A 57,671-nucleotide genomic window follows, 5' to 3' on the forward strand; every position below is an offset into this window, starting at 1 on the left:
CTGAATGCCAAGGTGAATCGGATATTGTAAACCTATTTAAGGAAGGTGAAGAACATAATTACATCTTTGACTTACTAAACTCTATTGCATTTAAAGAGAAGATCTGCCGTATCCTGGTCAAAATTTACTGCGACCCTGCCCGACATGAAAACCTGCAAAATAACGCCTCTTTGCTATGGCTCCATATCAAGCACGAAGAAAACATAAGATCTTTCACTTACGGGCGCATGCCGCTTCCGCAAGAGCTGGGTCATGATCTAAACACGATCATCCCCTATTTCTGGAGTATTGTAAATATTGGATTTGAATATTATACGCATGATACTTTTTTGAGTTTCAGAAACGAATTCTCTCAAAAATTCAAGTTGTTTCTTGAAGTCTCAACCATAAACGAAGTCGTTAAGTACATTGATTCCGTCAATCCAAAAATTGTTCAGGCAGCAGCCTGGAGTCTCGTGTGGTTGATGAATACCCGAAATGAAAAGAACAAACCTCTTTGGCAACCCGACGAAGGCCAGTTAGAAATATTATACAGCTCATTTACCAAAAATAAGAGTCCCTACGGTATAAAATCCCTTGTTTCTATCCTTAACTCCACTTGTGAGAAAACGAACGGCTTCCAGGGAAATTTTTCATATGACTGTGCATTTGCCATGGACAATGACTCGGATTTACCAGAAGTCGAATGGGAGCCAATCAACGAAGAGTTAACTAAAGTTATATATCTTAAATATCTCTCCTCTTCCGATGAAATCAAGGATATACTTGCTAAATATCTCGCTAAATATGGGTTCAATGACCTTTCTGTCGCAAGCAGACTTTTAACTAAGTATTTAACCGAAAAAGATGATGACTTCATATTATCCATTTTAATGCCTTACGTCTCGGTAAACGCGGATAAAGGATTAATTAGTTATTCAATAAACTGGCTGCAAAGCAGTGATAAAAAAGTAGTCTTTTATGGGTTATTGCTCCGAAAAATATTGGGTAAAATCAACACGGAAATTATTGCCAAACTAGGACAAAGCAAACATATCAGTTCCGGCTTGTCAGAGCTAACTATTCCTGACTGTTCACAATTAGAGCTTTTTGAAAAAAAGAAGACCAGGGCGCTTTATAACGTTATCAAACTAATGGCTGGCCACGCGTATATTGTAAGAGGAAAAGACTCCACTAAACGAAAAGCCTGGTACTACATTCTAATAAATCCATGCATGGAGAGGCACTTTAGTGAAGTAAGTAAAATCGGCAACACCTATAATTTAGAAGATTATGGAAAAATTATTGTTTCTGAATATGGGAAGAAACCTCCTGCTGACATAGACGAAGTAATCCTCAACATATTCAATTAGTAGCTACATCCCCCTACTCATTCACCAAAAACCAAACTACCCGGCAAGCATTTCCTATGCTGTTTTCATTTTTATCTGAAGCAATGGAAACCTTCAAGGTGTGTTTGCCTGAGGATAGCTCGTCGCCGAGCATAAGATACCAGGGAAGGTGCAATTGATTGCTCCATCGAGTCATCAGATCCAGTGTTTGAGGCTTTTTACCGTCGATGGAATAGGAAATTTTGCCTGCATCCGCGCCGGAAACGATGGCGATACCTACTCCACGGCCTTTGAAATTGAATTCAAAAGATGAATTTGCTTCTTCTCCGACAAGAACCGGAACGTCCACAAAACCCGGCCGCGTAGGCAGTTTGTCTTTAGGTTTCCAATCAGGTTCTACATGAAACCCTTTTAACTTTGTCGCCTTGGTTACATTATGGTAGTTTCCTTTTTCATATGAAAACCGATCCATCGGGACTGGCATTTTCATATCGTTTAATGGAACAGGAAAATCCAGTTTCAGCAACTCCTTGATCGTTTGAAAATATACTTCCTGACCATACGGAGACGGATGCAGATCTTTAAAATCGTACTTCCATGTAAATTCTCCGGCTTCAATTCGGTCATATACTTCTCGCGACAAATTGATAAAAGGAACCCCGTAATATTTGGCAATTTTCTGATGAACAGCCACTTCTACCGGTTCCTTTCCACGTTTGTAGTCTTCATTTTTTAACGGTTCTGCAAAGGCCATCATAATCACATTCCCTTTGGGATTGGCGGCATACATATGCCGAATAATACCCTCCAAAGCTTTAATCTGAGCTTTTTCGCTAAAACCATTTCCTCTATCATTGACCGCTGCTTCTACAAATAACAGGTCCGGAATACCCTGTGCCAGAACGTCCCGTTCAAAGCGAAATGCGTGGGGTGTGCTTCCCAGCGATGGAATTCCGGCAGCAATAAATTTGAATTCAGTATCCGGAAAATGTTCGCGAAGATATTGGGCAGTCTTATTTCGCCATCCCGGATTATGGGTGATAGACCCGCCCAGAAAAGCTACCGTGCCTTTTTTGGTTTTTTTAAACTTGTCAAAAGCATTCCCAAGTCCGCCGTTAACTTCGATATATGGCATATGCGAAAGTGGCTTTTGAACTGGTACGCTATTGTCGTATATAAAGTCTGCCAACTTATCAGAATGTTCTATTGGAAAATGGTGTCCCTCCAGCTCCTGATCGCCGCGAGTCATGGGATATACACTGATGGGGCCGCCAAGTTTAAGAAAGTTTTGAATTAATATATCAGAGTTTTCCGCTGGCGGAACCAACTTGTCCTGCAAGCCCAATACATGAATAATCGGGACTTTATATGAAGCCAGACCCGCCAGATCATTGGTCGGAATATCGTCAAAATCTTTCGCCTGATCTTCTGTTATGCCAAATAGTGACAACCACAAGGCCCAGTCTTTTGCAGAACCCGGCCCTTTTCCTTTCCCACCCGGCCAGCTTTTAGGATCGCAAACAGGTGCTTCAGCATATATGCAACTGACCTTATCCGGATTTCTTTTTGCCCACCCATAAACATATAAGCCTCCCCGGCTTACGCCCTCGAGCGCAACCTTTGAAGCAAATTGCTTTTCCTTTACCAGATAGTCATAAAAATCGTCCCAAACCTGCATTGCTTTCGGGTGGGCGAACATATCATTGGTATTGACATATACGACATGAAAACCGCGCGAAAGCAATATGCTGTCCATTTCAGTATGCCAATCAGGGAAATGTGCACGCCATACCCAGGGGTTACCGGCCACAGCCTTTTTCGGTTTCACATACCACGCATCCCGATCTTCGAATTTAAACCGGACTTTTTCAAAGCCTTTCCAAGTTGTTACTACTTCGTCTTTAACCAGACTGGATTGGCCATATAACTGGCTAGCGGCCAGCCACAAAAAACAGAATATCCCTGATACATTTCTTTTCATACTTTTTAAAGAAAGGCATCGGGGATATTTACCGAAGGAAGCTTATTGAAAAGTGTACGTAATTTAAAGTCCCGCATCGTCAGAAGCGCCCATTGCCAATGCACCCCAGTCCAAATGGGCTCTGTCTTTTGACAATGCCGATAAAAAACGATTCCTGACGATATCTGCAATGGGCATCGGCACTTCGGACTTATTTGCAGTCTGGAGCGTCAGATTGATATCCTTCAAACCAAGGGGCAGTCGGAACGCGACGGGTTCATATTGATGCTGCGCGACAATTCTGCCATAGTTTTGAAAAATCGGGGCTGCAAAAAGCGTTTGCGTAAGCATATCATATATCTGCTGCCTTGGAATCCCATTTTTTTCGGCGAGTGTGAACGCTTCGGCCATCATCTCGATACTGGCGGCGATCATAAAATTGCCAGTCAGCTTGACCACATTCGCGGCGCCCGGATCATCCCCAAAGTCAAACACTCCTTTTACAAATGTCTGGACGATGGGCTTCACCAACTCTTTTGCAGCTGCATCGCCCGACAAACAAATATTACCCACTTTAGCCTTAACCGCCTCTGGTCTTGCGAAAATGGGTGCTGCGATATAAGTCGAACCAACCTTGGCATGTCTTTCGGCAAGCTTTCGGGAAGTATCCGGCGAAATAGTACTCATGGAAACATGAATTCCTTTGCCCAGTTTTTCCAAAAATTCACCTGAGACAACAGCATCCACAGCGTCGTCATCAGCTAATACCGTGAAAACGATACCGTCGCGAATGACTGCTTCCACAGGTACCCTTGCCAACTGCGCACCTTTCGATTTTAAAGGTTCCGCCTTAGAAAAAGTACGATTCCAAACATTTAACTGATATCCTGACTCCAAAAGACTTTCAGCAATAGGATATCCCAGGTTTCCAAGCCCCAAAAAAGCGATATTACTACTCATATAATTTTAGTTTCGAATTTCTGATTTTCAATATTAGAAATAGATCATGAGGCAACGAGCTCAACAGCTGATCGCCGAAGTTACACCTGAATTACACCGACATTAAATGCCTGCTCAATCGGTGCATGATTGGCAGCTTCAATTCCAACAGATATTATCTTTCTCGTTTCAGACGGATCTATAATCCCGTCTACCCAAAGCCGGGCGGCGGCGTAATAAGGCGAGAGCTCTTCACTATACTTATCTGTAATTTCTTTGAGCAGTGCTTCTTCGGCCTCGGGAGTTATTTCCTGCCCTTTTCTTCTAAGTATGGATTCCTGTACCTGAAGCAAGGTTTTTCCTGCAGCGGCTCCGCTCATGACTGCGATCTGCGCCGTAGGCCAGGCGAAAATCAGACGTGGATCATATGCTTTTCCGCACATGGCATAGTTTCCGGCTCCATATGAGTTGCCGACAATAAATGTAAATTTGGGCACGACACTATTCGCGACAGCGTTCACCATCTTCGCGCCATCCTTAATGATACCACCCTGCTCTGCCCTGCTTCCCACCATAAAGCCCGTCACATCCTGAAAAAAGACCAACGGTATACCTTTCTGATTACAGTTCATAATAAAACGAGCTGCTTTATCGGCCGCCTCACCATATATAACGCCCCCCATCTGCATTTCACCTTTCCCGGATTTTACAATTTTCCGCTGGTTAGCGACTATTCCGACAGCCCAGCCATCCACGCGGGCATAAGTACATATCAGTGTCTTCCCATAATCCGGTTTATATTCGTCGAGCTCTGACCGATCCACAATACACTCCAAAACGTGGCGCATATCATATTGCGTCTGGCGGTCAGCGGGAAGTATATCATATATCTCATTCGACAGTCTTTCCGGCTCGTCACTTTTATCCCTGTTAAACCCCGTCAACCTCGGATATGCCAGCCTGCCGATTGACCTTCGAACCGCTTCAAGACAGCTTTTATCGTCCGGGAATTTTTTATCTGTTACTCCGGAAATTTCACTGTGCATGGTAGCTCCGCCCAACGTCTCAGCATCTACATCTTCGCCAATAGACGATTTTACGAGAAAAGGGCCCGCCAAAAATACAGAGCCCGTTTCTTCAACGATATAGACCTCATCAGACATAATCGGTAAATAAGCTCCTCCAGCCACGCAGCTACCCATAATCGCGGCAATTTGGGTTATTCCCATTGATGACATTTTTGCATTGTTTCTGAAAATCCTTCCAAAATGCTCTTTGTCCGCAAAAACTTCTGATTGCATGGGCAAAAAAACACCGGCACTGTCGACAAGATATATCACAGGCAAGTGATTCTCCATAGCAATTTCCTGTGCTCTCAGATTCTTCTTGGCTGCTATCGGAAACCATGCTCCTGCCTTGACCGTCGCATCATTCGCAACGATCATACAAAGCCGACCAGAAATATATCCCAACCCAGTGACCACACCGCCTGATGGACAGCCGCCTTCTTCCTCATACATCCCGTCGGCGACAAAAGCTCCAATTTCGAGAAATGCGGTATCATCATCCAGCAGAAAATCTATACGCTCCCGGGCGGTTAGTTTACCCTTTTTATGTTGCGCTTCAATTTTACTTTTCCCTCCTCCCAGTTTCACTTCCTCATGCTTCTCACGAAGATTTGATAAAAGCTCGTGTATAGTTTGATGATCTGCCATGTGTATGTTCTTTGTGATACTGTAATGTATAAAATGCAGCATCTACTTCAAAAAAGAAGGGCCACCAAAATATAAATTGGCGGCCCTGCTATTGTTTGGAATATCTTTATTTTATCACTTTCGCAGTGTCAAGTGGGGACTCGACAGGTCCTCTGTCCTTTTTACCAAAAACGGAGATATTAACATAACGCTTTGGCTGCTCTCTGAAATTGGTCATGAGCTTGTTCATGCTGACGATCGTACGATTGAGATTGTCATACAAAACCTGGTCTTTCAAAAGTTTACCGGCAGTGCCATTGCCCGCTTCAACACCAGCCAGGAGTTTTCGAAGTTCTGCAATTGTCGCATTGGCTCCCTGCAAAGTTTCCCCGATTCTCAATGCGTTCAATGAATCAGCAAAAGTTCCGGTCTTCGCAAGAAGCGGTTTAAGTTCTTTTTCAGATTCTACCAATGAAACCGATAGCTTATTCAGGTTGGTGGTCATCGCTAAAAGATTGGCTCGGTTCTCATTCAGAAAGCCCTGAAGCTCGGTTCCTGTTGCGTTATAATTTCTTAATACCTGATTCAATATGTGACCCGTCTCCGCGAAGCCTTCAACTACCTCATTCAAAGTCAGCACCAATGAGTCCGCATGCGTCATCACAGGCAACGCTTTCTCCTGCAATAAGGCACTAATTCCAGCTTCCTTTTTTCCTGCCAAAGTATCGGCATCTTCCAGAAGTCCTGGTCCCGCTCCGATCGCCAAACGAATGCTTTTTCCTCCAAGCAGTCCGCCGTCGGCCAGAATGGCTACCGTTCCTTTAGGTATTTTGATCCCCTTCTGGATATCGATTGTAACCAGCAGCTGATTCCCTTTATCCTGCAGGAGCTTAATCGCCTGAACCCTCCCTACGTTCAATCCATTGAGTAAAACAGGATTAGAAACGGTCAATCCATCTATATTATCGTATAGGATATGGTATTTGTATGTTCTCGAAAAGATATCCGAACCTTTTAGTATGTGGAACCCCAGGTATAACATCACAATGGCAAAAATTCCCATTATACCTACCTTGGTCTCTTTTGTTAATTTCATGGACTAAATTATTAAAATTGCCTCATGGCAGTGTTCAAGATTATGCACGGTTTATCTATCCATACTTTTCTTATATGAAGTGAAAGCCTGAAGGATATTATCCGCTATTTCTGACTGTCCGTCTTCCGAGCTAAGATAATCTTCTTCCGATGGTGTCGACAAAAAACCGGTTTCAATCAAAACGCATGGCATAGCAGTGCGCCAAAGAACCAGAAATCCAGCCTGTTTCACGCCCCGGCTATTTCTGCCAGCATCTCCTTTAAAGTTTTGTTCAACAAGATCGGCAAAACGAAGACTACTAGAAATAAATGCACTTTGATAGTTCGACAGCATGATATACGCCAGCGGAGAGTTGGGATCAAAGTCTTTATATTTCTTCTTATAGTTCGTTTCCTGTAAAATTACTGAGTTTTCCCGTTTTGCAACCTCAAGGTTACCTTCTGTTTTGTGCAAACCCATAACATAGGTTTCAGTACCCGTCACAGAATGAGATCTTGGGGTGGAATTGCAGTGAATAGAAATAAACAAATCGGCGTTATTCCGGTTGGCAAATGCCGATCTTTCATCCAATTCAATGAATTCATCGGTAGACCTGGTATACAGGACTTTTACTTCTGGAAATTCGCGTTTGATCTTTCTACCGAGTTCGAGTGCTACAGCAAGGGCGACATCCTTTTCTTTTGTGCCTCCTCCACGAGTCCCAATATCCTTACCTCCATGCCCCGCATCCAGGACAACGGTATTGACTTTACTCGGCCTAATACGCTTATTTTCAATACTGTTACCAGACGGATTTTCCTTGAAAACAAAGGCAAGGCTGGCTACTAAAAAACAAGATGAAATGATGGGCTTAAGAACTTTTAACATTATTTTTCAGTTACGGCGGTACTCGTTCAAGCTTTCTCTGCTAATTTTGACTTTCTATTGCAAAAATACGCTATTTGTTAGAACTGAAAAGAAAGGCGATTATTATATCGCTGATATTGCTGCCATTTCTGTTGATCGGCACTGCCGCTTGTGTTAACCAAAAGACTACTCAAAAGGGAAAACCAGATTCAAAAACCGGAATCGTTGGTATTACCAAAAAAGCGGTAGACAGCATAGCTGTGTCCAATCCGAAAACCACAGAAGCCCTCAAAGACACGGTCAAAAAAATTGCTGCGCTTGCTGACAGTATGCTTGTGAACGGTAAAATGGTTGCTGTTGCGGACTCAGCGGCCAGAGATTCACTGTCAAATCCTGACGACCTCGCTAACACTGTGAAGTATACCGCGCAGGATTCTACCATTATGATGGCCGAAGCGAAAGAGGTGCATATGTACAAAAATGCCGAAGTTACTTATGGGGATATCAATCTTAAAGCTGATTATATCAAGCTAAACTGGATCACAAATGAGGTATATGCCCGGGGAACTTATGATTCGACTACTAAAAAAATGGTAGGAGAACCTATTTTCCAGGATGGTGGAACAGCCTACAATACCAAAGAAATCCGGTATAACTTTAAATCAAAAAAGGCTGTTATTCAAGGAATTGTCACCCAAGAAGGAGACGGGAATATTAGGGGAAATAAAGTCAAAAAGGATACGGAGGGTAATTTTTATCTACACAAGGCGATGTATACCACCTGTAACCTGACGCACCCCCACTTCTATATAAATGCACCAAAAATTAAACTGGTACATGATAAACAGGTGATTTCCGGACCATTCAATCTTGTCATAAGCGACGTTCCTCTACCTATCGGCCTGCCTTTCGGATTTTTTCCCTTTCCTAAGAAGAAAGAAATCGGGACTTCGGGTATTATCATCCCAACCTACGGCGAAGAACCAAATGGACGCGGATTCTACCTTCGTAACGGCGGATATTACTTCGCAATAAGTGAATTTATCAACGCGCAGGTAACCGGACAGATCTATACCTCAGGCAGCTGGGGAGTCGGGGTAGCTTCGACCTATATTTCACGGTATAAATACAATGGAAGTTTTTCATTGAATTACAACATGAACAGGCCAACTGATGAGGTTGCCCGTGAATTGGGCACCGGGGTAACCAACGATTTCAGTATTCAGTGGTCTCACGTTCCCAAGGCTCGGGGAACTTCCACTTTCTCGGCAAACGTGAATGTATCCAGCAATACTTATAATCAACAGCAGTCATTTGATACTCAAAAATATATCTCCAACGTAGCAAGTTCCTCTGTTCAGTATAATAAAACAATGGGGCAGTATCTTCGCGCAGCTGCCAGCGTTCGGGTAAACCAGAATTTTGGACAGATTAATCCCTCTACACAAAGAAGGGAAGGCGGAAAGACAAACGTGGGAGCAGATTTCAGTTTTGGCGTAAACCAGATTGCTCCTTTTGCGCTGAGGAATGCGCGTGGGGCATGGTATGAGAGCTTCCGTCTGGGAATGGATTTCCGTGGAAACTACACGCTGACAAACGTTTTGCCTGCGATAGACACTTCGTACACCTCGCTTGGATTTAAATTGGATAATAAACTCGACACCAATCGTGTGGGCCAAAGTGAAACTGTGAAATTCAATACAGGGAATTTTGGGATGATGGCCAATGCCACACAATTAAATGGAAGTTATAGTATTCCTATTTCACTGCCCAACTTTAAAGTCTTCAGGTTTGTCAATCTTACCCCAAGCGTGTCCCTCAGCGGCCAGGTTTACACGAGGCAATACAATTATAGTTACGTAGGTAAAAACACCATCCATATCGACACATTAAACCGAGTGGGTACTCAATATGCATATGCTTTCGGTGCAGGAATGAATACTCGTTTTTATGGTACCTTTTTCGTAAAAGGCCGTCGCCTGGAAGCGATCAGACATACGGTGATTCCATCATTGACCTTCTCTTACACTCCAGACTTTTCCGGAAACGATTACTTTTATCAGAATGTACAAATTAATGAGTCTGGGGAAACGCGTAGACTATCCCGTTTTCAGGGCGTAGGTAGTAGCGTTGGGAATGGCAAAGCTGCCAGTACTGTGTCCTTTAGCCTGAATAACTCTTTCGAAATGAAGCTAAGATCAAAAAGTGATACGGCGGCGACTCAGTTCGAAAAGATATCGCTTTTGGACAATTTAGGTTTCAACACAAATTACAATCTCCTGGCAGATTCACTTAATCTGTCGAACATTGCGATTAACGCAAATGCGCGAATTGGGAAGAATTTGAATTTGAACTTCAATGCCAACCTGGATCCATATGCATATGTTCCGTCAGATGGGTACGCGAATGGTCGAAAAATCAACAAATTTGCGGTGACGCAAGGTCAGGGAATTGCTAATCTGCAAAGTGTTGGATTTACGTTAGGAACCAATTTCTCCCCTAAAAAATCCGATAAACCAAAGCCTCAACCAGGAGCTAACAGCAATGCAACCCAGGAGCAACGGGATTTTGTTGAACAGCATCCGGAATTGTACGTAGACTTTAATGTACCCTGGAATCTGGTAGTTAACTATAACTTTGCCTTGTCAAAACCAGGTTTATCCAAGTCAACTATCGTTCAAGCTGTAAACCTGACGGGCGATTTAAGTCTTTCGAAAAACCTCAAAGCTACTTTCAGTACAGGTTTTGACTTTGCAGCATTCTCACCAACAATTACCCAGATAGGTATAACCCGCGATCTTCACTGCTGGGATATGAGTTTTAACTGGACACCTTATGCGGGCAGCAGGTCAAGGTCTTCCAATTATAACTTTACGTTGAAGGTAAAATCGAGCATATTGCAGGATATGAAAGTATCGCGCCGCCGCTCATTCTACGACCAGTCAGCGTATTAACAAAAAAGGCCAGCTCCACGAGCCAGCCCCAATTCGTCACAATTCGGTTAACTTATTTTGAAGAAGGCTTAGCGGCAGCAGCTTTAGGCACAACCTCTCCATTCAAATAAAGTGTAATAGAACCTCCTTCTGTGTTACTGAATATAGTAACAGGTTTGTTGAACGGACCAGCCGCAGCAGCATTAAATGTTGCTTTGATGGTACCAGTTTTTCCAGGAAGAACAGGGTCTTTAGACCACACAGGAGTAGTACATCCGCAAGATACGGTTACGTTCGACAGAACAATTGGATCTGTACCTGTGTTGGTGAACACGAACTCGTTTGTTACAGGAGTGCCTTGTGGTACTTTGCCGAACTTATGTGTTTCTTCTTTAAACTTTAGAACACCTTTCTGAGCAAAACTTGCTGTCGACAGGCCAACGAGTAATACCAGTGCTGAAAAAAATACTTTCATGAGTGCTGACTTACATTTAGTGGTGAAAAATATTTTAGAACGGCAAGATTAATGCATAAATATTAAAGTTAATAAACATTAACCAATATTAACATCGGATTTAACTGCAATGTAATTGTTATGAATATTATTTTTCTAAGCTAATTTTGCGAGGCATTACAAAAAAATGTAATTTAACTACGGAATGAGACCCGCAATATTTGCTTATGCTTTTAGATGATAATTTGACCGGCACCAGTGTACTGAATAAAGAAAACATTATCAACGACTACCGCCTTGTGTGTGAAAGTCGTCAGGTAAGTTTGCTGGGGAGAAAGGATACGATGGGAGGCCGTTCAAAATTTGGCATCTTTGGCGATGGTAAAGAAGTGGCTCAGGCGGCTATGGCGCGCGCCTTCCGTCCCGGAGATTTCAGGTCAGGATATTACCGTGACCAGACGATTGAAGCAGCCGTTGGCAATATTACCTGGCGCCAGTTTTTTGCACAAATGTATGCCCACGCGGATCTTGAGCATGAGCCTAGTACAGGAGGGAGATCCATGAACGGACACTTTTCCACACGCTGGCTGGATGAAAAAGGACGATGGCTTGACCAGACGAAAATCTACAATTCGGTTTGCGATATATCATCCACAGCCGGCCAAATTCCCCGTGCTGTAGGACTTGCATATGCTTCCAAACTATACCGCAATAATACTGACATTCAATACCTCACCAACTTCTCTCACAAAGGCGACGAAATAACATTCGCAACGATAGGCGATGCGTCAACTTCGCAGGGAATGTTTTTGGAAGCCATGAATGCCGCAGGCGTCTTGCAAATACCGCTGCTTACGTCGGTTTGGGATGATGGATATGGCATATCCGTTCCTGTTGAATATCAGACGACTAAGGGCAGTATATCGAAGGCACTGGCAGGACTTCAGAGAAATGAAGACGGCGATGGGCTGGAAATTTTCACTGTCAATGGTTGGGATTATCCTGCGCTGATTGAAACCTATCAAAAGGCGTCGGAGCTATGCAGAAAAGAACATATTCCTGTGCTTGTGCATGTTACAGAAATGACTCAGCCTCAGGGGCATTCCACTTCGGGCTCGCACGAGCGATATAAATCAAAAACGAGACTTCAGTGGGAACGCGATCATGACTGTAACGTTCGTTTTCGAAAATGGATATTGGAAAACGGATATTCTACTGAAGAAGAACTGGACGCCATCGAAGCCGATGCAAAAGAAACCGCACTAAGCCAGCGGAATGAGGCATGGCAATCATATCGCAAAGACCTTGATAAAGAATATCTTGCTGTGATTCAACTGCTTCAGCACTTCATGAAGGAAAGTAGTTTCACAAGTGAAATCAGCGACGTTATACTTGATCTAACCAAAACATTTCTGCCTGTCAGAAAAGACCTTGCGATCAGTATCCGTAAGGTTTTAAGGATTACCAGAAGCGAGGACTCTCCGGTTCGCAATGAATTAAAGGATTATCTGACCACACTTATCGCCGAAAACTCGGAAAGATATAATACCCATCTGTACAGCGAGGTAGAAGATTCCCCACTACATGCGCCAGTGGTGCCGGCGACCTATACAGAAAATGCGCCTGTGGTCGATGGACGGGAAGTTATTCGGTCATTCTTCGACGGACTTTTCGAAAAAGATCCGCGCATCGTGGCATTGGGAGAAGATGTGGGTCAGATTGGTGACGTGAATCAGGGTTTTGCAGGCTTGCAGGAAAAATATGGCGCTATCAGAATTACCGACACCGGAATTCGAGAGACCACGATCGTGGGTCAGGGTATAGGAATGGCGATGCGAGGTTTAAGACCGATCATCGAAATTCAGTATTTTGACTACATATATTATGCGCTGGCAACCTTGACAGATGATCTCGCATCGCTCCGGTACCGGACTGCCGGCGGTCAGAAAGCGCCGCTTATTATCCGTACCAGAGGACATAGATTGGAAGGCATATGGCATTCGGGTTCTCCGATGGGTACCATATTGAGCAGCTTAAGAGGTTTGCACATCGCTGTTCCAAGAAATTTCACCCAGGCTGCCGGGCTTTACAATACCCTTCTTCATGGGGACGATCCTGCGTTGGTTGTTGAGCCGCTCAACTCCTATCGCCAAAAAGAAATACTTCCTGACAATTTAAAGGATCTAAAGGTGCCTTTGGGAGTTCCCGAAATTTTGAGAGAAGGAAGTGATATCACCATTGTTACCTATGGCTCAATGTGCAGAATTGTATCTGAGGCAGCGGTACAGTTAGAAAGCCTCGGAATAGAAGCTGAAATTATTGATGTACAGACTTTACTACCTTTCGATATTCACGGAATAATAGGTCAGTCCATTAAGAAAACAAATCGAGTGATTTTTGCGGATGAGGATCTACCGGGAAGTGCTTCGGGATATATGATGCAGCAAGTATTGGAAAATCAACACGCATATCGCTGGCTTGACTCAGCCCCTGTGACAATTTCCGCGAAGCCACACAGACCTCCATACGGTTCCGACGGCGATTATTTCACAAAACCTAATGCGGATGATATAGTTGAAAAGGCATATTCGATGCTGGCGGAGATGGATCCTGGTAAGTTTCCGTCGATTTCATAGAAGTGCTCAGCGGATTTTTTTAAACTTCATAGTTAAATGGAGATCGGATGTCATATCAGGATTAAATAAACCGCTATGTATAAAAAGTTTGGAAAGAGGAGTTTTGACTTAGTTCTGTCCTTAATCGGAGTCTTTTTATTACTGCCCATATTTTTGCTAATCTTCATATTAATCTGGGTTAAAACCGGAAATAATCCCCTTTTCCGACAACCCCGTCCGGGCCTGAACGAAAAAATATTCATTTTGTTCAAATTCAAAACCATGACGGATCGGAAAGACAAATCCGGAAATCTTCTGAGCGATGCGGAACGATTGACTGGATTCGGCAGCTTCCTCCGGAAAACTTCGCTTGACGAAATTCCTCAGCTTTGGAATGTATTGAAAGGAGATATGAGCCTGGTGGGCCCGCGTCCACTGTTGGTTGAATACCTGCCACGATACAATTCTAGTGAAAGACTCAGACATTCAGTCAAACCCGGTATAACCGGATACGCGCAAATCAATGGCAGGAACAGTATATCCTGGCATGAAAAATTCCAATTGGATCTTTGGTATATTGAGCACATCTCTTTCTCGACCGATTTAAAAATCATTTTTCGAACATTTTCAAAAATATTACGTAGAGATCAGGTAAATTCAAGCGAAGGCATTCCTATGGAAAAATTCATGGGATAACCTTCGCACAATGATATTATTAAATTCCAAGCACGTATGATTCTGTATGGAGCCAGTGGTCACGCAAAGGTAATTATCAGCTGTTTGCGAGATATGGGTGTATCGGTCACTGCCATTTTTGACGATGATCCTTCAAAAATGATCTTATCAGGAATTACGCTTTCAGGCCAATATCGCGATGACTTATTCCCAAACCAGAAATTGATTATCGCTATTGGCGACAATCGTCTTCGGGAGAATATAAGTAAGACCGTCTTCCATCCATTCGGAATAGTCACGCATCCATCCGCTTTGGTAGACGAAACGGTTTCCGTAGGCGAAGGAACGGTCATCATGCATCGTGCGGTAGTTCAAGCCGAGACCATATTAGGTAAGCATGTGATTATCAACACGATGGCATCTGTGGATCATGAATGTAAAATAGGAGACTTTGCCCATATTGCACCGGGAGTGATATTGTGTGGTAACGTGACAATTGGAGCAGGAACGCTCATCGGAGCGGGAAGTGTGATTGTTCCTAATATTACAATTGGAAGCAACTGCGTCATATCCGCCGGGAGTGTTATTAAACATAATATCCCTGATGGCATATTAGTGAAGGGAATGAGTTAAAATCATCAACAATCTTAACACAGCGGCATTTGGAAATTCCGGACAACAAACGCATATGGCTCTCTCCGCCTCATATGAGCGGGCGTGAACTACAATATGTTCACGAAGCTTTTGACACCAACTGGATCGCTCCGCTGGGACCAAATGTGGATAATTTCGAAAAAGAAATCAGTGAATATATAGGCGGAGGCGTTCATGTGGCCGCCCTGTCTTCCGGCACGGCCGCGCTGCATCTTGCTCTAATTCTCTCAGGTATAGGCAAAGACGACATCGTGTTGTGCCAGTCTTTGACATTCTCTGCCAGCGCGAATCCTATCATTTATCAAGGTGCAATTCCTGTATTTGTTGACAGTGAGACATCTACCTGGAATATCTGTCCGGACACCCTGGAAGTTGCAATCAAAGATTTGGGAAAAAAGGGTAAGAAGCCAAAGGCGTTGATATTGGTTCACCTATACGGCATGCCCGCTCGGATGGATGAGATATCGGGTATTTGTGAAAAATATGGCGTTACCGTAATCGAAGATGCAGCGGAATCCTTGGGTTCAAAATACAAAGCCAGATTAACGGGTTCCTTTGGGGCATTCAGCATATTGTCGTTTAACGGAAACAAAATCATAACCACATCCGGGGGCGGCGCGCTACTCTCTCCCTCAACAGAAAATATTGTAAAAGCTAAATTCCTGGCCACACAAGCCAGAGACGAAGCCCCGCATTATGAGCATTCACAAATCGGATACAACTATCGCATGAGCAATGTTTGCGCGGGGATCGGGCGTGGACAGTTGGAAGTAATAGAAGAGAGGGTAAAAAGCCGGCGAATGAATTTCCAATACTACCATGATTTACTTAAACACTTGCCCGGAATTACCTTTCAAAACGAGCCGGAAGGATCCTTCTCTAATCGCTGGCTGACGGCTGTGACTGTTGATCCAAAGATATCTAATGGAATATCATCCGACAAAATAAGAGTCAAACTCAATGAACACAACATTGAATCCAGGCCAATATGGAAACCGATGCATTTGCAACCAGTTTTTAAAGACGCACAATACTACGGGGGAAATTTAGCCGAGACATTGTTTCTGAACGGCCTTTGCCTGCCATCCGGCTCAAACCTGACTTCTGAGGATCTGCACCGAATTTCACACCTGGTATCAACCGTGAACAAATAAAAAGCTCCTGTCGATTTCCGCAACAGGAGCTTTCTCAATATATCAATTTAGTTTATTGAATTTCCAGTTCGAATTGTAATGGAGCATAGGGACCGATTTTATCTCCGGATCCTGTTGATTTGTATCCCAATTTTGAGGGGAATACGACGATCGCCTTTTCGCCTTTTCTCATTCTACGAACTGCGCGGTCAAACCCAGGGATCGCTGAGTTGGTTCCAGTCGTCATCGGATACACACCTTCATCAAACTTGGTATCATTTAGCAACTTGCCAATATACTTGACGCTGACAGATTTGCCCACTCCCAAGGTATCTCCGATAACAGTATTCGTTCTTATAATTACAAGATCATCAGAACTCCTCTCGGAAACAACAAACTGTTTTTTTGTTATAAAATCGTCAATTTGCTGGGGTTCTGTCCGGGTTTTCAACATTTGAACCTCAAATCGCATTGGAGCATATGCAGGAATGTTGTTATAATCTGAGCGATTTTCAAATGCCAGATAAAATGGAGACAGAATTGTATATTTCTCTCCCACCCGCATTTTTCTTACCGCAAGCTCCATCGCAGTCACTCCGATTGCCCGATACACACCGACTGGAAATGTAAAAGAAGAATCGTCCTTATAAGAAACCACCTTTGTGCCGTCTAGCAGGTAGCCAGTAAATTTAATAGTTGCTGCATCACCATCCTTTGCTTTTTGAGCACTTGGATTTGGCACTCTGTTGATGTAGTAAAATCCGCTCGAATCCCGCTGCGCTTCCGTTCCCTGAACATCCTTGCTGATAAATGCCTGAATATCGGTCTCATTCTTGGCAATCATTTCTTCATCACGATTCTCTTCCGTCTTCAAGCAAGATGACATGCCGGCTGCGATAGCCGTTACAAGACCAAATAATAAAAACTTACGCTTCATCTTTAAATAATAATTAATGGGTAACAATCTCTTTTATACCTGACTATTTCTTCTTCGAATTGGTTGTAATCGCTCCTGCAATTTCCTTCATTTTAATATTCTGGTAATACTTACAGAAAGATGTTAAAGGGCAAACACTACAACGTGGGGTTCGTGCCAAACAAATATAACGCCCATGTAAAATGAGCCAGTGATGCGCCTTGGGGACCAGGTCAGTAGGCACATGTTTCATAAGCTCTTTTTCAACGGCCAAAGGCGTGGTAGCCTTTTTTGATACAAGACCCAAACGATGGGAAACTCGAAAGACATGTGTATCAACAGCCATAGCTGGCTGGTTAAAAACCACAGAAGCAATAACATTGGCTGTCTTACGACCGACGCCCGGGAGTTTTTGCAGTTCTTCGATCGATGCAGGAATTTCGGAATTGAAATCTTCGACCAACATTCTCCCCAGGCCAACCAGATGTTTAGCTTTATTATTTGGATATGAAATGGATCGGATGTAAGTAAAAACTTCGTCGGAAGTTGAAAGAGCCAAAGCCTCCGGATCAGGATATCGTTCAAAAAGGGGGGGCGTTACGATGTTGACTCTCTTGTCCGTGCATTGCGCGGAAAGGACGACGGCCACAAGTAATTGATACGGATTTTCGTAGTGTAATTCTGTTTCCGGTTCTGGAAAATTAACGGTAAAATATTCCAGAAACCGAAAGTACCTCTCTTTTAATAGCATAGTTATAATAAGGTCTTCCTCACCTATGCATCAAAGATCACCAAATTGCAGATGGTCGGCAAATTTGGATAGAGAAAAAATTGGGGCAACATAAACCATAGTTTATATTGCCCCAATTTTTATTAATAAGAAAGTGCTTGTGCGACCTTATCGTATTCTTCAGAGTATTTCAAAATTCCAGAAACGGCTCTTTCCGAAGGTGTTTTTACAATTTTGCTCATTTGACTCTTTAAATTTACAGAATCAAGGTAGAAGCTCATCAAATCGTCATCGAGCGAAAGGGCTTCGATAATTAACAGATTCTCATTTTCTGTTGTCTCAGAATAAAGGTACCTAACAACGTCATCGTAAGTAAAAGTTCTTGTCATATTGCGGGGCATGTTGGTTGAATTGCTTACGCAGGTTAATTAACGCGTAACGCATTCTTCCCAATGCCGTATTGATACTCACGCCGGTGGCATCAGCAATTTCCTGAAAGCTCATGTCCTCATAATGGCGCATGATCAAGACCTGCTTTTGCACATCAGGCAGCCTCTGGATCATCTCCCTAAGCTGTTCATGTGTCTCCTGCCGAATTTGGATCGACTCTACGGAATCCTCCGCAAAATCCAACGTATTAAATACACTGCTTCCATCTTCGAACACTACATTGGGGTAGCGCTTATCACGTCTGAAATAATCAATGGCGAGGTTGTGTGCAATTCGTATAATCCAGGGCAAAAACTTGCCCTCGTCGTTATACCTGCCTGATTTTATTGTATCAACTGCTTTTATGAAAGAATCCTGCAACAGGTCCTCTGCAACATATTGATCCTTTACAATCAGGTAAATAGTGGTATAAATTCTTGACTTATGGCGCTGAACAAGCTTCTCAAATGCTTTCTCATTACCCTGAATATACAATGCAACTAGCTCACTGTCACTAACCAGGACTTTCTCCATTTTACTATTCGATTTAGTTAACGTAGAGCAGTGTATCGATATTGTTTCTCCTTTCTTTTTAAAGCGTAAAAGTTCAAAAATCCTTGTCAAAAAGAATTATACGAATCAAAGAAATAGGTTTGCATTTTCATTTGCAAATGTTCTGATCGCTTTTTTTTCTTTATTGTATCACATTAACAGATGTTAACAACAAAACATAATAATAGTTCATCTCGGGATGTCGACCAAATATTATATTCATATCGCTACAATTTATAGAACTAAATATATCCAGATACGTAATTTACGTCAAACTAGATTAAAAACGTCTAAAAATTGTTTAATCCGGGGTTTAATTCTCGGTTTTGAATACCTGATGATCATTTAGTAATATTACAAGAATGAAATACAAGCACATTTTTTTTGACCTTGACCACACACTTTGGGATTTCGAAAAAAACTCCACGGAGTCTCTTGACGAGATTTACTATGCTTGGTCACTGGAGAAGCACGGGATTGCCAGCGCAGTCCGTTTTATCGATACTTTCAAAAGAATCAACAATGGCCTTTGGGCTGCTTTCGATTTGGGCCATGTACCGCATGCCTACATAAGAGAAAACCGTTTCCGATTGGTATTTGAAGAGTTGGGAATTGAATGTCCGGACAACCACCTGCATCTTAACGAAGTATATCTTCAGATTTTGCCAACAAAAAAATACCTTCTGGATGGCGCCATGGATGTTTTGGAATATCTCTCCAACAAAGGGTATATCATGCATATTATCACAAACGGCTTCACGGAAGTGCAGTCACGAAAAATCGCTGCCTCGGGTATCGGACATTTTTTTGTGAATGTGGTAACCAATGAAATTGCCAACGCAAAAAAGCCGGATCCCAAGATTTTCGAATATGCGCTGCGGATTGCCAATGCCAGCAAAGAGTCATCCATCATGGTAGGCGACAACTGGGTTGCGGACGTAGAAGGCGCGCGGAAAGCTGGGATCGCCGCGGTATATTATAATCCGGCAAATCTGAAATTTGATGAGAAGCCAGACTATAACATACAACATCTCAACGAGTTAATGTGCATTCTGTAGTTGTAGACTTAATAGCTGAACAAGACAGGATTAAGTTCACTATCAGGTGTGGTTCCAACTTCCTTCGAAAGTAGCCATGTTTCCCAGTCTGCCTGTTGGTAAGAATTTCTGGGAGCCGTGATTTTTTGATCTGCATCTATATATATCATCGTCATGACCTTTCTTGGCTGACCTGATCTATTCGCACCTGCTCTGTGAAACAGCCAACCGGTATGAAAACTGACTTCGCCCAAATCAAAGGGTTCTTCGTTGATCTCAAACTGGGTTAATTGTTGGGCCATGAGGGCTTCGCTTTCATCACTAATTTCAACATCTCTGCCAATTTCAACGGTGTGACTTTTTTCAGCAAACGCCAATGGTCCCATTTCCAGACGTGTATCCTGAAGTGGAATCCAGACGGTGACGGTTTTGGGAGATGAGAGTGGCCAGTAAAACTGATCTGCATGCCATGGAGTAATACCGCCTGCTGATTCTTTATATAATGCCTGGTCGTGGTAGAGTCTCACTGCCTGAACTTCCAGTAAATCCGCGGCAATTTTTGCCAGTTTTTTTGAAAAAACAAAAGTCTTCGCCTCTTCATCTTCTCGCCACAGATTCATGATCTGAAGAAACGCCTTTTCATAAGTCGTTCTTTCTTCCATTGGCTTTTCAAGTTTATTCAGCTTGAAAACGAGATCAGTAATAATATCTCCGTAGTACTTCAATACTTCGGGACTTAATACATTTTTCAGCTTGATATACCCGTTCTCGTTAAAAAACGAGATATTTTCCTGGGTGATTTGATATTCTTCGGAAAGTTGATCCTCGAAACTGTGCAGCAATTTTTCCATATTTCTAAAGTGTTATGAAGCACTAAAGTACCTGTTTCCCTAAACCTACCTATCGGGGATTTTCACACAAAGACATCCGTTCAAAGATTCGCCTCCCGAAACGGCACCTTTTTCTCCTTCAGAAATTGTTTGATAATATCCACGTGAACGCACTGGCCCACATTCAGAAAAGGGTAATTGGACACTCTCTTCCGCTGCCCATCTGTAATAACTTCCCGATTGACCTGATCGAAACCCAAATGCAGGTGTCTCGTGGCACTTTGCATTCCATATACAATTCCGTTAGGGTCAAACAGTGGCCCGCCGCTCTGACCTCTAAGCCCAGGCGTACTCATTTCGATTCCCACTATTTGATTTCCTTCACCAATTCTACGGGTAATAATTCCATCAATCGGAAAACTTGGTGTATTGACCCTTCCCTTCCCTGTCCATTCAATATCGTTGCGCTCTTTATTAAAATGGTAGTTTGTGAATTCGGGGAAGGGATAGCCCAACCTACAAAGATATCTTCCCGGTTTGATTAGACTCGAGTCCTTCAAAAAGGTCGCATAGCCCCGATAATTAATGTTGTCAAAATCTTTGAACTGAATGATCGCCAAATCCTGAGACGGGTGCAGGTGTATAGAAAGGGATTTATGAGCGGTTACACAATTGTTAAAATTGGTTATTACGCGAATGACAGTTTCAGCATTGAGCTTATATTTCACCTCAAGCTTCTGCCTTTGGGAATGGAATCCCGGGTCACGCTCAAATGGCCTTAATTCGGCCTGGAATTTTAGAAAATGCTCATATATTCGGTTGGCATGCAAAATTTGCTGTGCAACGTGTCTGCAAGTAATCGCAAACCCATCCTCGTTTACAAAAAATAATGTGGCGGTCCCCGGAATAATATCACTTCCATTATAATAGCGGAGCACAAAATGTACGGGCCAGGTAAACTGATCAACTTTTTCAATTGCTTCGACAAACATATCGTAGTGCAGGGATATGTTATTTCGCGTTGATCGGAACTACGGCTTCAGTCTGATCCCAACTTAAAATCATATTGGCGCCTCCCTCTGTTTTTTCAAAATAGATGAGAAAAAACTCCTGGATGGTCTTCCTGACTCTGATGGAAACTTCACTTTTCATGATATTTTTTCCATCATTATAATCAGTACCCCATTGCCCCGTTTCGGAGTTTAAAATTACCTCCCAACTCCCCTGACCAGGAATTGTCCAAAGAGAGTATGTGCCGGCAGGCAGCGGTTTTCCAGCAAAAACAACATTATTATTGATCTCGATGACGGTAGCCTCGTTAGCTCCTGTCCGCCAAACTTTTCCGTAGGGGACAACCGCCTTATCCTGCTCTCGCCCAAAAATGAATCGATTCTTCTTTTTCGGCCTGCTATAATCAACCTTCACATCGAAATCCTCATTTTTAAATTCGGCATGCGATTCACGACTGAAAGACTTGGTATATCGCCTGACTCCATAGAAAGCAAGTGCGATAACAACAGCAGCAATAAAAAAGAAACGTAAATATTTATTCATGAACCGACCAGCGAGAGGATTAAGGATGTTAAATTGTTGCGCCCTGACTGTGAATCAAGGGCAGAAAATTTTATAAAAAGTATACGTTAACGAAAAGCGTATATAATAATATTTGTCAGTCAAAGCGGGATTACCTTGTAATGCCTTATTAGTCGACGTTGGTTCACCACCGAGGTTATCAATATAGTCTGTGAATGCCTTTCTCGTACCATATTCAAGGCCGATACCCCAAGGTCGTTTTATCTGATACTTGATACCGACACCGTAAGGCAACACAAGTGCATTGGTTTTATATGAACCTGTAATTACATCAGGCGTGAATTTCATCAAACCTATTCCCCCGAAAACATAAGGTGTCCAGTTTACTGCAAAGCGCCTTTCTTTAAAATCGAGGAAGTTATATTCAGCCACTGCGCTCCCCTCAAAAATTCTCGTACGAAAACCGAGGTTTCTTTGAAGCTGATATGGGTCTTTGCTATTACTATCTTTCGCTCCCACCAGTCCACCAGCAATTTCGGCCCGCACTGTAAACGCACTGTTGAAATTATATCGGAAGAACAAGCTACCGCCCGGCTTGATATTTCTAAACTGAAACGAAGGAGCGATATCTCCATTGTAATTGAAGCCACCGAGACCAACCCCCAACTCAACTTTCTGAGCGTTTACATTTTGTAAACCTGAAATCGTAAAGAGAATTCCAAAACAAAGAATTACAGCCCTTTGGCCTGCAATCATTTTAACAAATACCTTTTCCAATAGTAATATTCATCTATTTCAACGGGGGACATTTTATTTGAGAGGGGAGCATATAATGGACGGAAATCGTTCCGAACAGATAAGCGTCGTTTACTGATGGATTATTACCTCGGTACGTTCCAGCGCCTCCAAATCCTGTATTTGCCAAAGCTGTAAAGGGATCTGATGTATCCGTTCCAGGGTAATTGACGGCAAGGAAACTCGCTACGCCGGGAGTTCTGTCTTTGCCCTTTCTTGCACTCACTCTTTCCTGCGTCCTGTTGCTAAGGGCGAATGCCACAGGATCGTCCGTGAAAAGCGCGGGATCGGCGTATGATCCGGATACGTCATCCAAATAGTCTGTAAAAGTAAATCTAAAGCCTAACTCCGCCGATACATCAATTTTTGAATTGATTTTATATCGTACCCCTACGCCAACAGGAATAGCTAACTGAACAAGAGAATATGGTTTTGCATATCCCGGGTTTCCCTGCCCCTCCGTTCCCAGAGATTGCAGCTTTACCCAGTTTTTATCGCCCGTATCAAGATCGACATACAATGCCTTCGGATTATGCGCTACCAAAGCAATACCTCCAAACAAATATGCTCCCATTTGCGGCCGGCGATCATAACTCCGTCCATCGGGTGTTAATTTAAATATCCCTTGTAACGAAAACTCCTTTAGGTCATTTCTGAACTGAAGATTTCGGGCAAATAAAATATTGGATTGATGTTTATCATCGTCATTCATCGTGAAATCGTCCCCCGCAATTCTGGCCCATGTGAATGACGCTCTGGCCCCCAATCTTGGGGTGAAATATCTTGTATAATTAGCACTTATGTTCCACCTCATCATCTTGAAAGTGGAAGCGATCGGTCGACGGTATGGTGCCATGTCTCCGTAGTAATTGGAGGTACCTATGCCAAACCCCACAGTCGAGTATGGGATAAAAATACTTTTATACTGTGCGTGTGCAGATTCCGACAGCCCTGCAAGGGCGAAAATCGTCAGTAATTTCAAACATTGAAATACCCTTCTCCCTTCTGATTTTATAAACATCTTCGCATCCATTTTTTTTGCAAAAATAAAATAGTTGTTCAATTCCAACCAATCTATCTTCCATTCAACGTAATTCCTTTTCATTTATTTGTATCCTATTAACTTTTTAAGATACGCCTGCAAGGTATATAAGAGTGCCTTATTTCCTAAAAGTTATTTTTTCAGAGGTCGATCTTACGTCTTCGGACAAATGATACTATTTTTGTCAAAGTTCGTTATCATTGTGCAGCAAGTAAATTCATGACAATGATCTCGGCAACAAACCTTACTTTTTCATATTCTTCTCAGAAAAATTTCAATTTCCCTGATATCAACTGCGCCGACAATGAAACACTGCTCATCTTGGGTCAGTCGGGAAAAGGAAAAACTACTTTGCTGCACTTACTTGCACTGTTACTTAAACCTGCCAGCGGGAATATTCTGATTGATCAAACGAACACCACAAACGCATCCCCATCGGAGGTCGTAAAGGAAAGAGCTAAAAACATCGGAATTATATATCAAAAAGCCCATTTTGTCAGCTCTTTGACGGTTAAAGACAATCTGTATCTTTCCAATTACCTCGCAGGACAATCATTGAACAAATCGAAAGTTGAATATCTGGCCGATCATTTGGGATTTACAGAACACCTGAATAAAAAGCCCTCCCGATTAAGTCAGGGAGAGCAGCAGCGGGTAAGTATTGCAAGGGCTCTCATGAATACGCCGCGTGTTATACTGGCCGACGAACCTACCTCAAGCTTAGATGATTCCAATTGCTACAAAGTAATTGATTTGTTACGGACAGAATCTGCCGCAATCGGGGCAAGTTTATTGGTCGTTACACACGATCAGCGACTGAAAGATGTTTTTCCCAACCAAATTTTCCTTTAAGCAACAGGCCGTCAACACCATGAATATTTTAAAAATAAGTATTGCAAACCTTAAAGAAAAGAAGCTTAATAGTTTTTTAAGTGTCCTCTTGCTGACACTCGGGATAGGCATGATCTCATTGCTGCTTTTGCTTAATAAGCAGCTCGACGAACAGTTCAGAAAGAATATTAAAGGCATCGACATGGTAGTGGGTGCCAAAGGAAGTCCTTTACAGCTCATATTGAGCAGCATATACCAGATCGATGCACCGACTGGTAATATCCCTCTGGCGGAAGTTTCAAGATTAAAAATGAACCCTTTCGTGAAAACGATTATACCGCTTTCCATGGGTGATAACTATCACGGATTTCGGATACTGGGAACTCAACCTTCTTACATTCAGCATTTTCAGGCGAAGATTCAATCGGGCACATTGTTCCAGTCGCCAATGGAAGTTACGATTGGTAGTAAAGTCGCCCGGAACTCGGGTCTAAAAGTTGGTGATACTTTTGCGAGCTCACATGGCCTTGATGCGGAGGGCGATACGCATGGTGAAAAAAAATATAAAGTAACAGGAGTTTTCAAGCCCAACGGCTCGGTGGTTGACCAGTTAATCATCACCAGCCTGGAAAGTGTTTGGGATATTCACGAACACAAAGAAGTTGCCACAGCTCACCCAGAAGAAGAGGCAGGGCATGAAGAGCATGAAAAAGAAGTAACCAGCGCGTTAATCCAGTTCAGAAATCCAATGGGATTGTTAGCCTTACCGCGGCAAATTAATCAGAATACTTCCATGCAGGCAGCCTTGCCGAGCATTGAGATTAATCGTTTGTTTTCCTTGCTTGGCGTTGGAGTGGAAACCTTGCAGGCATTGGCACTCATTATTATCAGTATCGCGGGGATCAGTGTTTTCATATCGCTGTATAACTCTCTGAAAGACAGAAAATACGAAATGGCATTGATGGTATCGATGGGGGCTACCCGAACTAAATTGTTCTTCATGCTGCTGCTCGAAGGGATTATTTTGGCTATTACAGGATATCTACTCGGCGTTTTAATGGGCCGTATCGGACTTTTTCTTTTTTCCCGGGCAGCAGAACAGGACTTCCATTATTCCCTAAGCAATATGTCGCTATTACCTGAAGAGATATACCTGTTTGCAGCTGCTATATTGGTTGGAATTCTGGCTGCGCTCATTCCATCAATGGGTATCTACCGGCTTAATATATCCCGAACATTGGCAGAGGAATGATATTCTGCCTAAATTTGTAAGATTCTTAAACTCAGTATTAAAGAAAAGTAGAATTCATGAAAGCATTTCGCATATTCCTATCAGTTATTACGCTAGGTTCTTTACTGGCTTTCACTCCGGCGTCGGCCCCGGTTAAAGTAACTTGGGAGACCCTTCGGGATGTGACGTTCAAGAAAAAATGGTATCCTGAAGAGTCGATATATATGCTGCACCCGACCTTTGGGCCAAGCGTTCAGAAGCTGAAGAATCAACCGGTAAGTATTACGGGTTATGTGTTGCCAGTGGATCTGGATGCCAATCTATATGTGCTTTCTGCTTTTCCTTTCAGCGCCTGTTTCTTTTGTGGCGGTGCCGGACCTGAAACTGTAATGACGCTGAATTTCAAAAAGAAAGCACGAAAATTTAAAACTGATGAACGCTTAACGTTCACCGGAACACTGCAGCTGAATGCGGATGATATATACAAAATGAATTACATTCTGGACGACGCAGAGATTGCGGAATAATCAGACCCCCAATAACCTCCAGACTCCGGATACGAAGAACAAAACCAATCCCACCGGAGTCAATACTTTCCATCCCAAATACATCAACTGATCCACGCGCAGACGCGGCAGTGTCCATCTGGCCCACATCTGGACTAGAACTCCTGTCAGCGCTTTTCCAAGAAGCCATATAGCTCCGGTAAAATAACCGAACCAGGTACCGGGTGCTCCACTTGTCCAGTCTGCCAATTTTACGGGACCGATATTGGGAAAAGGCGTATTCCAGCTTCCCAGAAAAAGAATAGCTCCGAGAAGCGAGACCAGCAACATTAAACCATATTCAGAAAGCATAAACAAAGCCCATCTCATGCCCGAATATTCGGTATGAAAACCTGCTACAAGTTCTGATTCACCTTCCGGCAAATCAAAAGGTGCACGGTTACATTCGGCCAGCGTGGCGATAAAGAAGATGATATATGCAAAAAACAGAAACGGATTTCTAAATATATTCCACGACAAAAAGCCGCCGATTTCACGAACATCTACTCCCCATCTTTTGATATTGAAGAGATAAGTACTGTCGGTGCTATATATACCTTGCTGAAAGCTGATAACCTGCAAATCAAGCGTTTGCGTCAACATGATTACGCAAAGAATAGAAAGTCCCAATGGTATTTCATAGCTTACAATTTGCGCGACAGCGCGCATGGCACCGTAAAGAGCATATTTATTATTGGATCCCCAGCCTGCCATCAGGAGACCCATCACGTCAACGGAGACTATGGTTAGCAAGAAAAAAACCCCGACAGACGCAGCCGAGCCACCCAGATCTGGCGCAAGTGGCACCACTGCGAACCCAGCAAAAACAGATATGAAGACAACAATTGGCGCGATTAGAAACAACCTTCTGTCTGCTGCCTTCGGTACGATATCCTCCTTTTGAAGAAGCTTCAATAAGTCGGCGAAAAGCTGCAAAAGACCCCACTTACCCACTTCCATTGGGCCCATCCTATCCTGAATAAAAGCCGAAACTTTACGCTCGAGATATACACCGACTACAACAAAGCCTGGCACTGCCAACAGGAAGAAAAGAAGCGTGAAGGTCATTAAATTCAAAAAATGCTGAGCGTCAAACCAAAATATGGATTAAGACAAAAGTAGTTAAAAACTTAATCCTCTTCGTCCTTTTCGCCATTATATCCCGACTCCTCAAATAAATTCACTGCATTATCCATTGCCATCAGCTGTTGTAACGTCACATCAGGATGCTTGGCAACGTACACGTTTACAATCCTCCATCCTACCCAGCGACCAATCCCTCCCGGAACTTCATTTCCAATTTCAACAGTAAATGGCCGTTCTCCGATATATTTTTGTTTTTTTAGGTCGTTCTTTTCGTACAGCAACTTATTGGAAATAAAATAGCCCCATATCTCCTTCTGGCTATTATACGTCCTTCTCAAATTATCCGTCGAATATCCTGTAATCAAACTATCAGGGCAGGCAGGGATGATTTGTCTAACGAATTCAAAGCTTTTCCCGTAACCGATTATGTCCGCCAAAAGTGTTTTATCGCCCGGAATCATTTTGTTGTATCTACCCGAAATAAAAAACACAACCGACGGCACGATATATTCCTTTTGATATCGTCGAAGCTGATAATCAAACACATTGGGCCTGAAACGCGCCGTAGGGCCGCCAAAATAGTCCAGACCAATAACAATCAAAGAATCAGTGATAAGTAGATCATTTCCTGTAAATCCAGTCATAATGAACTTGACTTTCGGGATTTTAAAGGAAGGATATTTTTGTTGAATATTCTTGAACGCATCTGCCAGTGGATTGAGTATAGCAGTCTTTCTGTCCCCAATAATTGAATCGACCTGGCCACCAAATGCCCGGAATGCCTCGTTCTGAAGCACGTTGAAAAGATGCGGAGCTAGCTTAGCAGGCTCACCGGGAAAGTCAGTGAAATATGAGGTCTTTAAATATGGATTCTGATCCAGGATGTCCTGAACATCTTTAACCGATTTCGCCGCAAATAGTTTTTCATCCAGATTTTCAGCAGAAAGCTCTATTTTCGGCAACGAAGTCTCTTTATCTTCGCGATTGTTCGTCTTGCTGCACGAGCAAATCACGCCTGTCAGCAAAAGGAAGGATATTATTCTAAACATCAAAAGGATCTGTTAATGATCAAGGCTTCAAACTTACAAAAAAAACGCGTCAGCATATTGGGCTGCGGCTGGCTGGGTTTTCCGCTTGCTCAACGTTTAATTGCGGAAGATATTTCAAACATTGTGAAAGGAAGTACCACTACGCTCACCAATATCGAGAAATTTAATATCGCCGGAATTGAGCCGTTTTTGATTGATCTTCGCAAGGATTATTCGCTCGATGATGAGAAGATCAAAGATTTTTTCGATACGGATTTGTTAGTTATCGCAGTCCCACCGCGAAGTCAGCATAATGAGGATGGGTTTTATTCAAAAGCCATATACCGAACCTTACCTTTTATTCAACAATCTGATATTAAAGAAGTTATACATATCAGTTCGACAGGAGTATACCCCAACTCTGATATAATCTTAACCGAATCCGATGTCACCGAACCTGGCCAATCACCTTTGGCAGATATGGTGCTTGCAGAAAATCATATTCAATCTTTGGGTCCAAGAATCAGGACCTCCGTATTGCGCCTGGCTGGCTTACTTGGTTATCAACGAATTCCCGGGAGGTATGTGAAAGGAAAAAAGGATTTAACCTCAGGAGAAATTCCTGTCAATTACATCCATCGCGACGACGCGGTTGATATCATATGTCATATTATCCGACATGGCGTTCAGTCGGAAACCTTCAACGTGGTTGCTCCACTGCATCCAACACGAAGAGAAGTCTATATTAAAAACTGTGAAGACTTCGATTGGGAAGCCCCTACTTTCAAGGAACCGGAGACGCCGGAGGGTTTTAAGGTTATATCCGGCGAAAAGTTGGATATCTATTACAGCCCTACTTTTAAATATGCTAATCCTTTGGATTTCTTTTACCAACCTGAATAAACAAAGCCGGCTGGTTTGAACCAGCCGGCTTTGTTTATAGACGTCTTTCGTATCGGAAATGCTTCTTTTGCTTTGCTACTTCCTACTGTCCAAAAAGCTCCTGCAATTTGGCTTCCAGTGCTGGTCCCCTTAACCCTTTTGCAATGATTTTACCTTGTTTATCAAGCAAATAGGTTGCAGGTATAGCCTTTACCCCATATGACTGGGCTACGGCCGAGTTCCAATATTTCAAGTCAGATCCGTGCAGCCAGGTAAGGCCATCTTTTTCTATTGCTTTCTTCCATGCAACCGCGTCTTTGTCAAGTGACACCCCATATATCGAGAAGCCTTTGTCCTTATATTTTTCATATGTTTTCACCACATTTGGGTTCTCCTGACGGCAAGGGCCGCACCAAGAAGCCCAGAAATCGATCAAAACATATTGTCCTTTCAACGAAGAAAGCGTGAGTGGCTTACCTGTTGGATCATCCAATGTAAAATCAGGTGCCTGATCACCAACTGCCAACCCCGCTATTCTTTTAACTTGTCCAATAAATCCTTTGGCGATCGTTGGAGTCGGCGTAACTTTTTCGTAGTCTGCCGCCAATTTTTTGAGCGTTGCCAGATCCTGTTCCGGATTCAGAAAATTATTGACAGCCCATAAAGCAACCAGTGAAGTCCCCATTTCAGGCACCAGCTTTCTTAACTCATCGGTTCTCAGCTGCTCTGCTTTTGCATATTCAGTTTGAATTCTCTGAATGGTCTTGGTGTCCTTTTTCGCTTCCGCTGCAGTATACTCTTCATTCCACTTCGTCACTTTACCTGAAAAATCCACCATTAGCGCGTCTACTTTGGCATAATACTCCATGTTTTTCGAGCCAGTAACGGCTGGTCTGGTATTATTAGCAGCAAAAACCTGAAGCGTTTCGCCACCTTCTGACAAAAGTACAACACGCTGTGACTCAGCAATTGTCAAAGTATAAAATGTTCCCCGATCTGTCTCTTTGGTTTTCAAAACAAAACTACCATCAGTTCCGGTTGTCGTCGAGTCAATATTCATTGATCCACCAGTTGAGATGGTCTTCGCCAAAACGACTTTCGAGCCTTTCGGCAAACCAGCTGTTTTGCCGTCTATCACCAATTCTTTCGGCTCAAGATCCCCTTGAGCTCGAGCTATCCCGGCACATAAGCCTAGTAAGAAAATGGCGAAATTTCTGATTGATGATATTTTCATACGAACCTGGTTTTGCTTCAATAGTGTGATTTTATAAGCTCTTTGCCAGCAACTGATTAACCAGTTTAGGATCAGCCGTTCCGTTCGAACGTTTCATGACCTCTCCCACAAAAAGCCCCATTAATCCCTTTTTTCCTTTCTGATACGCCGTTACCTTATCTGGCATCGCGGCAAGTACTTCCATTATCAACGTTTCCAGCTCGTCCGTATTGCTATTTTGGACCCAGTTGTTTTCAACAGCGATCTCCTTCGGCGATTTACCAGCATCGGCAAGCATTACCGGGAATATCTTTTGGGCAGCAATAGAATGGCTTACCAAACCTGATTCGTTCAATTCAATTAATTCCGCCAGCGCAGCTGCCGATATTGGAAACTTCAATATATCTCCGTCGTGCTCATTCAAGTAAGATTTTACTGGCCCCATCAACCAATTGGAAGCGGCTTTGTAAGAAGCAGTGAGTCCGCAAACAGCCTCAAAATAGGCTGCCAATTCTTTCGTATCTGTAAGTACCCACGCATCATATGCAGGAACTCCATAAACCGAAGTAAATTTCTCACGAAGCTCACTCGGAAGTGCTGGCATACTTGCCTTAATTTCTTCCAACCATTGATCAGACACAACCACAGGAGCCAAATCCGGATCTGGGAAATAGCGATAATCATTCATCGTTTCCTTCACCCTCATGCCATATGTCTCACCTGTTTCCACATCAAACATACGCGTTTCCTGAAAAAGCGGATCACCGTTTTCGAGCGCAGTAATCTGCCTTCTACTCTCAAAATGGATTGCTTTCATCATATTCCGGATAGAGTTCATGTTTTTGATCTCCACCTTCGTACCCAGTTGCTCGCTCCCTTTTTTCCGGATAGAAACATTGACGTCAGCCCTCAACGAACCCTCCTCCATATTACCGTCGCTTACGTCGAGATACCTTACCAATCGTCTGATTTCCGTCACAAAAGCTGCTGTCTCTTCGGCAGACCTAAGATCAGGCTCTGATACCATTTCGATTAATGGCGTACCTGCCCGGTTGTAATCAAGCATCGTATCAGTATCACTTCCGTCGTGTACTGATTTTCCTGCATCTTCCTCTAAATGAATATGATGGAAACGAATATGACGGTCTGCAACTTGTCCGTCAGCGCCTTTTGCAGATATATTCACGCCGCCATCCAAACATATCGGATGTTTGTCCTGAGATATCTGATATCCCTTCGGAAGATCCGGATAAAAGTAATTTTTCCTGTCAAACGTCGACCTTTGGTTGATGGTGCAACCGCAGGCCAATCCCATTTTTATGGCATATTCAATTGCTTTCTTGTTAACCTTTGGCAACGTACCCGGCAACGCCAATGTAAGAGGACCAATGTTTGTATTTGGCTCGACACCAAACATATTCAGGTCTCTTGTAAATAATTTCGACTCCGTTTGTAACTGACAATGCACTTCAAGACCGATTACCGTTTCGTATCCGGCCATTATTTCATCTGTTAATTCTATTGGAGTGAGCACGTTCTGCGTCATATTTCTAAACAAATAATAAATGCAAAGATACAAATACGGGTCGTCCATAACATGAACGACCCGTATTTTCTCCAATTTCTATATTTCTTAGAGCGAGTTGATCCAATTTGCGATCACTACAATATCCGCTTTCGGGACGTGTGCAAGTGGTGCCATTGGAGGATAACCAGGCCAGTGCTCTGGCTTTGGGTTGTGCACCAGTTCCACAATCTGGTCTGCTGTATATTTCTTCTTGGCAACTTCCGAGTAAGCCGGCCCGATCAATTTATCATACGCCTGGTGGCAAGCGAAACATGTATGCTTGTTCAATAACGCCGAAACATCCGCAGGCACAGGCTTTTTAACAGGTTTTGCATCAGCCGGTGCTGCCGCTGTTGCCGAAGTATCGCCCGCCGCAGCTGCAGCAGGAGCTGCTTCAACCGGAGCTTTGGCTGCCGCTTCAGCGTCCGTTTTCCTTTCGTTCTGAATTTCTACGAGTGCCGCTTCCTCTCTGGCTTTGCTGCCTGAGCCATAGTAGGTATCATACTTTTCACGATCCTCTTTTGAGGAGCAACCTATCCAAACTGAGGCTACCAGCGCTATTACTGCTAAAGAGGTACTTTTTTTAAGAGTCATTTCGATTAATTTTTTAAGAATTTCCGCCAGATTATCCTTTGAGAAGGTAAATCACCACGAAGAAAGTAAGTTTGAATTAAATTTCCTCGCAATAGTTCAAATAATAGTACATCAAATGGTAACAATATTTCCCAAAACGTTCTGTAACCCATTTTGTCAGACTGTCATTTGCCTGAATAATCTTGTTGTCCGCAATACACGAATATCCCTGAAAAAATTATTCAGGAAAAATAAAACTCATAATTTGCTAATAATCCGAAAGTTATTACCTTTGCAGTCCTATTTGTAAAAACGATGTAAAGCAATGGCTAAGAAAGGCAATAGAGTTCAGGTAATTTTGGAATGCACCGAGCAAAAAGAATCAGGTGTTCCAGGCATGTCCCGTTATGTGACTACTAAGAATCGTAAAAATACTCCAGGACGTATGGAATTGAAAAAATTCAACTCGTTTCTGAGAAAATATACTCTTCACAAAGAGATTAAATAGTACATTGAAATTCGCTGTTTCTGAGAGGCAGTATTATTTCTGTACCGGACAACTTATTAACATACAACATATTAAAGATATACAGACATGGCAAAGAAAGTAGTTGCTACCCTGAAAAAAGAAGGCGGTAAATCATTTGCCAAAGTGATTAAAGCCGTAAGATCTCCTAAGACAGGTGCTTACACCTTCAAAGAAGAAATCGTACCTCTTGATGGCGTACAGGGAGCTTTGAAAAACTAAGGTTTAGCCAACCTGACATTTTAAAGTTTTTACTTTGAATTGAAGAAAGTCCCTTGTCGGGACTTTTTTTGTTATATTTTTGGATAAAAATATTATCTGTTTTTTTAGCAAAAAATCGATAGTATAAGGCAGTTGCCTGTATTACGGCTTTACCCCATACACTTGATTATGAGTTTATTTGGTTTTTTTTCAAAAGAGAAAAAGGAAACATTAGATAAAGGGCTTGAGAAAACCAAAGAGAGTTTCTTTGGTAAGCTTTCAAAGGCCATTATTGGAAAAACTACAATCGATGAGGATGTACTCGACGAATTGGAGGATATCCTTGTCAGCTCAGATGTTGGGGTAGAAACTACCGTAAAAATTATCAAGAGAATCGAAGAGCGAGTTGCCCGTGATAAGTATGCTACCGCCTCGGAACTAGACAAAATGCTCCGCGAAGAAATTGCTGAACTATTGACCGAAAACAAATCGGTTGATATCGTCGACAGTTTCGAAACCCAACACCTACCAAAGCCTTATGTGATTATGGTTGTGGGAGTTAACGGAGTAGGAAAGACTACAACTATTGGAAAATTAGCACACCAATTTCAGCAACGGGGGCATAAAGTTGTTCTCGGTGCGGCAGATACATTCCGTGCAGCAGCAGTAGAACAGTTGAAATTATGGGGTCAACGCGTGAACGTCCCTGTTATTGAACACGGAATGAATACGGATCCTTCTGCCGTGGCTTTCGATGCGCTCAAAAAAGGTGTTGAAATCGGTGCGGATGTGATTATCATTGATACTGCCGGACGACTTCATACGAAAGTCAACCTGATGAACGAACTCTCCAAAATCAAGAGGGTAATGCAAAAAGTTTTACCCGAATCTCCGCACGAAGTATTACTGGTTTTAGATGGAAGCACCGGACAAAATGCTGTTATTCAGGCTCGTGAGTTCACAAAGGTTACCGAAATCACAGCACTGGCGATTACCAAACTGGACGGCACAGCCAAAGGTGGCGTTGTAATCGGTATTTCTGACGAATTCAAAATTCCTGTAAAGTATATCGGTGTAGGCGAGAAAATGGATGATTTACAGGTTTTCGATCGCTCGGAGTTTGTGGATTCTTTGTTTAAGAAAATCAGTTAAAAATGACTGCTTGGGAACAATTTGTTCTTGTCGCTTTTATTCTCGGAACTATATGCGCACCATTTGTTCTTATGGTCATCGCAGGACTCAGGGAGAGCCGTCAAACTTATCAGGTCGTTTACAAATCCACTGCATTACGATCAACCTGGAAAGACTATTTCGTGTCCTTTGATATACTGTTTGGTCTCATTTTTATGAGCTTCGGTATCATGTCGACATGCCTGATGTTTAGCCCAAAAATGGCAACATCTGATAGCAATATCTGGTTTGGATATCTGATGCTCCATCGGCCTGGCTTGCTTGTGTTTTTCTTTCCCTTTATACATTTTTTACCTGTATAACAATTACTGGCCCTACACAAAAGATGTGGAAATATCATTCGATCCAAAACAGAAAGTGGTTTCCATCAATACAAGGTCGTTCGTGTATCTGCTAAAAGATGGTGATATCAGCTTTGTTGAAGAGCATACCAACGGCAACTTTAAAATGCCTTTCTCCTTTTATCGTTTCCATATCAACAACGCTCCCGAACTCATACTCACCAGCAAAATGCCGGGCGTCATGGGAATTTTTGAATATTTCAAGAACATTCCTAATGACCGTTACGTGCGCTGGATTCCTTCCATTCATTAATTTCGATATTCTCCCATTTTTTCACGATCTTTGCAGCCCCGTTTTACGGCTCTAAATCAATTAGTTCAGTATAAAAGCGGGTTATCCAACGCCTAAGGCGCACAGCTAAAAGCTGATACGAATGAAAACAAAAGGAATAATAAAAAACAAAGTCAATATAGTAACACTGGGTTGTTCCAAAAACCTGGTGGATTCGGAGGTACTTTATACCCAGTTAAAGGGAAACGGTATAACGGTTGCCCATGAGTCAAAAAAGGACGATTCCCAGATTGTCGTAATCAATACCTGCGGATTTATTGACGGAGCAAAAGAAGAATCAATCAATACGATTTTACGATATGCTGATGCTAAAGCAGCTGGTATTGTCGATAAAGTATATGTTACAGGCTGTCTTTCACACAGATATAAGGATGAACTCGCGGTAGAAATTCCGACAGTTGACGCCTGGTTCGGAACAAATGAACTTCCACGATTGCTCAAAACGTTAAAGGCGGATTACAAACACGAGTTGGTTGGTGAACGACTTCTTACAACACCTGCGCATTACGGATATCTCAAAATTGCAGAAGGTTGTGATCGCCCGTGTAGCTTTTGTGCAATCCCTTTGATGCGTGGCGGACACGTTTCCCGTCCAATCGACGAGCTTGTTAAAGAAGCAAAATCATTGGCAAAACGAGGCACAAAAGAACTAATTCTGATCGCTCAGGATTTGACTTATTATGGACTCGATATCTACAAAAAAAGAAATCTTTCAGATCTGCTGTATCAACTTTCGGATGTAGAAGGGATCGACTGGATCAGATTGCAGTATGCATATCCTGCCGGGTTTCCGCTTGATGTTCTGGATGTTATGAATGAAAGAAGCAATATCTGCAAATATCTTGATATGCCTCTTCAGTCTGGATCGACGGAAATTTTGAAAAGTATGCGACGTGGGATCACACGTGAAAAAACTGAGGCGCTTATTCATACCATTCGTGAAAAAGTACCTGGAATTGCGCTCCGAACCACGCTGATCGTTGGCCATCCCGGCGAAACGGAAGCGCATTTCGACGAAACTTTTGAGTTTGTTGAAAAAATGCGATTTGACAGACTGGGCGCCTTCCAATATTCTCATGAAGACAACACGCATTCATATACCATGCCTGACGATATCCCTGCGGAAATTAAACAGGAACGTGCGGACGCTATCATGGAATTGCAACAGGGCATTTCTTACGAGTTGAATCAACAAAAAATAGGCAATACCTACAAGGTACTTTTCGATCGCAAAGAAGGAGGGAATTTTATTGGCCGTACAGAATTTGATTCTCCGGAAGTTGATAATGAAGTGTTGATTCCTGCCAGCCAATATGTGCGTTTGGGCGATTTCGCAAATGTAAAAATCACCTCTGCAGAAGAATTTGACTTGTATGGCGAGCTGGTTCCATAATGCACACTATATTTGTCTCAATTGTTAAATATTAAGAGTTTAAAACATGTTACAGCGTATTCAAACCATATTTCTGGCACTTGTGGTTATCAGTATGGGGGTATTCCTTTCTTTCCCAATCTGGCACAAAGTGTCTTTGACCAGTCCTCAAAGGGCAGAACTTTCCGCTCTAAAATTAACGCATCAAATTACACCGATTCAGTCTGAGATTCAGCCGGTATATTATCTCGTTATTGTCGCAATCCTTGTCATTCTGGTCGCAGCATATGCTATCTTTCAGTTTAAGAACCGGGTACTTCAGTCAGCTTTGTGTGCTGTCAATTCTATTTTGCTGACGGTTTTAATGGGTTTGGTAATTTATTTCACCTATTACAAAACTGCAAAACTTTTCGATCCGCAAACTCCCGGGTCATATGAAATGGGCTTTTATGGACTGGTCGCTGCTATGCTTTCCAACGTTTTTGCAAACAGATTTATCAGAAGAGACGAGAAGATTGTGCAGCAGTCTAATCGGTTTAGATAATAACTTCAGTTAAAAGAGGGCCTAAACCAGGCCCTCTTTTAGTAAATCGTGTAAGTGGATAAAGCCTTTTACAAATTCATCTTCCACAACCAAAAGCTGAGTTATACTTTTGGACTGCATGATTTCCAGTGCTTTAACCGCATATTCCTCCGGATGAACGGTGATTGGACTAGCAGTCATGATATCCCGGGCTTTGAGGTTTAGCAGATTGTGAACGTCGTGCTGTTTAAGCATTCTTCGCAAATCACCATCAGTAATTACACCGCGGACTTTTCCTGAATCTTCCACCACAGCCGTGGCCCCCAGCAACTTGGAAGTTATCTCTAAAATAACCTGCTGCAGATTGGCAGATTCATGGATAACCGGTAATAAATTGTTCGGATAAAGATCACACACTTTTAGGTAAAGCCGTTTGCCCAGCGCCCCACCAGGATGATATTTGGCGAAATCGTCGTGACTGAAACCCCTGCATTCCAGCAAACTGATCGCGAGCGCGTCACCCAGTGCCATCGTGACTGTTGTGCTGGTGGATGGTGCAAGATTTAACGGGTCGGCTTCCTGTGGAGCATATGCATGTAAAATATGGTCGGCGTTACGACCAAGGTAAGATTCCTTATTACTCACCATACCAATGATCGTGACCCCTACCCGCTTGAGCAATGGTATCAAAATCTTAATCTCGGCGGTATCACCGCTTCTTGAGATCACGATGACAATATCATTCTGTTGAATCATACCGAGATCACCGTGAATGGCGTCGGCGGCGTGCATGAAAAGTGCCGGAGTGCCGGTCGAGTTAAGGGTTGCGACAATTTTTTGACCAACAATAGCACTCTTTCCCACGCCCGAAACAACAACCCTACCCTCAGAATTCAATATGACATTTACGCATTTTTCAAATTGTTCGTCAATAAGTTCAATCAGATTTTGTAATGCTAAAGCCTCTTGCTGCAGTACGTCTTTTGCTATTGACTGGATATTTTTTATTAATTTCAATTTTGAATTACTGTTTTAGAAGGAACCAATTATTATTATTAATTTCAAAGACAAAGATAAAGAACTTTGGGATAACCCTATTGAATACAAGGCATGGTAAAGAAGGTTGAAAAGGTCGTTTTAGACTCGCTGAAAGAAAGGCTGAAAGATATATTTGGATATAGTCAATTCCGTGGAGAACAGGAAGTTATCATACAAAACATCCTTCTCGGCAAGAACACTTTTGTGATAATGCCAACCGGTGCGGGCAAATCCCTGTGCTATCAGCTGCCTGCACTTGTGAGTGATGGAATGGCCATCGTCATATCTCCATTGATCGCTTTGATGAAAAATCAGGTGGATCAGCTTACTGCTTTTGGAATTAATGCCCAGTTCTTGAACTCGACGCTTACAAAGGCGGAAATGACCAGAGTTAAGACAGATGCCCTGGATGGTTCTCTTAAATTACTCTATATAGCTCCCGAATCGCTTACGAAGGAAGACAATCTTGACTTCCTTAAAAAGGTTAAAATATCTTTCGTAGCCATCGATGAAGCGCACTGTATTTCGGAATGGGGACATGATTTCCGACCGGAATATCGTCGTATTTATGGTATTATTGAGAATATTGGCCAACTGCCAATTATCGCTTTGACAGCGACTGCAACACCAAAAGTTCAACAGGATATTCGTAAAAATCTTCAAATGGAAGAAGCTGAGACTTTCAAGTCTTCCTTCAACCGTAAGAATCTTTATTACGAAATTCGGCCGAAAAAGGATGTTAAAAAGCAGCTGATCAGGTATGTAAGAAATAACAAAGGCAAGTCGGGTATTATATATTGTCTTAGCAGAAAAACGGTCGAAGAAGTCGCCGAATTGTTAAGGGTTAATGATGTTAAGGCTCTTCCTTACCACGCCGGACTGGATAGCAACACGCGCATGTCTAATCAGGATGCATTCCTGAATGAAGAATGTGATGTCATCGTTGCTACCATCGCTTTTGGAATGGGGATTGACAAACCAGATGTTCGTTTTGTGATCCACTACGACGTGCCTAAGTCTTTGGAAGGATATTACCAGGAAACTGGACGGGCAGGACGTGACGGATTGGAAGGAAACTGTTTGATGTTCTACAGCTATGAGGACATTACCAAGCTGGAGAAATTCAACAAAGACAAAACAGTCACAGAACGTGATAATGCTCGCCATTTACTAAACGAAATGGTAGCATATTCAACATTGGGGGTATGCAGACGCCGGCAGCTTTTGAGTTATTTCGGTGAGTATATGGAAAAAGACTGCGGATTCTGCGACAACTGTGTCAAACCAACGGAAAAAGCGAAGGTTCAGGATGATGTGGTTTTGATATTAAGAGCTGTTCAATTGACTGATCAAAGATTTGATGGTGAGCATATTGCAGATCTGATAACTGCTACTGACAACCAGTACGTACGCAGCTATGAACACGACAAACTCGATGTTTTCGGCAAAGGAATTGAGCTGAACGAATCTCGTGAATATTGGCTTTCGGCGATACGTCAGCTCGTAATTTTCAACTATCTGGAAAAGGATATTGAAAATTACGGTATCCTGAAATTAGGAGAAAAGGGCACTAAATACCTTACCGACCCCTACCCGGTAACTTTGCATAAAGACCATAACTTTGAAGAAGAGGAGGTTAAGCCAGAAGACGACGACAAAGAGTCAGCTAACGGCGCAGGTAGTGCCCACGCTTACGATGAGGCTTTGCTTGGGATGCTTAAAGCGCTTCGCAAAAAAGTAGCCAAAGAGAAAAACCTGCCTCCATTTGTTGTATTCCAGGATCCATCTCTGGAAGAAATGGCAACGACCTATCCGACAACCCAACAGGAAATGGCCCAGATCAACGGGGTTGGAATGGGGAAAGTCCAGAAATTTGGCCGTCAGTTTATTGATGCGATTACCCGCTATGTTGAAGAAAACGACATTGAGACCGCGAAAGATGTCGTTATTAAATCAACAGTCAATAAGTCGAAAATCAAGATTTATATCATTCAACAGGTTGACAGAAAGATAAGTCTTGACGAAATAGCTGAGGTTAAGGATCTTGCACTTGCCGATGTTATCGAGGAAGTAGAGCATATCTGCTACTCCGGGACAAAATTGAATCTGGATTACTATATCAATCAGGTTATTGACAAAGACAGACAACAGGATATTTACGATTATTTTATGACTGCCGAAAGCGATAACATCGCGGTAGCCCTTCATGAATTTTCACATGATGAAGTAAGCGAAGAGGAATTAAGGCTTATGAGAATTAAATTTTTATCCGAACTGGCGAATTAAAACACCTTACCTCAATCATTTGAAGCCTTAAGGCGAAATTTTAAAATAAGTTATGAACATACTAATACTGGGATCAGGAGGAAGAGAACATGCATTTGCCTGGAAAATAGCCCAAAGTCCTTTATGTGATAAACTATACGTAGCTCCTGGAAATTCCGGAACATCCTATATAGCAACCAACCTTCCGATCTCATATAACGACTTTGAAGCCGTTGGCAAAGAAGTACTTGAAAAAAATATTGAACTTGTAATAGTAGGACCGGAAGAGCCTCTGGTAAACGGAATCGTTGATTATTTCGCTGAAACTGAATCCTTAAAGAAAATAAAGCTCATCGGTCCGGGAAAAGACGGTGCGCAATTGGAAGGCAGCAAAGACTTTTCCAAGGCTTTTATGCACAAGCACGGCATACCAACATCTGCTTCAGTGACTTTTACAGCGGAAAATTTTGATGCAGGAATTGACTATCTGGCGGAACACTCACTACCTATCGTACTAAAGGCAGACGGACTGGCGGCCGGCAAAGGCGTTATTATCGCTGAGAAACACGACGACGCTGAAAAGGCATTTAAAGAAATGCTGGTTGATGGGAAATTCGGAGACGCAGGTAACAAGGTTGTTGTCGAACAATTTCTGAAAGGAATTGAGCTATCTGTTTTTGTACTCACAGATGGTGAGAATTATAAAATTCTTCCGGAGGCGAAAGATTATAAAAGAATTGGGGAAAACGATACAGGATTGAATACAGGCGGTATGGGCGCAGTTTCTCCCGTTGTATTTGCGGACACGAATTTCCTTAGAAAAGTGGAGGAAAGGGTTGTTAAACCGACTTTGGCAGGCTTAAAAGCTGAAGGAATTAAATACGTTGGATTCATATTCATCGGGTTGATGAACGTAAAAGGAGACCCGTTTGTAATTGAGTATAACGTAAGAATGGGCGATCCTGAAACGGAAGTGGTTTTGCCTCGCATTCAATCAGACTTTGCGATGCTGATGGCGGCTACAGCTAAAGGAACTCTTAACGATTTTGAGATGAATATCTCACCTCAGGTGGCTGTAACTACCGTACTTGTTTCGGGAGGATATCCAGAAGAGTATGAAAAAGGTAAGGTCATTTCAGGAAGTGACAAGGTAGATGATGTGTTTGTATACCATGCAGGCACTACCTTTAATGCAAATACCGAAGTTGTGACAAACGGAGGAAGGGTGATGGCCTTGACGGGCGTTGCCAATTCTCTCGAAAACGCGATCCATAAATCTCAACGCGCCGCTCAGTTGGTGCAATACGAGGGAAAGTATTTCCGGCACGACATTGGTATGGATTTAATTCGTTATAACGATTGATGAAGACGACAAAGATATGGGATGTGGATCATGTTCATCCGGAGGTTGTGGAACAAGTGATAGTTCAACAGCCGGATGTGGAAGTAATGGAGCCTGTAGTTCGGGCGGATGCAATAAAATGAATGTCTTCGACTGGCTGAGCAATATGGATATACCGTCCAGTCAGCGTTTTGATGTTGTTGAGATAAAATTTAAAGGCGGAAGAAAAGAATATTTTCGGAATATAAACCAGCTTGCACTCATAACGGGAGACTATGTAGTCTGCGAAATGGCGTCTGGTCAGCATATTGGTACGGTGTCGCTACAAGGTGAACTTGTGAGGCTTCAGATGAAAAAGAAGAATATTCTTGTCAATGATGACCTTCATGTGCTATACCGCGTGGCCAACGAAAAGGATCTGGACAAACATACGCAGGCTATGGCCCGTGAAATGCCGACTCTTTACCGTACGCGTGAGATTATTCGTGAAATGAAGTTGAATATGAAGTTGTCGGACGTGGAATTCCAGTCGGATAATACCAAAACAACTTTTTATTATTCTTCTGAAGAACGGGTGGATTTCAGGGAATTGATCAAGCTTTTGGCCTCTGAGTTCAAGGTTCGTATCGAAATGAGACAGATCAGTCTTCGTCAGGAAGCGAGTCGTTTAGGTGGATTGGGATCCTGCGGGAGGGAATTGTGCTGCTCCTCGTGGCTGACCGATTTTAAAAACATTTCAACCTCGGCGGCGAGATATCAAAATTTGTCTCTCAACCCTGCCAAACTTTCGGGACAGTGCGGACGACTTAAATGTTGCCTCAACTATGAGCTGGAGACCTATATCGACGCTTTAAAAGATATCCCGACTGTCGACGCCCCGCTCAAAACCAAAAAAGGTATCGCAACGCTTCAAAAAACCGACATATTCAAAAAGATTATGTGGTTCGGGTTTGATAAAGATACCAACTGGTATCCAGTCGCGATAGACAAAGTACTTGAGATTGTTGAATTGAATAAGAAGGATATCATTCCGGAATCGCTTGAAATCCTGACTCCTGAACCAGAAAAAGGCACGGAAAAGGGGTCGCAAAGATTGAACAGTGATCTGGAAAACCTTGATCGTAAATATAGCGAAGAGCAAAAGAAGAAAAAGAAAAAGAAAAATCGCTCGGGTAAAAACAAAAATGGCAACAAGCCGCCGGTGACTCAGGCAACACCTCAGCCCAAAAATTAAGAAGAACGGCTCACGACATAAAAAGTGAGCCGTTTTGTTTAGACATCAAAAGCTTAATACAATGAAGCAGCAGGTTGAAAAGCTGTATCGCATTTCCCAAAAAAAATCAAGGAGGATTATCGGTCTGATGTCGGGCACATCTCTGGACGGCCTGGATATTGCCTTATGCAATATCTCTGGCAGCGGAACTGACACCAGATTGACCACTGAGAAATTCACCACGATAACCTACACCGATTTATTCAAGGAGAATATTCGAAAAATTTTTGCGAAACGCGAGATTGATTTTCAGAACCTCTGCCTCCTCAATCCATATATCGGTATTGAGCAGGGCAAAATGATATTACAATGCCTGAGCGACTGGAATATTGAATCCTCGGAAATTGACCTGATCGCGAGTCACGGACAAACGGTTTTTCATGCACCCAAAAAGCAGCATATGGTCCCAGGATTCCCTAATGCAACTTTGCAAATAGGTGACGCAGACCATATTGCGATGATTACTGGTATTATCACCATCAGTGATTTCCGACAAAAGCATATTGCTGCTGGAGGCGAAGGCGCACCATTGGCGGTTTATGGCGACTATTATCTTTTTTCAAAAAAAGATGAAAACAGAATATTGCTGAATATGGGTGGCATCGCCAATTTTACCTTGCTATCCGGGGATTTTAATTCCGCATCTATTTTTACAACCGATACCGGCCCCGGTAACACGCTGATCGATGCATATGTAAGGCGGTATTTTCATCTGGCCTACGATCAAAACGGGGAGATCGCTGCAAAGGGAACGGTAAGCCAGGCGCTGCTCGCACAACTTAAAAAGAGCGCATTTTTCGATGCATCCTTTCCAAAGACCACAGGCCCGGAAGTATTCAACTTTGAGTATGTGGAACAAGCGCTTCAGAAATCAGGTATTACCTCCATTTCGAGGAATGATATGATTGCCACTTTAACGCAGTTGAGTGCCGATACGATTTCGGACGCCATATTGAAAACTGTCGACGTTTCTCAGCAATATACATTATATACAAGTGGTGGGGGAGCACACAATCCCGTGCTTATGGCTGCAATTCAAGCCAGACTTTCCAATTTTCCAATCAAATCTCTCGAAGAACTGGGCGTAGCCGGCGACGCGAAAGAAGCAGTTCTTTTTGCAGTATTGGCCAATGAAACGGTTGCTGGCAACGATGATTCTTCGTTCGGGCAGCTCGCAGGCGTGCCAAATGTGTCGATGGGTAAGGTTTCTTTTCCGAAGTAGCTGTTAGCTGTTAGCTGTTAGCTGTTAGCTGTTAGCTGTTAGCTGTTAGCTGTTAGCTGTTAGCTGTTAGCTGTTAGCTGTTAGCTGTTAGCTGTTAGCTGTTAGCTGTTAGCTGTTAGGGGAAGTTTTACTTGTTAAAATTCGTTCACTATTAAGTTTATACATCTGCATAATTTCCTGAAAAATTCTGCTAACTTCTCTATTTAACTTATCTATTCCTGAGATGCACGATTATTGGTTTTCATACTGTTATTTTGCAGATTGAAAGACATCAGTGTAAATTATGTACGATATAGTTGTAATTGGCGGCGGAATTGTTGGCTTGGCGACGGCCCTTCGCATTAAGGAACAGAAGCCTTCTCTAAAATTAATAGTTCTCGAAAAAGAGAACGGCGTTGCAAAGCACCAAACCGGCCATAATAGTGGCGTAATTCACTCTGGATTATACTATAAACCAGGCAGTCTGAAAGCCACAAATTGTATCCGGGGATATCAAATGCTGATCGATTTTTGTGATCGTGAAGGTGTGGCATATGATCTTTGTGGAAAAGTGGTGGTAGCTACTACGGAGGAACAAAGGCCCCTACTTCGCAATTTGTTTGAACGCGGCAACCAGAACGGATTGACCCAAAACAAAATGATCAATGCGTCGGAAATTAAAGAGATTGAGCCGCATGTCAACGGTTTAGAGGGAATTTGGGTTCCATATACTGGCATCATCGACTATACCGCCGTTTCCGAGAAATATGCCGAGTGCTTGAAGAAACTCAATGGACAAATCGCTCTGAATCAAAAGGTTACCCAAATAAAAGACCGTGGCGGTTATTCTGAAGTGATCACGCTGACCGGCGAAAGTTATCAAGCTAAATTAGTGGTAAACTGTGCCGGGCTATATTCCGATAAAGTGGCGCAATTGACTCAACCGGAGAATATAAATGTGCGCATAATCCCCTTCCGAGGCGAATACTACAAGATTCGACCTGAAAAGCATTATCTGGTTAAAAATCTGATATATCCTGTTCCCGATCCAAATTTCCCTTTCCTCGGGGTACACTTCACGCGTATGGTGGAAGGAGGAATCGAAGCGGGTCCGAACGCAGTTTTTGCTTTCAAACGAGAGGGGTATAAAAAAACAGACATTAACGTTCCGGAAATGCTGGAATCGCTGGCCTGGCCAGGTTTCCGGAAAGTTGCCGCCAAATACTGGCGTACGGGAATGGGAGAATATTATCGTTCATTTTCAAAAGATGCGTTTACAAAAGCCTTACAGGAACTCATTCCCGATATAAGAAGTGAAGATCTCATCCCTGGCGGGGCGGGCGTTCGCGCCCAAGCCTGTGACTACGACGGTGGCTTGCTGGATGACTTCTCAATCCTGGAAAATAAAGGCGCTATTAATGTTTGTAATGCTCCTTCCCCGGCAGCCACTTCTTCCCTTTCTATTGGGCAGACGGTTTCTGAACGGGTTTTGGCTCGATTTTAGGCTAAACAAACAAACTCATATAAACAAAAACAGGGTGCCCGATCTGAGCACCCTGTTTTTGTTATATGAAGATCTGAACCTACTTACGCATTGATTCGATCACAAATAGCACGAAATGCACTACCGCAAAAACAAGCGAGAAGTAAAATAGCCCGGTATCTGCCCCAGCAGTTTGGGTATGATGTAAAAATGCAACCGCACCCAAAATAACAGCCAAGGCAATACCCGTCATACCAGCTACTTTTCGGCCGTTGGCTAAAGATGCCGGCTGTCCATCCGATAAAATACTGTTTTTGATTCCGTACCAAAGGTATACGTCAAAGCCAATGATCATCCAAACAAAAAGACGAATCCAGGTATCAAGAGGTAAAAAAGCCATCATGAAGAAACAAGTAGCTACTCCCAAAATAGGAATTAACGGCACCAAAGGAGTCTTGAAAGCTCTGGGTACGTCCGGCATTTGTTTTCTCATAACAATGATACCTATACAAACAAGAATAAAGGCAAACAATGTACCTATACTCGTCATTTCGCCCACGACACGTGCAGGAACAAACGCAGCGAACAAACTCACAAACAGCATGAACATGAAATTGCTGCGAACCGGTGTTTGAAATTTAGGATGTACACTCGAGAATATTTTTGGAAGAAGTCCATCCTTACTCATACTGAAGAACACCCGACTTTGGCCCAATAACATCACAAGAATTACGGAAGCATATCCACCCAAAATAGCAACGATAATGGCACGGTTCAACCAAGGATAATCTGGGTGAATAACGCCTGATGCATCCGGTTTACCCATATGTTCAATCGCAACTGCAACGGGTGCAATACCATCCTGTCCTTTAAACGAAAGATAGCTTGTAACCCCTGTCATTACATGCGCAAACAGAATATAAAGAATAGTACAAAGAACAAGCGATCCGAGAATCCCGATCGGCATATCTTTCTTAGGATTTTTTGCCTCCTGAGCTGCAGTACTCACGGCATCAAAACCGATATAAGCAAAGAATACAATGGCTGCGGCCCGAATGATACCGCTGAATCCGTATTCTCCAAAATTACCTGTGTTATCAGGGATATAAGGCGTGTAGTTACTATTGTTGATGTAGCTCCAACCCAGCCCGATGAAAATTATTACGACCGTCACTTTAATCCCCACGATCACTGCGTTCACTTTGGCACTTTCTTCGGTACCTTTCATTAGCAGCAAACTCATCAAGATCACGATAAATACGGCTGGCAAATTTACATATCCACCATCCCAGGGACCTACGGTAAGTGCCGTAGGGAGGTGAACGTCAAAGCCCTCGCAGAATTTGACCAGATACCTACTCCAGCTTATACTAACAGTAGCCGCCCCGACGGCATATTCCAAGACAAGGTCCCACCCGATGATCCAGGCAATAAACTCACCCATTGTAGCATATGAGTACGTGTAAGCACTACCTGCAACAGGTATCATAGATGCAAATTCGGCGTAACATAACCCCGCAAATGCACATCCCAGTGCAGCTACGATAAACGAAATTGTAATTGCAGGTCCTGCCTGATTTGCCGCTGCACCACCGGTTATCGAAAATAAACCTGCACCGATAATTGCACCGACCCCAAGAGCTACCAAACTCCCTGGCCCAAGAGTTCTTTTTAATTGATTCCCCTCACCCGACGATTCCTGTAAAAGCTTTGACAATGGTTTCCTAACCCAAAGTTGATTTGCCATAAAGTATTTTTAATTATAGAGATAGTTCCAAGATTCTATAAAACTAGAATAAAATTTGCTAATACAGCGTTTCTAGAAAATAAAAAAGGGAAAGCAGTATATACTTTCCCTTCTTTAACATATTTGAGTTATACTTTAGCCTTCTTCACTGGCTCAGCGACTGTCGCCGTTGCTAATGCATCTTTCTTCCTGTTTTCACGTTGCAGCAAGTCGATTACGACAGGCGCTGCTACAAATAGTGAAGAATATGTTCCTACGATTACCCCTAGCAACATACAGAAGGTGAATCCACGGATTACTTCACCACCGAAAATGATAAGTACAAGAAGTACAAGAATTACCGAAACCCCCGTAACCGCCGTACGGCTCAATGTACTGTTCAAGGCGTTATTAATAACCGTTGGCAAGCTTTCGTTCCGCGATTTTTCTTTTCCTAAGTAATCCCGGATACGGTCATAGATAACGACCGTGTCATTCATCGAGTAACCAATCATAGTCAGAATGGCACCAATGAAAGCCTGATCAATATCCAGTGAGAATGGCAGAATTCCATTAAACACAGAATAAATCGCAAGGATAATTACCACGTCATGGAATAGTGACACCACCGCACCGTAACTAAATGCCAGCCTCTTGAACCGTATGAAGATATATGCGAAGTTGGCAGCAAGTGCAAGTAGGATTGCATAAATGGCAGATATCATCGTATCGTAGGCCATTGTTGGCCCTACTTTGCTGTAACTCACTATTTGAGCTTTGTTGTCCTTAATAGCCGATGCACCTTTCAATACCTGTGCTTCTGCTTTCTGATCTGCCTCGGGAGCAGTATCATCGATCAGATATGCGGTAGTTACCTTAACCTGGCTTGCACCTCCGAAAGTCTTAACCTCAGGAGTTCCGCCCAACACATCCGTCAAAGCAGAACGAAGTTCGTCTGTTTCCACATCTTTCTCAAAACGAACTACATATGAACGTCCACCTTTGAAATCGATACCTAATCCGAACCCTTTGAAGATAAACGAACCAATACCAATCGCGATGATGATCGAAGAAATGATATAGTAACGACGTCTTTGAGATACGAAATCGAAGTGATTATCCTGAAACCAGTTCTTCGTTAATCCCGAATAAAATTTGAACGTCTCCCCTTTCTTGATTCTTGATTCCAGAAGCAATCTTGTGATGAATATCGCTGTAAACAATGAAGTCAATAAACCGATAACCAAGGTCGTTGCAAAACCAAGTACAAGACCTGTACCGAATACATAAAGGATGATACCCGTCAAAAGTGTTGTTACGTTCGAGTCGATAATCGCGGTCAAAGAGTTTTTGAAACCATCCTGAACAGCTTGAGCAAACGGCTTCCCTTCATGTATTTCTGCCTTAATACCTTCATATATAAGTACGTTCGCATCCACAGCCATACCGATTGTCAAAACGATACCTGCGATACCAGACAAAGTAAGTACTGCTCCCAACGAAGCCATTACTCCCAAAAGCAAGAACAAGTTGATCAAAAGGGCGATATCCGCGATCCAACCGGCACGCGCATAGTATGCAACCATAAATACTAAAACGATCAACAAACCAACAGCCGACGATATAACCCCGTCTCTGATTGCCTCCGCACCTAATGTAGAACCTACCACAGCTTCTTCAACGATGTTTGTTGGCGCCGGCAACTTACCTGCTTTCAGCACGTTCGACATATCCTTGGTTTCCTCCACCGTGAAGTTACCAGTAATGCTTGAGTTACCATTTGGTATCTCGCCCTGAACTGTCGGAGCTGTATATACCAGATTATCAATGATAATTGCTATCGGACGACCAACGCTTCTGGCAGTTAGAGAGCGCCATTTACGGGCACCTTCACCGTTCATACGCATCGTCACTTCCGGACGACCGCGATCATCATAGTCGTGAGTTGCATCAATAATCACATCGCCTTCCATCGCAGCTTCACCACCTTGTTTTTTGATAAAGTAAAGTGGCAAAATCAACTGGCCGTTTTGACCATCCATACCTTTGCGATCCCACATAAATACAAGGTCGGAAGGGAAAAGAGAACGTACTTCAGGACGAGAAAGAATTGCATTTGCTTTCGCTGTATCTTTCAAATAAACCCCCAAACCTTGCGGCATTGGAACAAACAGACTTGTAAGTGCTGCACTTTGAGCTGCCATTGCAGAACTATCTGTTTTAGTCGAATCGCCTTTTTGCTCAAGCTGAGCAGCAAGACCGGTCGCACCAGCCTTTTTTGTAGTGTCAGTAGAAACTGCACTAGCCGCCGCTGGTTTTCCAATTGCTTTCTGAGCAGCATCTTCCTTTGCAAGGAATGAAGCCAAACCTTCGATAGCAGGAGCTAATTCGTTCGTAAGGTATACCTCGCAGAATTCAAGTTTTGCAGCACCAGATAACAAACGACGAACACGTTCAGGATTTTCAACACCTGGGAGCTCAACCAAAATACGGTTGGTATTCGGCAGACGTTGAATATTCGGGTTTGTTACACCAAATTTGTCAATTCTTGCCTGAGTGATTTGAAAAGCACGATCAATAGCACTATTTACCTCAGTATTAAGGATTTTAGCGACATCCGAATCAGAAGAATTACTGTTGATTTTGCCTCTGTTGGCACTTGTGGCAAAAACACTTGCAAGACTTGTCGAAGAGTTGGCCTTATATGCATTTACAAAAAGACTCACATAAGAGCTACTGCTTGTCTTTTGAGCTTCGTTGGCGTCCTTGATCGCTTTTTGAAAAGCAGCACTTCTTGAGTTTCCGCCAGCCATTCCTTTAAGGATATCAGCTGGTGCCACTTCAAGAACAACGTGCATACCGCCTTGTAAGTCAAGCCCAAGCGTAAGTTCGCGTTCCATTACTTCCTGGAGCGTTTGTCCAAGGTATACTGGCTCACGCCACAGGGAATCGATATAATGCTGCTTTTTTGGCAGATCGATTTTACCGTCAGGCGTGGTTGCATAGGCTTCTGCCTTTCCTTTTATGTTTCTTGAAACGAAGGTAAAAGAAAGGTAGTAAACACTGATAATGGCCAACACGATGGTCAAGCCAATTATTCCGTTTTTATTCGTCATTGGGTTTTATAAAAATATTGAGTTTAATACTGAAAGGGGTTGACCATCACCTTAGCGACAGTTCAAAATAATTGATAATCAATATCTTGCGTAGTGATATTGAAAGGGTAAAACACAATCAGGGAGCGTTGGTGACTATATAGCAGGCGAATAATCTGCTAAAGGACGTGATCAGAAAATGTGGTTCTGCATAGGAAGCAACTTCCACTTCCGAACTTTCCAGCAGGTGCCAGATCGGTTCAGGAAGGATATAAAATCCTTGAAAAAAATCGAAAGAAAGTAATGGGGTGATGACAGCATTTAGCGAAAGCTCGCTGACAATCGTTTTTTCTACAGGTACTTTTGCAGAAGTTGAAACGGGGTCTTTCTGGCTAGCCTTAGCTATTTGATGCGACTCCGAAGTACCTTTTTCAGACCAAAACTTACCTCCGGACATCGTCAGAACGACGATGCACATTAATACGGTAAAGAATTGATTAATAAAGGTCTTTGGTTTCACAGATCCTGGGTCTTTTCAAACGAACCGCAAATTTTAGATGAAAAAACCACAATCGCAAATACATTTTACATAAATGCCGTCGGACAGGCATTTATTATATGGCAAAGTGTATTCAAAAGTTCTTTTTCATAATGACTGTAAAACGGATTAGTCCAATTTTAAAATCACTTAATACGTATATAATAAGAGGTCAAACTTCGTCCTTCGTCAACTCTTTTAAATTTCCCGGCATCCGCTTCGGACAAATCTGAAATATATTTCCACGAAAAGCGATACAGCATATGAGATTTTCACGTCGAACATGTTTTAATTAAAACAATTCTTTCCACCTTTTAACTTACCACTTCCATGAGCTTTACAAACGCCATCAGCTGGTTTGAAATACCGGCAACCGACCTCGAAAGAGCCAAAACGTTTTATGAAACGATATTTGAGATGACATTTATTCCATTAGATGCTCCCAATCTGAAAATGCAAATGTTTCCAATTGACGACATGATGACCGGAGTGGGCGGTGCGCTTGTGGATAGCGGTGAATTTCACAAACCCTCGGCGTCAGAGGGTCCGCTGATATATCTTAATGGTAATCCCGATTTGCAATTTGTGTTGGATAGAATCGAAGGAGCGGGAGGAAAGATTCTGGTACCGAAAACACTGATCTCTCAAGATTATGGTTGTATGGCCGTGTTCCTCGATACTGAAGGAAACCGGATTGCCTTACATTCAAATTCTTGAGTTGATGCGAGGAAAAGCGGTAAAATGATATCATTCCGTTGCCGTACCAGCCCAAGCCATTTCTAAAGAAAGATCCGATCTTCAATCAGCTACGGGTTGGAAATCGGATCCTTTCCCTTTTTTGAGGTTTGGATTTGGCACAATATTTAGGCTTTTTGGAGCTCACTGCATCAAACAGACCGAGTGAGATCAATGGCTTATACTACAATTATGAAATACCTACTTTTTATTTTATGCCTCTTTAATGGTTTCTATAGTGCCAATGCTCAGTTCAGCGACTCTTTAAACCATAAGATCAGACTATCAACGTCGGGTACCTTTAACAGAACATCCGAGGGAAAGACCTATTTACTCAACAATGGAGCAAACTTCAGCATCAAGAAAAAACAATATGTGATGAACTCCAACACTACCTGGCTTTACGGAGGGAGTTTGGAAACGCTGACCAATAATGACTTTAATACTTCGCTTGACTTTAATATATACCACAAAAAGATTCCCGATTTGTATTACTGGGGGCTAGTCAATTTTACCTCCAGCTTTTCTTTGAAGATCGACGAGCAGATACAATCGGGGCTGGGACTTGCTTATCGGATAGTTAATAAAGACGGGCTTATGATCAGTGTCAGTGACGGCTTGTTGTACGAAAGAAGTAATATCATTCAGTCTGACAGTGTACCATTGAGATATCAGACCTTGCGAAACTCCTTAAGAGTACAAATTAACTGGAAGCATAAAGATCTCATTACAGTGACCGGAGCAGGGTTTTGGCAACCATCGCTTACCTATCGAGACGACCATATCGTCACGACTAATCTGAATGTTGGTTTTAAAATATGGCGTTGGGTAACCTTGAATACCGCTTTAAACTACAATTTGATCAGCCGGACAGAGAAGGAAAATTTCATACTTACATATGGAATTGTCTTTGAACGATTCTTTTAGAAAACGCAGACTTAATGATATTAAATTATTGACCTTCAATTGTTTAATATTAAATACTTTTCTCTGAGCACCAATATTACTCTTGCCAGGCAGTTTTTTACTCATTACATAAAAAAGACGTTAAACCGATGTCCATCCAGATCGGCGAACACAAAACCATAATATCCTTCTCCGAGCTCCTAGGGTTTTAACAGAAGGACTCCCCCAATTTTCTCCACCTACTTTCCCCAATAAGGGTAGAAACACTTGAAGCTTCGGGTCGTTGGTTCAAAAACAAATTCAAACTTACGCCAACTACTTCATTTAGAGCCAATAATGACCTCCCTGGTGGTGATCTTAAAACGGTATGGTTCAATAGCAGGTTCTTCCGGGCCAATATACTTTGGGAAGACGGCTCTTTACGCATCCGTGATATCCATATTTTTGATGAAAAACTTCCCTCGGTTTACGCAACGCAAAAAGCCACTTCTAATGAGTGTCAGTTCTTTACGCTTCCGGTTATTGACGGATAATTGTGGAGTAAAAACGATGATTTAGCAGGACTGCGCATCAAAACGGTAGTGGATGGTAAGGAAGTTCTGGTCAAAGGCGGCGCCCCGGTTATTACCAGCCCAAATGAAGGTAGACTCCATATAGCGTGGCCGTTGACGAATATAAAAGGGACATTGGTGATTGATTTGATTGAAAACCAAATGACAATGTCTGTAAAAGATGGCCAGCGCGAAAAATGGTTTCTTGATATGAATGTGGCGAAATCCGATAACTTACCATTTAAGAGTGTTGAAAAAGCACAGGTAAAATGTGAATTTGAAGGCTTTGATTACACGATTCCGGCGATTTCCGGTCCATTTTCGAAGCCTGGGAATGGGCAGGTTTTTAGAATTTCTCCCAAAGACAATTTAGTAAAACTTAACCTATCTAATGGAAGAGGATTGAAATGATCCAACGTTTATTCACTCCCGACATAGCAAACACGATACAGGCAGTGAATATTAATAATCCCTTCTTGGTTCCTCGAATTCTGCTTCTTCAATAGAATCAGGCAGAGACCACATGTTTCTGCGCCATTACCAACGTATATAATCATCCACAGTTGACGTATTGCAATTCAGAAATATCTTCCTCCCATTTCCATTAATTCTCCAAAAGCATTACTGAAGCAACTCCATTTTTTGCAGTCGATCCTAATACCTTCTCACAGGTTTTATATTGAAACTTGACTCTATGATTATTAAGCCTAAAATATGAAAAGCAACCAGAAGTTTTGATAACCCGATTGGACTTCTCGCACTCACTAATTCGCAAGAATAAAGAGTACAGCTATTAGTAATCAAATTTTAATAAACAACGGTTACTTTTTAAACATGCCTTCGTCAAAACCTCACAAAACAGTGAATTAATACAAATACAATTCATCACGTCAGAAAGCAGTCACTTGTTTCTCTCAAAATACTCTTCGAACACAGTGGATATTGAAAAACTTCTATGTAACAGAAGATGAAGCCAACGAGGTCATTCTTCAGAGATGTGTCATATTAATTCAAATAAAATAGAAGTATCAATTTTCTATATCCTGTTGTTCGTGGAGTCGTATAGATTGCAAATTACGGATATCAGGTGCTGTTCTTCTAAATCAAAAAACTGCAAATAGAAATACAAATGCTCTTTTTCCATTTGCGGGATAGTCGATAATTAATATCGAGGTATTCCCCGAGATATACGATATGGTTCATGTAAACTTTATTGACATAATTCACACGTCAAATATCCTAACTCTCGAAATTTTCAAACGGACTCATATCAAAAGTGTTCAAGTAATATCTCAAAATTATTTATTTTCGATGAGCCAAATTAACCCCTCCCGGATAGCCTACCTTATCATTGCACACCATCAGCCCGAACATCTAAGTCGATTAGTTCAACAGTTACAGCACCCTCAGGATCATTTCTTTATCTATATCGACAAGCGCGCAGATATTAGAAATTTCCAGAAAACAATACCAGGAAATATCAATATTCATTGGATTGAAAAAAGGTTACCAATTTATTGGGTGGGTATAGGAACTGTAGAAGCCGAGATGGAACTTCTCAAATCCGCATACAATTTTGGAGCATTTAGTCAATATATAATACTAAGCGGAGCGGATTATCCAATAAAACCTATCTCTTATATACGTTCATTTATTATTAATGAGAGAAGAATTTTTATACCAGTTCAAGGGTGCATATATCCAACCAAAAATGAATACTTTCAAAATAGATTTAATCAATACCATTTTCTAAACAATGACTTTTTAAATCCTCGAGGACGTCACGCCAATCGATTCCCATTTTATCATATGCGGAAATTCCTTGCCAAATATCCCATTCGAAGAAATATACCCAAAGACATACCATTGTACCAAGGGCCTACATGGGTTGGAATGCCACAAAGTTTTGTTGAGTACTTATTCAACAAAATTGATATAAAAAAGCAAATTAGTTTTTACAAAAACATGTATTGTCCCGACGAGATGTTTCTACCAACTATAGCTAAATCCTCTCCCCTGCATAACAATTTATACTTTGACTTTGAGAAAAACACAGAGGGTCTGAATTGGCTTGGTCTGTTTTATACAGATTGGCACACTCCTAACATAGTCCTACCCAAGATTCTTGATTTATCAGATCTAAATGCCATAAAAAGTAGTCACCCTCATGCGCTCTTTGCTCGAAAGTTTGACCAAAACCGCTCCGCAGAATTATTAGCTGCGATTGATAGTATTCTGCTTTTATAGCCATTAGTTTGGTTTTCACAATATTATATTGACACAAGAAGCACAATTTTATAATTTAAAATTGTTGTAAAGTTGTGTTCCCCAATAACAGGAGAGAAAAAAAAAAAACATTCAACCTATCCACAACAGTTACAGGATCCGAAACAACAAAATAAAAACTCCAGAAATATTTATCTGTATTAATTTTAATTTAAAATTATAATAACACTTTGATTAATATATTAAATAAATTGGAAGTTATATTATACAAAAATAACAGGTACTGTAAAATAAATATATCAATCCAAACTTATTCAAATATATTGGAGTCATTTTGATGAAATTATGTCTGAAATATTTCACCAATAATAAGAGCTAATTTTTTTAGTAGATACGGATCTTCATTGACACGTTGCAATATAACAGTTTCTTGTAAATGAGACTTCTCCTCGTGAATGCAATATATTCTGCCAATAAAGATCTGTTAAATACAAGGATATTATCAATAATATTATAAAAATATTTACTGACTTGGCCATATTTTATGCGAGTATAGGCATTTATATAAATGCTGATATTTGATAGTAAATCGGAAAATTTTCGGTAGTATTCAAAAAAATATCGTCACCTATGCTTACACATATAATTTTGATTATATAAAATTATATGTAATCAAAATTATTTCAATTGCCACACGATATGAGGTAAAATCTTAATTCTATTGAGGTGAAATTTTTAGTTTACAAATTAGAATTTTTAAAAAAATAGAAATAAATAGCCGATCTATTTTCTAACTTTTAAACTATCAACAAACATGAAATGGGTTATTGCGATTTTAAATCACAGGCGAATATTTTATTTACTGTTAACAATTATCTTATCAATTAACACAGATTTGGCTTGGGCACGTGAAGAGAATGCTGATTTAGATCCGGTTGCATTCAAATTTAAAGCAAATAAGAAAAGTGTTAAAATTGGGGAAGAAGTTGAATTGATTGTAATTGCAAAAAAGGTTACCAATTGGGAGTCCAGACTTGTAACAACCACATTAGATTGCGATTTCCGAATCAAGGTTGTCTTTCCGGATGGCTTTGTTCAGACAGGGGGAAATTATCATGATCTCGCTTCCGCAGACTTCAATCATGGCAATCAGGTTATCTTTAAGATAAAAGGAAAGTTTATAGCCAAGCCGTCAACTGGAAAATTTATTTTATTGCGAGGTTCAAAGAAATCAGTGGAACAGGATCGTTACCTATTTCGCGCCGATTTGACACTAGATGTTAAAGGTTACGAGGCATCCGAAACCAACAATTTACGGGTGCAACAGGTGACTGGTGTCAGTTGCTCTGGATATACATTCAATGAGGGGCAGGTGCTCGGGGCAGGTAGCGGTTTTAATGTGGTAGTTCATATACAATCAGGGTGTGCGGTGGCATGGTGGCAAGGTCGACCCGTAGACGAACGGACGAATAATAACTGGATACCTATCCTTACTGGCAAGACAATTCCCGACAATATTCTTGGCAGCTGTATCAAATGGGAGGGAGATCCTCTGAATTGCTCTGGATGTACCACCCCTTCTGCACCAACAATCACCAAAACTTCTGGAACAACAGTTTGTACAGCTACAAACCAAAATGTAACCCTGACGGCGTCAGGCACTTCAGGAACAGTAAGTTGGTATAAGGATGGTGGA

Annotated in this window: 53 protein-coding genes (2 of these 53 only partly in view); 29 read left to right on the forward strand and 24 right to left on the reverse strand. The window is 42.2% G+C overall.

What is annotated here, in order from left to right; translation table 11 throughout:
* Positions 1-1,352 carry the 3' portion of a hypothetical protein gene (locus AC1XUD_RS07935; protein WP_483360435.1) on the forward strand. 352 nt of this gene lie to the left of the window's left edge, so only the last 1,352 of its 1,704 coding nucleotides appear in the window; its start codon lies beyond the left edge, outside the window; its stop codon occupies positions 1,350-1,352.
* A 13-nt stretch (positions 1,353-1,365) separates the two neighbouring features.
* On the opposite strand, the gene AC1XUD_RS07940 is transcribed toward AC1XUD_RS07935, so the two are convergent.
* The 5 genes from AC1XUD_RS07940 to AC1XUD_RS07960 form a co-directional block, all read right to left on the reverse strand.
* A complete protein-coding gene (locus AC1XUD_RS07940; protein WP_483360436.1) occupies positions 1,366-3,312 on the reverse strand; it encodes an SGNH/GDSL hydrolase family protein in 1,947 nt (648 codons plus the stop codon).
* Between the two features lie 63 nt (positions 3,313-3,375).
* Entirely contained in the window at positions 3,376-4,251 is an 876-nt protein-coding gene (locus AC1XUD_RS07945; RefSeq protein ID WP_483360437.1) for an NAD(P)-dependent oxidoreductase, read from the reverse strand.
* Between the two features lie 80 nt (positions 4,252-4,331).
* A complete protein-coding gene (locus tag AC1XUD_RS07950) occupies positions 4,332-5,945 on the reverse strand; it encodes an acyl-CoA carboxylase subunit beta (protein WP_483360438.1) in 1,614 nt (537 codons plus the stop codon).
* Positions 5,946-6,051: 106 nt separating this feature from the next.
* Positions 6,052-7,020, reverse strand: coding sequence for an MlaD family protein (locus tag AC1XUD_RS07955; RefSeq protein WP_483360439.1), 969 nt, complete (start codon positions 7,018-7,020; stop codon positions 6,052-6,054).
* A 51-nt stretch (positions 7,021-7,071) separates the two neighbouring features.
* Positions 7,072-7,887 (reverse strand): N-acetylmuramoyl-L-alanine amidase family protein, encoded by an 816-nt coding sequence (locus tag AC1XUD_RS07960; protein WP_483360440.1) that lies wholly within the window; start codon positions 7,885-7,887, stop codon positions 7,072-7,074.
* A gap of 74 nt (positions 7,888-7,961) precedes the next feature.
* Here AC1XUD_RS07960 and AC1XUD_RS07965 point away from each other — a divergent pair, with 74 nt between their 5' ends.
* On the forward strand, positions 7,962-10,820 hold the full coding sequence (locus AC1XUD_RS07965) for a putative LPS assembly protein LptD (RefSeq protein ID WP_483360441.1): 2,859 nt from the start codon (positions 7,962-7,964) through the stop codon (positions 10,818-10,820).
* Between the two features lie 52 nt (positions 10,821-10,872).
* Here the strand turns inward: AC1XUD_RS07965 and AC1XUD_RS07970 are convergent, their stop codons facing one another.
* Positions 10,873-11,274 (reverse strand): DUF1573 domain-containing protein, encoded by a 402-nt coding sequence (locus AC1XUD_RS07970; RefSeq protein WP_483360442.1) that lies wholly within the window; start codon positions 11,272-11,274, stop codon positions 10,873-10,875.
* A gap of 206 nt (positions 11,275-11,480) precedes the next feature.
* On the opposite strand from AC1XUD_RS07970, the gene AC1XUD_RS07975 reads away from it, so the two are divergent.
* The 4 genes from AC1XUD_RS07975 (at position 11,481) to AC1XUD_RS07990 (ending at position 16,351) form a co-directional block, all read left to right on the forward strand.
* Positions 11,481-13,889, forward strand: coding sequence for an alpha-ketoacid dehydrogenase subunit alpha/beta (locus AC1XUD_RS07975; RefSeq protein ID WP_483360443.1), 2,409 nt, complete (start codon positions 11,481-11,483; stop codon positions 13,887-13,889).
* A 75-nt stretch (positions 13,890-13,964) separates the two neighbouring features.
* A complete protein-coding gene (locus AC1XUD_RS07980) occupies positions 13,965-14,564 on the forward strand; it encodes a sugar transferase (protein ID WP_483360444.1) in 600 nt (199 codons plus the stop codon).
* A 36-nt stretch (positions 14,565-14,600) separates the two neighbouring features.
* Positions 14,601-15,176: an acetyltransferase gene (locus tag AC1XUD_RS07985; RefSeq protein ID WP_483360445.1), complete on the forward strand. Its 576-nt coding sequence runs from the start codon at positions 14,601-14,603 to the stop codon at positions 15,174-15,176.
* 29 nt (positions 15,177-15,205) lie between these two features.
* Complete coding sequence (locus AC1XUD_RS07990; RefSeq protein ID WP_483360446.1) at positions 15,206-16,351, forward strand: DegT/DnrJ/EryC1/StrS family aminotransferase; 1,146 nt, start codon at positions 15,206-15,208, stop codon at positions 16,349-16,351.
* Between the two features lie 52 nt (positions 16,352-16,403).
* Here the strand turns inward: AC1XUD_RS07990 and AC1XUD_RS07995 are convergent, their stop codons facing one another.
* The 4 genes from AC1XUD_RS07995 to AC1XUD_RS08010 all read right to left on the reverse strand — a co-directional run bounded on the left by AC1XUD_RS07995 (position 16,404) and on the right by AC1XUD_RS08010 (position 18,939).
* Positions 16,404-17,267 (reverse strand): FKBP-type peptidyl-prolyl cis-trans isomerase, encoded by an 864-nt coding sequence (locus AC1XUD_RS07995; protein ID WP_483360447.1) that lies wholly within the window; start codon positions 17,265-17,267, stop codon positions 16,404-16,406.
* Between the two features lie 43 nt (positions 17,268-17,310).
* Positions 17,311-17,997 (reverse strand): endonuclease III, encoded by a 687-nt coding sequence (gene nth, locus AC1XUD_RS08000; protein ID WP_483360448.1) that lies wholly within the window; start codon positions 17,995-17,997, stop codon positions 17,311-17,313.
* A gap of 122 nt (positions 17,998-18,119) precedes the next feature.
* Positions 18,120-18,365, reverse strand: a complete 246-nt coding sequence (locus tag AC1XUD_RS08005; RefSeq protein ID WP_483360449.1) for a hypothetical protein — start codon at positions 18,363-18,365, stop codon at positions 18,120-18,122.
* Positions 18,340-18,939, reverse strand: coding sequence for an RNA polymerase sigma factor (locus AC1XUD_RS08010; protein ID WP_483360450.1), 600 nt, complete (start codon positions 18,937-18,939; stop codon positions 18,340-18,342). The genes AC1XUD_RS08005 and AC1XUD_RS08010 overlap by 26 nt, the downstream gene beginning before the upstream one ends.
* A 380-nt stretch (positions 18,940-19,319) precedes the next feature.
* On the opposite strand from AC1XUD_RS08010, the gene AC1XUD_RS08015 reads away from it, so the two are divergent.
* The gene (locus AC1XUD_RS08015) at positions 19,320-20,015 is read left to right on the forward strand and encodes a YjjG family noncanonical pyrimidine nucleotidase (protein WP_483360451.1); all 696 of its coding nucleotides are present in this window, start codon (positions 19,320-19,322) and stop codon (positions 20,013-20,015) included.
* An 8-nt stretch (positions 20,016-20,023) separates the two neighbouring features.
* Here AC1XUD_RS08015 and AC1XUD_RS08020 read toward each other — a convergent pair whose 3' ends face one another.
* The 5 genes from AC1XUD_RS08020 to AC1XUD_RS08040 all read right to left on the reverse strand — a co-directional run bounded on the left by AC1XUD_RS08020 (position 20,024) and on the right by AC1XUD_RS08040 (position 24,257).
* Entirely contained in the window at positions 20,024-20,845 is an 822-nt protein-coding gene (locus AC1XUD_RS08020) for a phytanoyl-CoA dioxygenase family protein (RefSeq protein WP_483360452.1), read from the reverse strand.
* Positions 20,846-20,925: 80 nt separating this feature from the next.
* On the reverse strand, positions 20,926-21,816 hold the full coding sequence (locus AC1XUD_RS08025) for a trypsin-like peptidase domain-containing protein (RefSeq protein WP_483360453.1): 891 nt from the start codon (positions 21,814-21,816) through the stop codon (positions 20,926-20,928).
* A gap of 19 nt (positions 21,817-21,835) precedes the next feature.
* Entirely contained in the window at positions 21,836-22,378 is a 543-nt protein-coding gene (locus AC1XUD_RS08030; RefSeq protein ID WP_483360454.1) for a DUF2911 domain-containing protein, read from the reverse strand.
* Positions 22,379-22,432: 54 nt separating this feature from the next.
* Positions 22,433-23,113 carry a type IX secretion system protein PorG gene (porG, locus tag AC1XUD_RS08035; RefSeq protein ID WP_483360455.1) on the reverse strand — a complete coding sequence of 227 codons (681 nt, stop codon included), beginning with the start codon at positions 23,111-23,113 and terminating at the stop codon, positions 22,433-22,435.
* A gap of 34 nt (positions 23,114-23,147) precedes the next feature.
* The gene (locus tag AC1XUD_RS08040; protein ID WP_483360456.1) at positions 23,148-24,257 is read right to left on the reverse strand and encodes a DUF6089 family protein; all 1,110 of its coding nucleotides are present in this window, start codon (positions 24,255-24,257) and stop codon (positions 23,148-23,150) included.
* 162 nt (positions 24,258-24,419) lie between these two features.
* On the opposite strand from AC1XUD_RS08040, the gene AC1XUD_RS08045 reads away from it, so the two are divergent.
* From AC1XUD_RS08045 to AC1XUD_RS08055, 3 genes are read left to right on the forward strand one after another with little or no spacing between them, the layout of a single operon-like run.
* Positions 24,420-25,046, forward strand: a complete 627-nt coding sequence (locus tag AC1XUD_RS08045) for an ABC transporter ATP-binding protein (RefSeq protein ID WP_483360457.1) — start codon at positions 24,420-24,422, stop codon at positions 25,044-25,046.
* 19 nt (positions 25,047-25,065) lie between these two features.
* Positions 25,066-26,277, forward strand: a complete 1,212-nt coding sequence (locus tag AC1XUD_RS08050; RefSeq protein ID WP_483360458.1) for an ABC transporter permease — start codon at positions 25,066-25,068, stop codon at positions 26,275-26,277.
* A gap of 56 nt (positions 26,278-26,333) precedes the next feature.
* The gene (locus tag AC1XUD_RS08055) at positions 26,334-26,783 is read left to right on the forward strand and encodes a YEATS domain-containing protein (RefSeq protein ID WP_483360459.1); all 450 of its coding nucleotides are present in this window, start codon (positions 26,334-26,336) and stop codon (positions 26,781-26,783) included.
* On the opposite strand, the gene AC1XUD_RS08060 is transcribed toward AC1XUD_RS08055, so the two are convergent.
* Together AC1XUD_RS08060 and AC1XUD_RS08065 are read right to left on the reverse strand one after the other, a co-directional pair.
* Positions 26,784-27,869 (reverse strand): complex I subunit 1/NuoH family protein, encoded by a 1,086-nt coding sequence (locus AC1XUD_RS08060; protein WP_483360460.1) that lies wholly within the window; start codon positions 27,867-27,869, stop codon positions 26,784-26,786.
* A 62-nt stretch (positions 27,870-27,931) separates the two neighbouring features.
* Positions 27,932-28,936: a gliding motility protein GldB-related protein gene (locus tag AC1XUD_RS08065; protein WP_483360461.1), complete on the reverse strand. Its 1,005-nt coding sequence runs from the start codon at positions 28,934-28,936 to the stop codon at positions 27,932-27,934.
* A 15-nt stretch (positions 28,937-28,951) separates the two neighbouring features.
* Between AC1XUD_RS08065 and AC1XUD_RS08070 the strand changes: the two genes are divergently transcribed.
* On the forward strand, positions 28,952-29,818 hold the full coding sequence (locus tag AC1XUD_RS08070; RefSeq protein WP_483360462.1) for a Rossmann-fold NAD(P)-binding domain-containing protein: 867 nt from the start codon (positions 28,952-28,954) through the stop codon (positions 29,816-29,818).
* Between the two features lie 82 nt (positions 29,819-29,900).
* Here AC1XUD_RS08070 and AC1XUD_RS08075 read toward each other — a convergent pair whose 3' ends face one another.
* The 3 genes from AC1XUD_RS08075 to AC1XUD_RS08085 all read right to left on the reverse strand — a co-directional run bounded on the left by AC1XUD_RS08075 (position 29,901) and on the right by AC1XUD_RS08085 (position 33,171).
* A complete protein-coding gene (locus tag AC1XUD_RS08075; RefSeq protein WP_483360463.1) occupies positions 29,901-31,031 on the reverse strand; it encodes a redoxin family protein in 1,131 nt (376 codons plus the stop codon).
* Positions 31,032-31,062: 31 nt separating this feature from the next.
* A complete protein-coding gene (gatB, locus tag AC1XUD_RS08080) occupies positions 31,063-32,556 on the reverse strand; it encodes an Asp-tRNA(Asn)/Glu-tRNA(Gln) amidotransferase subunit GatB (protein WP_483360464.1) in 1,494 nt (497 codons plus the stop codon).
* An 87-nt stretch (positions 32,557-32,643) separates the two neighbouring features.
* Entirely contained in the window at positions 32,644-33,171 is a 528-nt protein-coding gene (locus AC1XUD_RS08085; RefSeq protein WP_483360465.1) for a c-type cytochrome, read from the reverse strand.
* Positions 33,172-33,475: 304 nt separating this feature from the next.
* Between AC1XUD_RS08085 and rpmG the strand changes: the two genes are divergently transcribed.
* The 7 genes from rpmG (at position 33,476) to AC1XUD_RS08120 (ending at position 37,617) form a co-directional block, all read left to right on the forward strand.
* A complete protein-coding gene (gene rpmG / locus AC1XUD_RS08090; RefSeq protein WP_483360466.1) occupies positions 33,476-33,658 on the forward strand; it encodes a 50S ribosomal protein L33 in 183 nt (60 codons plus the stop codon).
* Positions 33,659-33,745: 87 nt separating this feature from the next.
* Entirely contained in the window at positions 33,746-33,898 is a 153-nt protein-coding gene (locus AC1XUD_RS08095) for a DUF4295 domain-containing protein (RefSeq protein WP_149639761.1), read from the forward strand.
* A 168-nt stretch (positions 33,899-34,066) separates the two neighbouring features.
* Positions 34,067-35,029 carry a signal recognition particle-docking protein FtsY gene (gene ftsY / locus AC1XUD_RS08100; RefSeq protein WP_483360467.1) on the forward strand — a complete coding sequence of 321 codons (963 nt, stop codon included), beginning with the start codon at positions 34,067-34,069 and terminating at the stop codon, positions 35,027-35,029.
* Between the two features lie 2 nt (positions 35,030-35,031).
* Positions 35,032-35,370 (forward strand): hypothetical protein, encoded by a 339-nt coding sequence (locus AC1XUD_RS08105; protein ID WP_483360468.1) that lies wholly within the window; start codon positions 35,032-35,034, stop codon positions 35,368-35,370.
* A 25-nt stretch (positions 35,371-35,395) separates the two neighbouring features.
* Positions 35,396-35,662, forward strand: coding sequence for a hypothetical protein (locus AC1XUD_RS08110; RefSeq protein WP_483360469.1), 267 nt, complete (start codon positions 35,396-35,398; stop codon positions 35,660-35,662).
* Positions 35,663-35,783: 121 nt separating this feature from the next.
* Entirely contained in the window at positions 35,784-37,094 is a 1,311-nt protein-coding gene (rimO, locus tag AC1XUD_RS08115; RefSeq protein WP_483360470.1) for a 30S ribosomal protein S12 methylthiotransferase RimO, read from the forward strand.
* Between the two features lie 46 nt (positions 37,095-37,140).
* Entirely contained in the window at positions 37,141-37,617 is a 477-nt protein-coding gene (locus AC1XUD_RS08120) for a DUF4293 domain-containing protein (RefSeq protein ID WP_483360471.1), read from the forward strand.
* A gap of 21 nt (positions 37,618-37,638) precedes the next feature.
* Here the strand turns inward: AC1XUD_RS08120 and AC1XUD_RS08125 are convergent, their stop codons facing one another.
* Positions 37,639-38,613 (reverse strand): KpsF/GutQ family sugar-phosphate isomerase, encoded by a 975-nt coding sequence (locus AC1XUD_RS08125; RefSeq protein ID WP_483360472.1) that lies wholly within the window; start codon positions 38,611-38,613, stop codon positions 37,639-37,641.
* A 93-nt stretch (positions 38,614-38,706) separates the two neighbouring features.
* Between AC1XUD_RS08125 and recQ the strand changes: the two genes are divergently transcribed.
* From recQ to lhgO, 6 genes are all read left to right on the forward strand, one after another.
* Positions 38,707-40,920, forward strand: coding sequence for a DNA helicase RecQ (gene recQ / locus AC1XUD_RS08130; protein ID WP_483360473.1), 2,214 nt, complete (start codon positions 38,707-38,709; stop codon positions 40,918-40,920).
* A 52-nt stretch (positions 40,921-40,972) separates the two neighbouring features.
* Positions 40,973-42,262, forward strand: coding sequence for a phosphoribosylamine--glycine ligase (gene purD, locus AC1XUD_RS08135; RefSeq protein ID WP_483360474.1), 1,290 nt, complete (start codon positions 40,973-40,975; stop codon positions 42,260-42,262).
* On the forward strand, positions 42,262-42,384 hold the full coding sequence (locus AC1XUD_RS08140) for a hypothetical protein (RefSeq protein WP_483360475.1): 123 nt from the start codon (positions 42,262-42,264) through the stop codon (positions 42,382-42,384). The genes purD and AC1XUD_RS08140 overlap by 1 nt, the downstream gene beginning before the upstream one ends.
* Positions 42,381-43,475: a PSP1 domain-containing protein gene (locus AC1XUD_RS08145; RefSeq protein WP_483360476.1), complete on the forward strand. Its 1,095-nt coding sequence runs from the start codon at positions 42,381-42,383 to the stop codon at positions 43,473-43,475. Before AC1XUD_RS08140 ends, AC1XUD_RS08145 begins: the two co-directional genes overlap by 4 nt.
* Before the next feature lie 61 nt (positions 43,476-43,536).
* Entirely contained in the window at positions 43,537-44,736 is a 1,200-nt protein-coding gene (locus AC1XUD_RS08150) for an anhydro-N-acetylmuramic acid kinase (protein ID WP_483360477.1), read from the forward strand.
* Positions 44,737-45,019: 283 nt separating this feature from the next.
* Positions 45,020-46,219, forward strand: coding sequence for an L-2-hydroxyglutarate oxidase (gene lhgO, locus AC1XUD_RS08155; RefSeq protein ID WP_483360478.1), 1,200 nt, complete (start codon positions 45,020-45,022; stop codon positions 46,217-46,219).
* A gap of 79 nt (positions 46,220-46,298) precedes the next feature.
* Here lhgO and AC1XUD_RS08160 read toward each other — a convergent pair whose 3' ends face one another.
* The 3 genes from AC1XUD_RS08160 to AC1XUD_RS08170 form a co-directional block, all read right to left on the reverse strand.
* Positions 46,299-47,945 (reverse strand): amino acid permease, encoded by a 1,647-nt coding sequence (locus AC1XUD_RS08160; protein WP_483360479.1) that lies wholly within the window; start codon positions 47,943-47,945, stop codon positions 46,299-46,301.
* 128 nt (positions 47,946-48,073) lie between these two features.
* On the reverse strand, positions 48,074-51,040 hold the full coding sequence (secDF, locus tag AC1XUD_RS08165) for a protein translocase subunit SecDF (RefSeq protein ID WP_483360480.1): 2,967 nt from the start codon (positions 51,038-51,040) through the stop codon (positions 48,074-48,076).
* A gap of 118 nt (positions 51,041-51,158) precedes the next feature.
* Complete coding sequence (locus tag AC1XUD_RS08170; RefSeq protein WP_483360481.1) at positions 51,159-51,539, reverse strand: hypothetical protein; 381 nt, start codon at positions 51,537-51,539, stop codon at positions 51,159-51,161.
* 348 nt (positions 51,540-51,887) lie between these two features.
* Here AC1XUD_RS08170 and AC1XUD_RS08175 point away from each other — a divergent pair, with 348 nt between their 5' ends.
* The 5 genes from AC1XUD_RS08175 to AC1XUD_RS08195 all read left to right on the forward strand — a co-directional run.
* Positions 51,888-52,274, forward strand: a complete 387-nt coding sequence (locus AC1XUD_RS08175; protein ID WP_483360482.1) for a VOC family protein — start codon at positions 51,888-51,890, stop codon at positions 52,272-52,274.
* Between the two features lie 210 nt (positions 52,275-52,484).
* On the forward strand, positions 52,485-53,219 hold the full coding sequence (locus tag AC1XUD_RS08180) for a DUF481 domain-containing protein (protein ID WP_483360483.1): 735 nt from the start codon (positions 52,485-52,487) through the stop codon (positions 53,217-53,219).
* A gap of 512 nt (positions 53,220-53,731) precedes the next feature.
* Positions 53,732-54,160: a hypothetical protein gene (locus AC1XUD_RS08185; protein WP_483360484.1), complete on the forward strand. Its 429-nt coding sequence runs from the start codon at positions 53,732-53,734 to the stop codon at positions 54,158-54,160.
* Positions 54,161-55,060: 900 nt separating this feature from the next.
* The gene (locus tag AC1XUD_RS08190; protein ID WP_483360485.1) at positions 55,061-55,996 is read left to right on the forward strand and encodes a beta-1,6-N-acetylglucosaminyltransferase; all 936 of its coding nucleotides are present in this window, start codon (positions 55,061-55,063) and stop codon (positions 55,994-55,996) included.
* 874 nt (positions 55,997-56,870) lie between these two features.
* A protein-coding gene (locus tag AC1XUD_RS08195; RefSeq protein ID WP_483360486.1) for a hypothetical protein crosses the window boundary here: on the forward strand, positions 56,871-57,671 show its beginning. It continues 2,556 nt past the right edge of the window; only the first 801 of its 3,357 coding nucleotides appear in the window; the start codon lies at positions 56,871-56,873; its stop codon lies off the right edge, out of view.

Source organism: Dyadobacter sp. HNCC25DJ184, assembly GCF_056895215.1.

Excerpts from the sequence above, each read along its gene's own strand:
- AC1XUD_RS08140 (WP_483360475.1), top strand. The coding sequence starts at position 42,262 with ATGAAGACGACAAAGATATGGGATGTGGATCATGTTCATCCGGAGGTT.
- AC1XUD_RS07950 (WP_483360438.1), bottom strand. The coding sequence starts at position 5,945 with ATGGCAGATCATCAAACTATACACGAGCTTTTATCAAATCTTCGTGAG.
- AC1XUD_RS08175 (WP_483360482.1), top strand. The coding sequence starts at position 51,888 with ATGAGCTTTACAAACGCCATCAGCTGGTTTGAAATACCGGCAACCGAC.
- AC1XUD_RS08070 (WP_483360462.1), top strand. The coding sequence starts at position 28,952 with ATGATCAAGGCTTCAAACTTACAAAAAAAACGCGTCAGCATATTGGGC.
- ftsY (WP_483360467.1), top strand. The coding sequence starts at position 34,067 with ATGAGTTTATTTGGTTTTTTTTCAAAAGAGAAAAAGGAAACATTAGAT.
- AC1XUD_RS08190 (WP_483360485.1), top strand. The coding sequence starts at position 55,061 with ATGAGCCAAATTAACCCCTCCCGGATAGCCTACCTTATCATTGCACAC.
- porG (WP_483360455.1), bottom strand. The coding sequence starts at position 23,113 with ATGATTGCAGGCCAAAGGGCTGTAATTCTTTGTTTTGGAATTCTCTTT.
- AC1XUD_RS08160 (WP_483360479.1), bottom strand. The coding sequence starts at position 47,945 with ATGGCAAATCAACTTTGGGTTAGGAAACCATTGTCAAAGCTTTTACAG.
- nth (WP_483360448.1), bottom strand. The coding sequence starts at position 17,997 with ATGCTATTAAAAGAGAGGTACTTTCGGTTTCTGGAATATTTTACCGTT.
- AC1XUD_RS08085 (WP_483360465.1), bottom strand. The coding sequence starts at position 33,171 with ATGACTCTTAAAAAAAGTACCTCTTTAGCAGTAATAGCGCTGGTAGCC.
- AC1XUD_RS08145 (WP_483360476.1), top strand. The coding sequence starts at position 42,381 with ATGAATGTCTTCGACTGGCTGAGCAATATGGATATACCGTCCAGTCAG.
- AC1XUD_RS08020 (WP_483360452.1), bottom strand. The coding sequence starts at position 20,845 with ATGGAAAAATTGCTGCACAGTTTCGAGGATCAACTTTCCGAAGAATAT.
- AC1XUD_RS08120 (WP_483360471.1), top strand. The coding sequence starts at position 37,141 with ATGTTACAGCGTATTCAAACCATATTTCTGGCACTTGTGGTTATCAGT.
- AC1XUD_RS08060 (WP_483360460.1), bottom strand. The coding sequence starts at position 27,869 with ATGACCTTCACGCTTCTTTTCTTCCTGTTGGCAGTGCCAGGCTTTGTT.
- AC1XUD_RS08040 (WP_483360456.1), bottom strand. The coding sequence starts at position 24,257 with ATGAAAAGGAATTACGTTGAATGGAAGATAGATTGGTTGGAATTGAAC.
- AC1XUD_RS08150 (WP_483360477.1), top strand. The coding sequence starts at position 43,537 with ATGAAGCAGCAGGTTGAAAAGCTGTATCGCATTTCCCAAAAAAAATCA.
- AC1XUD_RS08010 (WP_483360450.1), bottom strand. The coding sequence starts at position 18,939 with ATGGAGAAAGTCCTGGTTAGTGACAGTGAGCTAGTTGCATTGTATATT.
- recQ (WP_483360473.1), top strand. The coding sequence starts at position 38,707 with ATGGTAAAGAAGGTTGAAAAGGTCGTTTTAGACTCGCTGAAAGAAAGG.
- lhgO (WP_483360478.1), top strand. The coding sequence starts at position 45,020 with ATGTACGATATAGTTGTAATTGGCGGCGGAATTGTTGGCTTGGCGACG.
- AC1XUD_RS08075 (WP_483360463.1), bottom strand. The coding sequence starts at position 31,031 with ATGAAAATATCATCAATCAGAAATTTCGCCATTTTCTTACTAGGCTTA.
- AC1XUD_RS08005 (WP_483360449.1), bottom strand. The coding sequence starts at position 18,365 with ATGACAAGAACTTTTACTTACGATGACGTTGTTAGGTACCTTTATTCT.
- AC1XUD_RS08045 (WP_483360457.1), top strand. The coding sequence starts at position 24,420 with ATGATCTCGGCAACAAACCTTACTTTTTCATATTCTTCTCAGAAAAAT.
- purD (WP_483360474.1), top strand. The coding sequence starts at position 40,973 with ATGAACATACTAATACTGGGATCAGGAGGAAGAGAACATGCATTTGCC.
- AC1XUD_RS08095 (WP_149639761.1), top strand. The coding sequence starts at position 33,746 with ATGGCAAAGAAAGTAGTTGCTACCCTGAAAAAAGAAGGCGGTAAATCA.
- AC1XUD_RS07955 (WP_483360439.1), bottom strand. The coding sequence starts at position 7,020 with ATGAAATTAACAAAAGAGACCAAGGTAGGTATAATGGGAATTTTTGCC.
- AC1XUD_RS08055 (WP_483360459.1), top strand. The coding sequence starts at position 26,334 with ATGAAAGCATTTCGCATATTCCTATCAGTTATTACGCTAGGTTCTTTA.
- AC1XUD_RS08065 (WP_483360461.1), bottom strand. The coding sequence starts at position 28,936 with ATGTTTAGAATAATATCCTTCCTTTTGCTGACAGGCGTGATTTGCTCG.
- AC1XUD_RS07970 (WP_483360442.1), bottom strand. The coding sequence starts at position 11,274 with ATGAAAGTATTTTTTTCAGCACTGGTATTACTCGTTGGCCTGTCGACA.
- AC1XUD_RS07985 (WP_483360445.1), top strand. The coding sequence starts at position 14,601 with ATGATTCTGTATGGAGCCAGTGGTCACGCAAAGGTAATTATCAGCTGT.
- AC1XUD_RS08025 (WP_483360453.1), bottom strand. The coding sequence starts at position 21,816 with ATGTTTGTCGAAGCAATTGAAAAAGTTGATCAGTTTACCTGGCCCGTA.
- AC1XUD_RS07960 (WP_483360440.1), bottom strand. The coding sequence starts at position 7,887 with ATGTTAAAAGTTCTTAAGCCCATCATTTCATCTTGTTTTTTAGTAGCC.
- rpmG (WP_483360466.1), top strand. The coding sequence starts at position 33,476 with ATGGCTAAGAAAGGCAATAGAGTTCAGGTAATTTTGGAATGCACCGAG.
- AC1XUD_RS08105 (WP_483360468.1), top strand. The coding sequence starts at position 35,032 with ATGACTGCTTGGGAACAATTTGTTCTTGTCGCTTTTATTCTCGGAACT.
- AC1XUD_RS07995 (WP_483360447.1), bottom strand. The coding sequence starts at position 17,267 with ATGAAGCGTAAGTTTTTATTATTTGGTCTTGTAACGGCTATCGCAGCC.
- AC1XUD_RS08050 (WP_483360458.1), top strand. The coding sequence starts at position 25,066 with ATGAATATTTTAAAAATAAGTATTGCAAACCTTAAAGAAAAGAAGCTT.
- AC1XUD_RS08015 (WP_483360451.1), top strand. The coding sequence starts at position 19,320 with ATGAAATACAAGCACATTTTTTTTGACCTTGACCACACACTTTGGGAT.
- secDF (WP_483360480.1), bottom strand. The coding sequence starts at position 51,040 with ATGACGAATAAAAACGGAATAATTGGCTTGACCATCGTGTTGGCCATT.
- AC1XUD_RS07975 (WP_483360443.1), top strand. The coding sequence starts at position 11,481 with ATGCTTTTAGATGATAATTTGACCGGCACCAGTGTACTGAATAAAGAA.
- rimO (WP_483360470.1), top strand. The coding sequence starts at position 35,784 with ATGAAAACAAAAGGAATAATAAAAAACAAAGTCAATATAGTAACACTG.
- AC1XUD_RS07980 (WP_483360444.1), top strand. The coding sequence starts at position 13,965 with ATGTATAAAAAGTTTGGAAAGAGGAGTTTTGACTTAGTTCTGTCCTTA.
- AC1XUD_RS07945 (WP_483360437.1), bottom strand. The coding sequence starts at position 4,251 with ATGAGTAGTAATATCGCTTTTTTGGGGCTTGGAAACCTGGGATATCCT.
- gatB (WP_483360464.1), bottom strand. The coding sequence starts at position 32,556 with ATGACGCAGAACGTGCTCACTCCAATAGAATTAACAGATGAAATAATG.
- AC1XUD_RS08030 (WP_483360454.1), bottom strand. The coding sequence starts at position 22,378 with ATGAATAAATATTTACGTTTCTTTTTTATTGCTGCTGTTGTTATCGCA.
- AC1XUD_RS08180 (WP_483360483.1), top strand. The coding sequence starts at position 52,485 with ATGAAATACCTACTTTTTATTTTATGCCTCTTTAATGGTTTCTATAGT.
- AC1XUD_RS07940 (WP_483360436.1), bottom strand. The coding sequence starts at position 3,312 with ATGAAAAGAAATGTATCAGGGATATTCTGTTTTTTGTGGCTGGCCGCT.